Annotated in this window: 55 protein-coding genes; 16 read left to right on the forward strand and 39 right to left on the reverse strand. The window is 69.0% G+C overall.

The features are described 5' to 3' along the window. The first annotated feature begins 147 nt into the window (after window positions 1–147). Window positions 148–990 carry a transcriptional repressor LexA gene (lexA, locus tag AB0B82_RS20090; RefSeq protein ID WP_360170284.1) on the forward strand — a complete coding sequence of 281 codons (843 nt, stop codon included), beginning with the start codon at window positions 148–150 and terminating at the stop codon, window positions 988–990. A 48-nt stretch (window positions 991–1,038) separates the two neighbouring features. Continuing rightward, window positions 1,039–1,548 carry a glutathione peroxidase gene (locus AB0B82_RS20095; RefSeq protein WP_360170287.1) on the forward strand — a complete coding sequence of 170 codons (510 nt, stop codon included), beginning with the start codon at window positions 1,039–1,041 and terminating at the stop codon, window positions 1,546–1,548. Between the two features lie 1,067 nt (window positions 1,549–2,615). Here AB0B82_RS20095 and ligD read toward each other — a convergent pair. The 5 genes from ligD to AB0B82_RS20120 all read right to left on the reverse strand — a co-directional run bounded on the left by ligD (window position 2,616) and on the right by AB0B82_RS20120 (window position 10,008). Beyond that, a complete protein-coding gene (gene ligD / locus AB0B82_RS20100; RefSeq protein WP_360170290.1) occupies window positions 2,616–3,593 on the reverse strand; it encodes a non-homologous end-joining DNA ligase in 978 nt (325 codons plus the stop codon). Between the two features lie 13 nt (window positions 3,594–3,606). Further along, window positions 3,607–5,604 carry an ATP-dependent DNA helicase gene (locus AB0B82_RS20105; RefSeq protein ID WP_360170293.1) on the reverse strand — a complete coding sequence of 666 codons (1,998 nt, stop codon included), beginning with the start codon at window positions 5,602–5,604 and terminating at the stop codon, window positions 3,607–3,609. Between the two features lie 181 nt (window positions 5,605–5,785). Further along, a complete protein-coding gene (gene secD / locus AB0B82_RS20110; protein WP_360170296.1) occupies window positions 5,786–8,089 on the reverse strand; it encodes a protein translocase subunit SecD in 2,304 nt (767 codons plus the stop codon). A gap of 144 nt (window positions 8,090–8,233) precedes the next feature. Next, the gene (locus AB0B82_RS20115) at window positions 8,234–8,884 is read right to left on the reverse strand and encodes a response regulator transcription factor (protein ID WP_360170299.1); all 651 of its coding nucleotides are present in this window, start codon (window positions 8,882–8,884) and stop codon (window positions 8,234–8,236) included. Beyond that, window positions 8,881–10,008 carry a DUF5931 domain-containing protein gene (locus AB0B82_RS20120; RefSeq protein WP_360170302.1) on the reverse strand — a complete coding sequence of 376 codons (1,128 nt, stop codon included), beginning with the start codon at window positions 10,006–10,008 and terminating at the stop codon, window positions 8,881–8,883. Before AB0B82_RS20120 ends, AB0B82_RS20115 begins: the two co-directional genes overlap by 4 nt. A 188-nt stretch (window positions 10,009–10,196) precedes the next feature. Here AB0B82_RS20120 and AB0B82_RS20125 point away from each other — a divergent pair, with 188 nt between their 5' ends. Then, window positions 10,197–12,578, forward strand: coding sequence for an immune inhibitor A domain-containing protein (locus AB0B82_RS20125; RefSeq protein WP_360170305.1), 2,382 nt, complete (start codon window positions 10,197–10,199; stop codon window positions 12,576–12,578). Between the two features lie 78 nt (window positions 12,579–12,656). Here the strand turns inward: AB0B82_RS20125 and hflX are convergent, their stop codons facing one another. Together hflX and dapF are read right to left on the reverse strand one after the other, a co-directional pair. Beyond that, on the reverse strand, window positions 12,657–14,096 hold the full coding sequence (gene hflX, locus AB0B82_RS20130; RefSeq protein WP_360170308.1) for a GTPase HflX: 1,440 nt from the start codon (window positions 14,094–14,096) through the stop codon (window positions 12,657–12,659). 200 nt (window positions 14,097–14,296) lie between these two features. Continuing rightward, window positions 14,297–15,142 carry a diaminopimelate epimerase gene (gene dapF, locus AB0B82_RS20135; RefSeq protein ID WP_360170311.1) on the reverse strand — a complete coding sequence of 282 codons (846 nt, stop codon included), beginning with the start codon at window positions 15,140–15,142 and terminating at the stop codon, window positions 14,297–14,299. A gap of 140 nt (window positions 15,143–15,282) precedes the next feature. On the opposite strand from dapF, the gene AB0B82_RS20140 reads away from it, so the two are divergent. Beyond that, window positions 15,283–15,540, forward strand: coding sequence for a hypothetical protein (locus AB0B82_RS20140; RefSeq protein WP_360170314.1), 258 nt, complete (start codon window positions 15,283–15,285; stop codon window positions 15,538–15,540). Here AB0B82_RS20140 and AB0B82_RS20145 read toward each other — a convergent pair. Genes AB0B82_RS20145 through AB0B82_RS20160 form a run of 4 tightly spaced genes read right to left on the reverse strand, consistent with a single transcriptional unit; the run spans window position 15,527 to window position 19,484 of the window. After that, window positions 15,527–17,062, reverse strand: coding sequence for an amidohydrolase family protein (locus AB0B82_RS20145; RefSeq protein WP_360170455.1), 1,536 nt, complete (start codon window positions 17,060–17,062; stop codon window positions 15,527–15,529). The genes AB0B82_RS20140 and AB0B82_RS20145 overlap by 14 nt on opposite strands. 5 nt (window positions 17,063–17,067) lie before the next feature. After that, window positions 17,068–18,189 carry an o-succinylbenzoate synthase gene (menC, locus tag AB0B82_RS20150; RefSeq protein ID WP_360170317.1) on the reverse strand — a complete coding sequence of 374 codons (1,122 nt, stop codon included), beginning with the start codon at window positions 18,187–18,189 and terminating at the stop codon, window positions 17,068–17,070. Then, window positions 18,179–18,823, reverse strand: a complete 645-nt coding sequence (locus tag AB0B82_RS20155) for an SIS domain-containing protein (protein ID WP_360170320.1) — start codon at window positions 18,821–18,823, stop codon at window positions 18,179–18,181. Before AB0B82_RS20155 ends, menC begins: the two co-directional genes overlap by 11 nt. Continuing rightward, complete coding sequence (locus tag AB0B82_RS20160; protein WP_360170323.1) at window positions 18,816–19,484, reverse strand: GNAT family N-acetyltransferase; 669 nt, start codon at window positions 19,482–19,484, stop codon at window positions 18,816–18,818. Before AB0B82_RS20160 ends, AB0B82_RS20155 begins: the two co-directional genes overlap by 8 nt. Window positions 19,485–19,553: 69 nt before the next feature. On the opposite strand from AB0B82_RS20160, the gene AB0B82_RS20165 reads away from it, so the two are divergent. Further along, entirely contained in the window at window positions 19,554–20,645 is a 1,092-nt protein-coding gene (locus AB0B82_RS20165; protein WP_360170326.1) for a M20/M25/M40 family metallo-hydrolase, read from the forward strand. Here the strand turns inward: AB0B82_RS20165 and ggt are convergent. From ggt to miaA, 4 genes are all read right to left on the reverse strand, one after another. Further along, the gene (ggt, locus tag AB0B82_RS20170) at window positions 20,632–22,467 is read right to left on the reverse strand and encodes a gamma-glutamyltransferase (RefSeq protein WP_360170329.1); all 1,836 of its coding nucleotides are present in this window, start codon (window positions 22,465–22,467) and stop codon (window positions 20,632–20,634) included. The two genes, AB0B82_RS20165 and ggt, sit on opposite strands and share 14 nt — an antisense overlap. 127 nt (window positions 22,468–22,594) lie before the next feature. Continuing rightward, window positions 22,595–23,278, reverse strand: a complete 684-nt coding sequence (locus tag AB0B82_RS20175; RefSeq protein ID WP_360170332.1) for a hypothetical protein — start codon at window positions 23,276–23,278, stop codon at window positions 22,595–22,597. A 40-nt stretch (window positions 23,279–23,318) separates the two neighbouring features. Next, a complete protein-coding gene (locus AB0B82_RS20180; protein WP_360170335.1) occupies window positions 23,319–23,822 on the reverse strand; it encodes a SigE family RNA polymerase sigma factor in 504 nt (167 codons plus the stop codon). Continuing rightward, window positions 23,809–24,798, reverse strand: a complete 990-nt coding sequence (miaA, locus tag AB0B82_RS20185) for a tRNA (adenosine(37)-N6)-dimethylallyltransferase MiaA (protein ID WP_360170338.1) — start codon at window positions 24,796–24,798, stop codon at window positions 23,809–23,811. Before miaA ends, AB0B82_RS20180 begins: the two co-directional genes overlap by 14 nt. A 180-nt stretch (window positions 24,799–24,978) precedes the next feature. Between miaA and AB0B82_RS20190 the strand changes: the two genes are divergently transcribed. From AB0B82_RS20190 to AB0B82_RS20200, 3 genes are all read left to right on the forward strand, one after another. Further along, window positions 24,979–25,248, forward strand: coding sequence for a hypothetical protein (locus AB0B82_RS20190; protein WP_360170341.1), 270 nt, complete (start codon window positions 24,979–24,981; stop codon window positions 25,246–25,248). A 158-nt stretch (window positions 25,249–25,406) separates the two neighbouring features. Further along, a complete protein-coding gene (locus tag AB0B82_RS20195) occupies window positions 25,407–25,652 on the forward strand; it encodes an antitoxin (protein ID WP_360170344.1) in 246 nt (81 codons plus the stop codon). A 101-nt stretch (window positions 25,653–25,753) separates the two neighbouring features. Continuing rightward, complete coding sequence (locus AB0B82_RS20200; protein ID WP_360170347.1) at window positions 25,754–26,227, forward strand: NUDIX domain-containing protein; 474 nt, start codon at window positions 25,754–25,756, stop codon at window positions 26,225–26,227. A gap of 355 nt (window positions 26,228–26,582) precedes the next feature. Here the strand turns inward: AB0B82_RS20200 and AB0B82_RS20205 are convergent, their stop codons facing one another. Beyond that, entirely contained in the window at window positions 26,583–27,266 is a 684-nt protein-coding gene (locus tag AB0B82_RS20205; protein ID WP_360170350.1) for a phosphotransferase, read from the reverse strand. 39 nt (window positions 27,267–27,305) lie between these two features. Further along, complete coding sequence (gene miaB, locus AB0B82_RS20210; protein WP_360170353.1) at window positions 27,306–28,781, reverse strand: tRNA (N6-isopentenyl adenosine(37)-C2)-methylthiotransferase MiaB; 1,476 nt, start codon at window positions 28,779–28,781, stop codon at window positions 27,306–27,308. 255 nt (window positions 28,782–29,036) lie between these two features. Between miaB and AB0B82_RS20215 the strand changes: the two genes are divergently transcribed. The 4 genes from AB0B82_RS20215 (at window position 29,037) to AB0B82_RS20230 (ending at window position 32,371) form a co-directional block, all read left to right on the forward strand. Beyond that, a complete protein-coding gene (locus tag AB0B82_RS20215) occupies window positions 29,037–29,765 on the forward strand; it encodes an amino acid ABC transporter ATP-binding protein (protein WP_360170458.1) in 729 nt (242 codons plus the stop codon). A gap of 61 nt (window positions 29,766–29,826) precedes the next feature. Then, window positions 29,827–30,669, forward strand: a complete 843-nt coding sequence (locus AB0B82_RS20220) for a glutamate ABC transporter substrate-binding protein (RefSeq protein WP_360170356.1) — start codon at window positions 29,827–29,829, stop codon at window positions 30,667–30,669. Window positions 30,670–30,746: 77 nt separating this feature from the next. Continuing rightward, window positions 30,747–31,436 carry an amino acid ABC transporter permease gene (locus AB0B82_RS20225; protein ID WP_360170359.1) on the forward strand — a complete coding sequence of 230 codons (690 nt, stop codon included), beginning with the start codon at window positions 30,747–30,749 and terminating at the stop codon, window positions 31,434–31,436. Then, window positions 31,433–32,371: an amino acid ABC transporter permease gene (locus AB0B82_RS20230; RefSeq protein ID WP_360170362.1), complete on the forward strand. Its 939-nt coding sequence runs from the start codon at window positions 31,433–31,435 to the stop codon at window positions 32,369–32,371. Before AB0B82_RS20225 ends, AB0B82_RS20230 begins: the two co-directional genes overlap by 4 nt. A gap of 52 nt (window positions 32,372–32,423) precedes the next feature. Here the strand turns inward: AB0B82_RS20230 and AB0B82_RS20235 are convergent, their stop codons facing one another. Then, complete coding sequence (locus AB0B82_RS20235; protein ID WP_360170365.1) at window positions 32,424–33,713, reverse strand: aminotransferase class III-fold pyridoxal phosphate-dependent enzyme; 1,290 nt, start codon at window positions 33,711–33,713, stop codon at window positions 32,424–32,426. A 56-nt stretch (window positions 33,714–33,769) separates the two neighbouring features. On the opposite strand from AB0B82_RS20235, the gene AB0B82_RS20240 reads away from it, so the two are divergent. Beyond that, the gene (locus AB0B82_RS20240) at window positions 33,770–34,858 is read left to right on the forward strand and encodes an LOG family protein (protein ID WP_360170461.1); all 1,089 of its coding nucleotides are present in this window, start codon (window positions 33,770–33,772) and stop codon (window positions 34,856–34,858) included. Between the two features lie 3 nt (window positions 34,859–34,861). Here the strand turns inward: AB0B82_RS20240 and pdxY are convergent, their stop codons facing one another. The 5 genes from pdxY to AB0B82_RS20265 form a co-directional block, all read right to left on the reverse strand. After that, window positions 34,862–35,713: a pyridoxal kinase PdxY gene (pdxY, locus tag AB0B82_RS20245; RefSeq protein WP_360170368.1), complete on the reverse strand. Its 852-nt coding sequence runs from the start codon at window positions 35,711–35,713 to the stop codon at window positions 34,862–34,864. A gap of 181 nt (window positions 35,714–35,894) precedes the next feature. After that, window positions 35,895–36,422: a DivIVA domain-containing protein gene (locus tag AB0B82_RS20250; protein WP_360170371.1), complete on the reverse strand. Its 528-nt coding sequence runs from the start codon at window positions 36,420–36,422 to the stop codon at window positions 35,895–35,897. Then, a complete protein-coding gene (rlmN, locus tag AB0B82_RS20255) occupies window positions 36,422–37,540 on the reverse strand; it encodes a 23S rRNA (adenine(2503)-C(2))-methyltransferase RlmN (RefSeq protein ID WP_360170374.1) in 1,119 nt (372 codons plus the stop codon). Before rlmN ends, AB0B82_RS20250 begins: the two co-directional genes overlap by 1 nt. Before the next feature lie 175 nt (window positions 37,541–37,715). Then, on the reverse strand, window positions 37,716–38,003 hold the full coding sequence (locus tag AB0B82_RS20260) for a SelT/SelW/SelH family protein (RefSeq protein WP_360170377.1): 288 nt from the start codon (window positions 38,001–38,003) through the stop codon (window positions 37,716–37,718). A gap of 132 nt (window positions 38,004–38,135) precedes the next feature. After that, entirely contained in the window at window positions 38,136–38,819 is a 684-nt protein-coding gene (locus AB0B82_RS20265) for a C39 family peptidase (protein ID WP_360170380.1), read from the reverse strand. A gap of 186 nt (window positions 38,820–39,005) precedes the next feature. On the opposite strand from AB0B82_RS20265, the gene AB0B82_RS20270 reads away from it, so the two are divergent. After that, window positions 39,006–39,971 (forward strand): MsnO8 family LLM class oxidoreductase, encoded by a 966-nt coding sequence (locus AB0B82_RS20270; protein ID WP_360170383.1) that lies wholly within the window; start codon window positions 39,006–39,008, stop codon window positions 39,969–39,971. On the opposite strand, the gene AB0B82_RS20275 is transcribed toward AB0B82_RS20270, so the two are convergent. The 6 genes from AB0B82_RS20275 to rpsB all read right to left on the reverse strand — a co-directional run bounded on the left by AB0B82_RS20275 (window position 39,961) and on the right by rpsB (window position 44,922). Next, window positions 39,961–40,551 carry a GNAT family protein gene (locus tag AB0B82_RS20275; protein ID WP_360170386.1) on the reverse strand — a complete coding sequence of 197 codons (591 nt, stop codon included), beginning with the start codon at window positions 40,549–40,551 and terminating at the stop codon, window positions 39,961–39,963. The genes AB0B82_RS20270 and AB0B82_RS20275 overlap by 11 nt on opposite strands. Beyond that, on the reverse strand, window positions 40,548–41,396 hold the full coding sequence (locus AB0B82_RS20280; protein WP_360170389.1) for a phosphatidate cytidylyltransferase: 849 nt from the start codon (window positions 41,394–41,396) through the stop codon (window positions 40,548–40,550). The genes AB0B82_RS20275 and AB0B82_RS20280 overlap by 4 nt, the downstream gene beginning before the upstream one ends. Beyond that, complete coding sequence (gene frr, locus AB0B82_RS20285; RefSeq protein ID WP_360170464.1) at window positions 41,396–41,950, reverse strand: ribosome recycling factor; 555 nt, start codon at window positions 41,948–41,950, stop codon at window positions 41,396–41,398. Before frr ends, AB0B82_RS20280 begins: the two co-directional genes overlap by 1 nt. A gap of 220 nt (window positions 41,951–42,170) precedes the next feature. Beyond that, window positions 42,171–42,932 carry a UMP kinase gene (pyrH, locus tag AB0B82_RS20290; protein ID WP_360170392.1) on the reverse strand — a complete coding sequence of 254 codons (762 nt, stop codon included), beginning with the start codon at window positions 42,930–42,932 and terminating at the stop codon, window positions 42,171–42,173. A 49-nt stretch (window positions 42,933–42,981) separates the two neighbouring features. Beyond that, window positions 42,982–43,800 carry a translation elongation factor Ts gene (tsf, locus tag AB0B82_RS20295; RefSeq protein WP_360170395.1) on the reverse strand — a complete coding sequence of 273 codons (819 nt, stop codon included), beginning with the start codon at window positions 43,798–43,800 and terminating at the stop codon, window positions 42,982–42,984. Window positions 43,801–43,947: 147 nt separating this feature from the next. Next, window positions 43,948–44,922, reverse strand: coding sequence for a 30S ribosomal protein S2 (rpsB, locus tag AB0B82_RS20300; protein ID WP_360170398.1), 975 nt, complete (start codon window positions 44,920–44,922; stop codon window positions 43,948–43,950). Window positions 44,923–45,255: 333 nt separating this feature from the next. On the opposite strand from rpsB, the gene AB0B82_RS20305 reads away from it, so the two are divergent. Then, window positions 45,256–45,909, forward strand: a complete 654-nt coding sequence (locus AB0B82_RS20305) for a M23 family metallopeptidase (protein ID WP_360170401.1) — start codon at window positions 45,256–45,258, stop codon at window positions 45,907–45,909. A gap of 167 nt (window positions 45,910–46,076) precedes the next feature. Here the strand turns inward: AB0B82_RS20305 and AB0B82_RS20310 are convergent, their stop codons facing one another. Both AB0B82_RS20310 and AB0B82_RS20315 read right to left on the reverse strand, forming a co-directional pair. Continuing rightward, window positions 46,077–46,556: an Rrf2 family transcriptional regulator gene (locus AB0B82_RS20310; RefSeq protein ID WP_360170404.1), complete on the reverse strand. Its 480-nt coding sequence runs from the start codon at window positions 46,554–46,556 to the stop codon at window positions 46,077–46,079. Between the two features lie 72 nt (window positions 46,557–46,628). After that, window positions 46,629–47,570: a tyrosine recombinase XerC gene (locus tag AB0B82_RS20315; protein WP_360170467.1), complete on the reverse strand. Its 942-nt coding sequence runs from the start codon at window positions 47,568–47,570 to the stop codon at window positions 46,629–46,631. Between the two features lie 137 nt (window positions 47,571–47,707). On the opposite strand from AB0B82_RS20315, the gene AB0B82_RS20320 reads away from it, so the two are divergent. Beyond that, window positions 47,708–49,333, forward strand: coding sequence for an amino acid permease (locus AB0B82_RS20320; protein ID WP_360170407.1), 1,626 nt, complete (start codon window positions 47,708–47,710; stop codon window positions 49,331–49,333). 441 nt (window positions 49,334–49,774) lie between these two features. Here the strand turns inward: AB0B82_RS20320 and dprA are convergent, their stop codons facing one another. The 8 genes from dprA to rplS all read right to left on the reverse strand — a co-directional run bounded on the left by dprA (window position 49,775) and on the right by rplS (window position 56,125). Beyond that, entirely contained in the window at window positions 49,775–51,043 is a 1,269-nt protein-coding gene (gene dprA, locus AB0B82_RS20325) for a DNA-processing protein DprA (protein WP_360170410.1), read from the reverse strand. Window positions 51,044–51,092: 49 nt separating this feature from the next. Next, the gene (locus AB0B82_RS20330) at window positions 51,093–52,670 is read right to left on the reverse strand and encodes a YifB family Mg chelatase-like AAA ATPase (RefSeq protein ID WP_360170413.1); all 1,578 of its coding nucleotides are present in this window, start codon (window positions 52,668–52,670) and stop codon (window positions 51,093–51,095) included. Then, complete coding sequence (locus AB0B82_RS20335) at window positions 52,670–53,026, reverse strand: YraN family protein (protein ID WP_360170416.1); 357 nt, start codon at window positions 53,024–53,026, stop codon at window positions 52,670–52,672. The genes AB0B82_RS20330 and AB0B82_RS20335 overlap by 1 nt, the downstream gene beginning before the upstream one ends. A 76-nt stretch (window positions 53,027–53,102) precedes the next feature. After that, a complete protein-coding gene (locus AB0B82_RS20340) occupies window positions 53,103–53,426 on the reverse strand; it encodes a DUF2469 domain-containing protein (RefSeq protein WP_012922325.1) in 324 nt (107 codons plus the stop codon). Then, on the reverse strand, window positions 53,423–54,181 hold the full coding sequence (locus AB0B82_RS20345) for a ribonuclease HII (RefSeq protein WP_360170419.1): 759 nt from the start codon (window positions 54,179–54,181) through the stop codon (window positions 53,423–53,425). The genes AB0B82_RS20340 and AB0B82_RS20345 overlap by 4 nt, the downstream gene beginning before the upstream one ends. Before the next feature lie 51 nt (window positions 54,182–54,232). Next, the gene (gene lepB / locus AB0B82_RS20350) at window positions 54,233–54,997 is read right to left on the reverse strand and encodes a signal peptidase I (RefSeq protein ID WP_360170422.1); all 765 of its coding nucleotides are present in this window, start codon (window positions 54,995–54,997) and stop codon (window positions 54,233–54,235) included. Beyond that, window positions 54,994–55,623: a signal peptidase I gene (lepB, locus tag AB0B82_RS20355; RefSeq protein ID WP_360170425.1), complete on the reverse strand. Its 630-nt coding sequence runs from the start codon at window positions 55,621–55,623 to the stop codon at window positions 54,994–54,996. The genes lepB (AB0B82_RS20350) and lepB (AB0B82_RS20355) overlap by 4 nt, the downstream gene beginning before the upstream one ends. Window positions 55,624–55,765: 142 nt before the next feature. Then, window positions 55,766–56,125: a 50S ribosomal protein L19 gene (gene rplS / locus AB0B82_RS20360; protein ID WP_360170428.1), complete on the reverse strand. Its 360-nt coding sequence runs from the start codon at window positions 56,123–56,125 to the stop codon at window positions 55,766–55,768. Window positions 56,126–56,130: the final 5 nt, after the last annotated feature.

Consider the following 56,130-nt stretch of genomic DNA (forward strand, 5'->3'; position numbering starts at 1 on the left):
TTATAACCCGACACCCGAACAAAGGTGCGAACCGACACGCCTTCGAACAGATGTTTGAAGAATCTCAGGATTCGGTCTACGGTCGTGTCAGTCGAGCAAGCTTCGGCCGGTGCGTGATCGCCGGCCCGATCCGAGGAGCAACCAGCGATGGCCAGGACGCCGAGCGGTTCCAGCAAGGACGACCGGGGCGGGGTGGGGCCGCAGGCACGCGAGCGCGGCGCGGACAAGCCGGCCGCTGCGGCGAGCGCTGCGGGTAAGGCGAGCGGTGCGGCGGAGCGGACCGTCGCCGAGCTGCCCGACGGACCGGCCGACGCCACCGGACTGACGCCGCGCCAGCGGCGCGTGCTGGACGTCATCCGCGATTCGGTCGACAGCCGCGGCTACCCGCCGTCGATGCGCGAGATCGGCGAGCGGGTCGGCCTGACCAGCTCGTCGTCGGTGTCACACCAACTCCGCGTCCTCGAGCAGAAAGGCCTGCTCCGCCGCGACCCGAACCGGCCGCGCGCGATCGAGGTCCGCTACCCGGGCGAGGTCGACGCCGCGGCCCGCCGTTCGACCGTCGCGCCGGTGCGCCAGACGTCGTACGACGAGACCGGTGCCGGCGACGCGCACCCGGACGCGGCGTACGTGCCGGTCGTCGGCCGGATCGCCGCCGGTGGCCCGATCCTCGCCGAGCAGGAGATCGAGGAGGTTTTCCCGCTGCCGAAGGCGATGGTCGGCGAGGGCACGCTGTTCATGCTGCGGGTCAAGGGTGAGTCGATGATCGAGGCCGCGATCTGCGACGGCGACTGGGTCGTCGTCCGCCAGCAGCCGACCGCGGAGAACGGCGACATCGTGGCCGCGATGATCGACGGCGAGGCCACCGTGAAGACGTTCAAGAAGACCAAGACCGAGATTCTGCTGCTACCACACAACCCGGCATTCGAGCCGATCGACGGCAAGGACGCGATCATTCTCGGAAAGGTCGTAACAGTTCTGCGGCGAGTCTGACATATCGGACGGCGCGCGAACTCCCGCGCGCCGTGTCAGCATTGAGTCATGACGACTGTCTATGACTTCAGCGCGCGGCGGATCGAAGGCAATGAACAGTCTCTTGCCGATTTCCGCGACCAGGTGCTGCTGGTGGTGAATACTGCCTCGCAGTGTGCCCAGACTCCGCAGTACACGGGCCTGCAGAGGCTGTACAAGAAGTACCGCCGGCAGGGCTTCTCGGTGCTCGGCTTCCCCTGCGACCAGTTCGGCCACCAGGAGCCCGGTGACGATTACGAGATCGCGAACTTCTGCTCGACGATCTACCACGTAACCTTCCCGATGTTCGCCAAGATCGACGTCAACGGGTCGCACACGCTCCCGCTGTACAACTGGCTGAAACGCGAACAGGGTGGTTTGCTCGGCGGCCGGATCAAGTGGAACTTCACCAAGTTCCTGATCGGCCGGGACGGGCAGGTGCTCTCGCGTTACGCGCCGACGCACGCACCGGATAAACTCGCCGACAAGATCGAGGCCGCACTCGCAGTCCCGGCACCGTCGCGGGAAACGAACGACTGAATTCCGAAATACCTGCGACAACTGAACACCAATTGTCGCAGCGCCACACGACATTCACCGCATTTCGAACAATTCAGTCGTCCAGCATGTCGTGTTCCGCGCACGCCCCCACGAGTCAGTGAGCCCCATTCACTAACCCCTTCCAGGCGCTCACTTCCCTGCACAGTCACGCCCCCGAGGCCGGGCATCCCCCGCCGCCACACCTCCATGCGCCTCCGCGCCTCCGCGTGCCTCCGCGCCTCCATGCGCCTCCGAGTGCCTCCGCGTGCGTGCCTCCATGTGCCTCCGCGCCTCCGCGTGCCTCCGCGCCTCCATGCGCCTCCGCGCCTCCGCGTGCCTCCGCGCCTCCATGCGCCTCCGCGCCTCCGCGTGCCTCCATGTGCCTCCGCATGCCCACGTGTGCCTCCGCCGTACACCGGTCCGCTACCTGCGTTCGCAGCCGCCCCGACACCCCCTGGTCTTCGGGGCGGCCCGCAGGGTCCAGGGTGCGAATCCGGATCTCCAGGTATGCAGAACCTGGCGAACTGCGGCGTGTCGGCCGTCAGAACGCGGGTTCTGCATACCTGGAGATCCGCGGCCCCGCACACCACCTCCGGGCACCACCATCGCCGCCCGCCACCCGCACCGCTACACGCCAGGTCCCTCGCTCGCGTCAGTCGCCACGCCCATCGCCACGTCCATCGCCAGGTATCGGCCCTCGAACCTCACTTTGTGCACCAGATCCGTACGGAAACCGAGGAAAAGTACGGATCTGGTGCACAAAGTCGCTCAATCAACCCGCCGAGACGTAGGCCGATGCCCTTGGCCGGCGCGTCTACGGGCACCCTTGGCCGGCGCGTCTGACGGACACCCCCGCCCGGCACGTCTGACGGACACCCCCGCCCGGCACGTCTGACGGACACCCCCGCCCGGCACGTCTGACGGACACCCCCGCCCGGCACGTCTGACGGGCGTCCTTGGCTGGCGCTGCCTGGCGCACTCCACCGAGGCGTCTGCCTGGCGGTGCTGGTCGGCGCCTTGGTTCGCGCCCCGGCGGCGTCTGCGTAGTCGGTGCACCTGTGGGGTGCTCAGTCGCGGTCTACGCGGACCGATTGGGGGTCTATGTCCAGGCGGAGGCCGCGCCAGACGGGGTGGCGGAGGCGGCTGTCGGCGGCCCAGCCGGAGTAGGTGACCTCGGCTACCAGGACGGGGTCGAGCCAGTGCGCCCGGCGGCGGTCGGTGCTGGGGATGCCGGTGGGGTCGAAGGCCGGGTGGTCGATCTCGAGGTCGCGGAGTTCGGCGCTGAGCAGGTCCAGGGTGGCGAAGTCGAGGCCGGAGCCGACCTTGCCGATCAGGACGAGTTCGCCGTTGTCGTCGTACGCGCCGCAGTAGAACGAGCCGATGCGGCCTTCGCGGTTGCCCTCCCCCGGGTGCCAGCCGCAGAGGATCACATCCCGGGTCTTGACGGGTTTGACCTTGATCCAGTCCGCGCTGCGCCGGCCGGGGAGGTACCGGGACTTGCGGCGTTTCGCGACCACGCCCTCGAGGCCCTGCTCGGCCGACTGGTTCAGCGCGACCTCGCCGTCGGTGAGGGCGGGCGGTACCTCCCAGAACGGGTCGCCGATGTCCAGTGAGTCCAGCAGACCGCGGCGGTCGTCGTACGTTGCGTCCAGCAACCATTCGCCGTCGAAGCGGAGTACGTCGAACACGCGCACCGAGACCGGGACCTCGATGATCAGGTGGCGGAGCTGTCGCGGGTCGCGGACGTGCATCCGCCGCTGCAGCAGGCCGAACGACGGGGCGCCGTTTTCGTCCAGGGTGACGATCTCGCCGTCCAGTACGGCGGGGAGGCGCAGACCGGGTGCTTCCGCGAGGCCGATGAGTTCGGGGTAGCCGCCGGACACGTCGTGGCTGTTGCGCGACCACAGCCGGCAGACACCGTCGTCGACCTCGGCGATGACGCGGATACCGTCCCACTTCAGCTCGTACGACCACCCGGCGCCCGACGGCATCTTCCCCGCCACTGCCAGCATCGGCAGCACCGGGGGTCCGCTCGCAGCGCTCATCTCCGCTCCCGCCTCAGGTGGTCTGCAACCGTTTCAGGGCGCCGAGGACCTTCTCACGGTCGGCGGTGGGCCACATCGGCGGCAGGGAGGCGCGCAGGAAGGCGCCGTACCGTTGGGTGACGATACGCGGGTCGAGGATCGCGACCACGCCCTTGTCGGAGCTGCGACGGATCAGGCGACCGGTGCCCTGCGCGAGCAGCAGCCCCGCGTGCGTCGCAGCCACCGCCATGAAGCCGTTGCCGCCGGCCTCGTCGACCGCGCGCTGACGGGCGGCCATCAACGGCTCGTCGGGTCGCGGGAACGGAATCCGGTCGATGATCACCAGGTTGCAGGTCGAGCCCGGTACGTCGATCCCCTGCCACAGCGACAGCGTGCCGAACAACGAGGTCTCCGGATCCTCGACGAACTCGCGGGACAACTCGCCCAGCTGGGCGTCGCCCTGGCAGAGCACCTTCAGGTCCGTCGCATCGCGAACCGCCGCGGTCGCCGCCTCCGCCGCGCGGCGCGACGAGAACAGGCCGAGTGTGCGCCCGCCCGCCGCGGTGATCAGGTCGATGATCTCCTCGAACTGCTTCTTGCCCAGTCCGTCGCGGTGCGGCGGCGGGAGATGCTTGGCGACGTACAGGATCGCCTGCTTCTCGTACTCGAACGGGGAGCCGACATCGAGACCGCGCCACGGCAGCGGGCCGGTCTCCGACGAGTCGTCGAGGTCGGGCATCTCCTCGTCGTCATCGAGCTTGTCGGCGGGCCGCAGGCCGACCTGACGGGCGATCGCGTCGAAGTCGCCGCCGAGCGTGAGGGTCGCCGAGGTGAGAATCGCCGTCCGGTCGCGGAGCACCAGCTCGCGCAGCAACCCGGCGACGGTGAGCGGGGCGATCCGCAACTCGCGGCCGAACCGGTCGCGGTCGATCATCCACACCACGTCGGCGTCGCTCAGCGCGGCGACCCGCTCGGCGACGTCGAAGATCTCCTTGACCGCGCCCTTGGACTGCCGCTTGGCGCCGTCCGGGTCGTCGTCCTTGTCGTCGGACTTCTTGTTCAGGTCGGAGTACAGGGCGCGGGCGGCGTCGCGGACGAGCGCGGCCGCCTCCAGGACCGGGGCGTTGGACGGCTCGATCCGGCCCTCGCGCGTACCGTCCAGGGCGGCCCGCAGTGCGTCGGAGGCATCGATGAGGTCGTCGGCCTTGTCGTCGTCGACGAACCGGCGGGCCCGCTTCGCGGCGCGCTCGACCATCTGCGGCGACAGCTCGTCACCCGCCGCGCCGGTGACCCGGGCGGGCAGCTCGTGTGCCTCGTCGACCACGATCACGTCGTGCTCGGGCAGGACGGTGCGGTTCTCGAAGGCGTCGATCGAGAGCAGCGCGTGATTGGTGATGACGATGTCGGCCTTGCGCGCCTCCTCTTTCGCCTTCTCCGCGAAGCACTCCTCGCCGTACGGGCATTTCTGCGCGCCGAGGCACTCGCGCGCGGCGATCGAGACCTGCTGCCACGCCTGGTACTGGTGGGAGGGCGCGTGGTCGCGGTCGCCGGCCTCGCCGTCGGCGAGCTGCTGCTCGGCCCAGTCGCGGAGCTCGACGACCTGGCGGCCGACCTCGCCCGCGGGCGGCACGTCGACGAGCATGCCGTCGTCGTCGGGCGCGCCTTCGCGGATCCGGTGCAGGCAGGCGTAGTTGTTGCGGCCCTTCTGGATCGCGTACTTCGGCCGGCGCGGCAGGAGCTTCTCGGTCGCGTCGAGCAACGCCGGGACGTCGCGGTCGACGAGCTGCGCCTGGAGCGCCAGCGTCGCGGTCGAGACGACCACGCGCCGGTCCTCGATCGCGTGCAGCAGCGCGGGCACCAAGTACCCGAGGGACTTACCGGTGCCGGTGCCGGCCTGGACGAGGAGGTGCGACCCCTCGTGCATCGAGGTGTCGACGGCTTCCGCCATCCGCACCTGCCCCGGCCGGGTCTGACCGGCGATCCCGGACACGGCAGCTTCCAGCAGTTCCCGAACGTCTACACCCACCGCCACACCCTAGCCCGCCGAGCGGACAGATTTCCGGTCCGGCAGGCGCCCTGTGGACAACCTGCCGGACCAGATCATCGCGCGACAAACCCGCCGGCCGGACCACAGCGCCGTACGACGGTGCGCCCGGACCACAGCGCCGTACGACGGTGCGCCTAGAAGATGGTGCGCCTAGAAGATGGTGCGCCTAGACGACGGCGCCGCGGTCCGGCTGGGCGTCGCGGTCCACCTGGGCGCGCTTGGGGCGCGGCGGCGGCGCCGGGTAGCGACGCTCGAGCTCGAGCAGCAGCGGAGCGGCGGTCAGGTTCGACGAGTAGGTACCGACGATGATGCCGAGCAGCAGCGCGAGCGCGAAGTCGGCCAGCGAGTCACCGCCGAGGAAGAGCAGCGCCGTCAGGATGAACAGCGTCGAGATACCCGTGTTGATGGTTCGCGGCAGCACGTTCACGATCGCGGTGTCGATGACCGGCCCGAGGTTGTCCGTCGCCCGCGCGCTCCGGGTCTCGCGGATCCGGTCGAAGACGACCACCGAGTCGTTCACGGTGTAGCCGATGATGGTCAGCATCGCGGCCAGGAAGATGCCGTCGATGGGCTTCCCGGTCCACGCGAAGACGCCGATCACCACCGCGACGTTCTGCAGGAGGGCCAGTACAGCACCGGCGCCGAACGTCCATCGGAAGCGCGCCGCCAGGTACAGCAGCTGGGCGAGCAGGGCGATGCCGAGCGCGATCAGGCCCTTGTTCCGCAGCTCTTCACCGAGCGACGGGCCGATGCTCTCGTTGCGGACCATCTCCGCGGAACCGCCGCCGATCCGGGACAGCGATTCCTTGATCTTCTCGGCCTCGTCGTCGCTGATCGTGCCGGTCCGGACCGTGATGTCGTCGGTGCCGGAGGCCTGCACGATCGCGGTCGGGTACCCCGCTTCGGCGACGGCCGCGCGCGCTTGGTCCGGCGTGATGCGCTGCGCCGTACTGACCTCGATCAGCCGGCCGCCGGTGAACTCGATGCCGAGGTTCAGACCCCGGATCGCGACACCGGCGACGCTCACGATGATCGCGACGGCGGTGATCACCAGCCAGCGGCGGCTGTGCTTCATCAGCGACGGGCTGCGGGCCTCCAGCCAGGTCCGCACCCGGCCGTGGCCGGCGATACCGCTGATGGCCGGCCGGCGCAGGACGAAGCCGCGCGACACGGCGAACTCGGCCAGGACGCGGGTGACCACGAGCGCCGACAGCATCGACGCGATGACACCGATCGACAGCGTGACGCCGAAGCCGCGGACCGGGCCGGCCGCCAGGAAGAACAGCAGCGCAGCAGCCAGCAGCGTGGTGATGTTGGAGTCGGCGATCGCGGACAGCGCGTTCTGGAAGCCGCTGCGCAGCGAGCGCCGCAGGCCGTCGGTGCGGCCGGCTATGTAGTCCTCACGGGCACGTTCGAAGACCAGGACGTTCGCGTCGACCGCCATCCCGATCGCGAGCACGAAACCGGCCAGGCCAGGCAGGGTCAGGGTCGCGCCGATGACGGTCAGCGCGGCGTACGACATCGCGGCGTACCCGAGCAGGCCGAGCACTGCCATCAAACCGACCAGGCGGTAGACGATGACGATGAACAGCGCGGTCAGCGCCAGACCGATGATCGCGGCCAGCGCGCTGGCCTCGATCGCGTCCTGACCGAGCGACGGGCCGACGGTGCGCTGGTCGATCACCTCGACCGGCAGCGGCAGCGCACCACCGGAGATCAGCGCGGCCAGGTCTTTCGCCTCCTGCTCGGTGAACGAGCCGGAGATCGTCGTGGTGCCACCGCCGATGCCGACGTTGCAGAGCTGGTTGCCGCCGTTCGGGTCGACCTGCGGGGCGCTGATCACCTGGTTGTCGAGGACGATCGCGATCATCCGCTGCGGCGTGTTCACCGGCTGGCAGGCGGCCTTGCCGGTGATGTTCGCCCAGATCTTGCCGCCGTCGCCCTTGAAGTTCATCTCGACGAACCAGCCCTGCGCGACCTGCTGCGGGTCGAGCAGGCCCTCGGCGCCGCTGACCAGCTCACCGGTCATCGCCGGCTTGGCGAGCCGGAGGAGGCCCTGACCGCCCTCGGCCGGCAGATAGGTCTCCCCCGCGGCCGGTTTGGCCGGCTTTTCGGCGACCTGGTCGAGCACCTCGTGGAAGGTGAGCTGCGCGGTCTTGCCGATCACCTTCGCGGCCTCACGCGGGTCCTGCACGCCGGGCAGTTCGACGATGATCCGGTCCTCACCCTGGCGGGTCACGTTCGGCTCGCTGACTCCGAGGGCGTCGATGCGCCGGTGCAGGACCTGGGTGGCCTTGTCGGTGTTCTCCCGGTTCGCCTTGACCGTCGGCGAGTCCTTGGCCTCCAGGACGATCTGCGTCCCGCCGCGCAGGTCGAGTCCGAGTTGCGGTTTGGCGGTCAGCGTGACGTACGTCGACGCCGCCAGGACCAGCAACGCGAGAAGTGCGCGGACAAGGGTCGACCGGTTCACCGAGGCCTCCGGGGCTGGGCACCCGCTGTACGGGTGTCGTGACAGAGAGCATCCACACGGTTGTGGAACGCATAGTGTACGAACGTCATTCAATCCACACCACGCACAACCACACAAGCGACCACGTCGCGCCCGCCCGGGTCGTTATCCAGTGGTGTCAGGAGTGGTGTCGAGGCCGTTCTCAATCGCGTAGCGGACCAGTTCCGCGCGGTTGTGGAGCTGGAGCTTGCGCAGCGTGTTCTGCACGTGGTTCTCCACTGTCCGGTGCGACAGGACCAGGCGCGTGGCGATCTGCTTCGCGGTCAGCCCGCGGGCGACCAGACGCAGCACTTCGGTCTCGCGGTCGGTGAGCCGCGGTACCTCGGGACCGGTGCGGTCCAGGCGGCGGTACTCCCCCAGCAGGAGGCCGGCCAGGCCCGCGCTGAACACCGCATCGCCCTCGGCGGTCCGGCGTACCGCGTCGTCGAACTCGTCCAGCGACGCGGACTTCACCAAGTACCCGGACGCGCCGTTCTTGATGGCTGCAAGTACGTCGTCCTGCTCGGCGCTGGCCGACAGCACCAGGACGCGGGTGTCCGGGAGCGCGGCGGTGATCTCGCGCGTCGCGTCGACACCGGAACCGTCGCCGAGTTGCAGATCCATAACGACGACGTCCGGGCGGGTCGCCAGCGCGATCTTCACCGCGCTCGCGACGTCCGCGGCGGTCGCGCAGACGTCGTACCCGCGGCTGCCCAGGTCCCGCGCGACGCCTTCGCGCCACATCGGGTGGTCGTCGACGATCATCACGCTGGTCATGCGGTCACCACTTTCAGCTCCCATTCGGTTCCTTCGCCCGGCGCGGTCCGCACGCTGACGGTACCGCCGAGGTCGGCGATCCGGCCGCGAATCGACTGGCTGACGCCGAGGTGTCCTTCGGTGGTGGCCTGATCGAGGCGGGTCGGCGTCGTACCGACACCGTCGTCGCGGACCGAGACCACCACCTCGGTGTCCAGGTCCTCGACCACGACCCAGGCGCGGGCATCGGGTCCGGCGTGCTTGGACACGTTGCTCAGGGCCTCTTTCACCGCGGCGACCAGTTCGGCGGCGGTCTGGGCAGGCAGGAGCACCTGCCCGGCCGGTACGACGACATCCACCTTGGTGGTGGCCAGTGGCAACAACAATCCACACAAGTCGACGCGATCGCCGTCCGCGACGGTGGGACGCGTGGACATCAAGGAGCGCAGGGCAACTTCCTGTTCGGCGGCCATCCGCGCCAGTTCGACCGCCTCACCGCCGATCGCCGTACCGCGCCGCTGCACCTGCGCCAGCACTTGCAGTACGCCGTCGTGGATCGAGCGACTGAGCCGCAGCCGCTCGGCGGTCGCGCTCTCCGCCGCGATCGCCTCCCGCAGCCGCCGGCCCGCCTGGCGCATCGTGGTCGCGGCGTACCCGACGACCAGACCGGCGACCAGCAGGAGCTGTACGTTGCTGAGGATCTTGGCGGCGTTGTCGACGCCGCGCAGCGAGAGCAACGCCAGGCTGATCGTCGCCGCGCCGAGCAGACCGCCGTCCCGGCCGCGGGAGATCGCCAGCGCGAGCACCGGCCCGGCCGCCCACACGGACGTCAGCACAGACGCCCCGGAGCGGATGTCGAGCAGCGGCTGCGCCCACAAGGTCGCATACATGCAGCCCACCGTGACGGCCAGGTCGACGAACGCGAGCCGCGTGTTGCGGCGCCCCCACCGGCGGCTGTAGCCGATCGACGAGATCAGCGTCCAGACCCCCATCACGGCCATCTGCAGCACCGCGCCCGACGGCCGCACGATGCCGTCCCAGCGGGTCCAGACGCCGAAACAGGCGAAAGCCCAGGTCAGCACCCGAAAGACGACCAGCGCTCGCCACAGCGGCTGCAGCAGGTCGACGGTCTCGCGCTCCTCCACGCGGACAGTCTGCCAAGCCGACAGGCCGGAGAACGTGAGCGTTATTACTTATGTCCGCAGGTTTCCCCGCTCGTTCCCAGGTTTTTCTCAGGTTCCACTTCAGCTCGGCGGTATTTCGACGTACTGTCCCCCGCACACGCTCGGGGGAGCACCAGACACACTGCGTCATCGGACAACGGAGGGGAATCGTGCGCAAGTTACCCGCCGGGCTGTTCAGCCTGGCCTTGGCGGCCACGACCGGGCTCGGCATCGCCGCAGCGTCGGCCGGCAACGCCGCCGCACCGTCCAAGCAAGGGTCGGCGCCGATCGCCAGTGAGGCCGCACCAGCTCCGGACGAGCTGTCGAGCCCGCTCGAGGACAAGCGCCGGGAGCTGCGGCAGGAGGCGCTGACCAAGGTGCTGAACGGCCAGGCCAAGCCCGAGCAGCGCAACGGCAGTACGGTCGTGAACCTCGGCAAGAAGGGGCCCGCCGGCAAGAACGCGAAGGCGGGCAAGGCCAAGGGCAAGGTCGACCAGTACGTCGAGCTGTCCCGGGAGAAGACCGACCGCATCTTCGTCGTACTCGCGGAGTTCGGCAACGAGCGGCACCCGAGCTACCCGGACCAGGACACCTCGCCGAACTTCCCCGGCCCGGCCCGGTTCGACGGCCCGCTGCACAACGAGATCCCGGAGCCGGACCGCTCGGTGGACAACTCCACCGTCTGGCAGGCCGACTACAACCAGCAGCACTTCCAGGACATGTACTTCGGCGACGGCAACTCGCTGAAGAAGTACTACGAGAAGCAGTCCTCGGGCCGGTACAGCGTCGACGGTGAGGTCACCGACTGGGTCAAGGTCCGTTACAACGAGGCGCGCTACGGCCGCTCGAACGGCTTCCCGTGCGCCGGCAACGTCTGCAGCAACACCTGGAACCTGATCCAGGACTCGGTGAACCAGTGGGTCGTGGACCAGAAGGCCAAGGGCCGCACCACCGCCGAGATCACTGCGGATCTGAAGTCGTTCGACCAGTGGGACCGCTACGACTTCGACGGCGACGGCAACTTCAACGAGCCGGACGGCTACATCGACCACTTCCAGATCGTGCACTCCGGCGGCGACCAGGCCGACGGTGACCCGTGGCAGGGCGAGGACGCGATCTGGTCGCACCGCTGGTACGCCGGTTTCCCGGGCGGCCCGGCGAACAACCCGAACGGCGGCGCGCAGATCGGTGACACCGGCCTGTACGTCGGCGACTACACCATCCAGCCGGAGAACGGCGGCCTCAGCGTCTTCGCGCACGAGTACGCCCACGACCTCGGTCTGCCGGACGAGTACGACACCTCCGGCGCGGCGGTCGAGAACGGCGTCAACTGGTGGACGCTGATGGCGCAGAGCCGGGTCGGCAAGCCGTCCGACGGCGGCATCGGTGAGCAGGCGGCCGACCTCGGCGCCTGGGACAAGCTGCAGCTGGGCTGGCTGGACTACGAGATCGTCGCGGCCGGCCAGAACCGGACCGTCGAGCTCGGTCCGCACGAGTACAACTCGAAGAAGGCCCAGAGTCTGGTGGTGACGCTGCCGAAGAAGGAGGTCACCCGGAACCTGGTGCCGCCGGCCGCCGGGAGCAAGTCCTGGTGGAGCGGTCAGGGCAACTCGTTCTCGCACACGATGAGCCGCCAGGTCACACTGCCGGCCGGTCAGCCCGCCAGCCTCACGTTCCAGGCGAACTGGGACATCGAGGACTGCGGTCCGGACGCCTGTGACTACGCGTTCGTCGACGTCAACGACGGCACCGGTGCGAAGCCGATCAAGGGCAACATCACCCACGACGACGAGGGCAACGCGATCGACGGCCAGAGCAACGGCTGGGTGCAGGCGACGTTCGACCTGTCGGCCTACGCCGGCAAGACGATCACGCTGCAGTTCCGCTACGACACCGACCCGGCGGTCGGCGGGCTCGGGTTCTTCGCCGACGACATCAAGGTGACGTCGGGCTCGACCACGGTGCTCGAGTCGGGCGCGGAGGCCTCGCCGGAGGGCTGGACGCTGAACGGGTTCAGCTCGGTCGGCGCGACGATGACGACGCTGCACGACAACTACTACCTGGCGTCGAACATCAACTACGTCTCCTACGACAAGCACCTGCAGACCGGCCCGTACAACTTCGGCTGGACCGGCACGCTGCCGGACAAGGTGGAGCACTTCCCGTACCAGGACGGCCTGCTGATCTGGTACTGGGACACCTCGCAGGACAACAACAACACCAACCAGCACCCGGGTGAGGGCCTGATCCTGCCGATCGACTCGCACCCGACGCCGATCAACCGGCTGGACGGCCAGCTGTGGCGTCCGCGGGTGGCCGGCTACGACGCGCCGTTCGGTCTGGAGAAGGCGGACTCGTTCACCCTGCACATCAATGGGCAGGCGAGCTACATCCGCGGCCAGAACGCCGTCCAGACCTTCAACGACAGCAAGTCCTACTGGTCCGCGGACCAGCCGACGAGCAGCGTCAAGGTCCCGAACAACGGCGTCAACATCAAGGTCGTCTCGAAGAACGGCACCTCGATGAAGGTCCAGGTCAGCAAGCGCAAGTAGTTCGCGCGCAGGCGACATGAATCAGCCCCCGGAGTCCACGGACTCCGGGGGCTGTTCCGTTGCGCTGATGCCGTGGGCTCAGGCGGTTGCGTACGGCGTGAGTTCGCCGGCCAGGGCGGGGTGTACCCGGCCGGTGATGTGGGTGCCGTCGGCGGTGTGTTCGAGTTGGGCGACCGCACCCTCGGAGTGGATGCGGGAGACCAGGTCGCCGCGGTCGTACGGAAGCAGGACGTCGACCTCGAGGTGCGGCTGCGGGAGCGCGCCCTCGATCAGCTCGCGGAGCTTGTCGATGCCTTCGCCGGTGCGCGCGGACACGACGATCGCGTTCGGCTCGCGGTGCAGGATCGGCGCCAGCGTGAGCGGGTCGGCGGCGTCGGCCTTGTTGATCACCACGATCTCCGGTACGTCGGAGGCGTCGATCTCGGCCAGCACCTCACGAACCGCCTGGATCTGTGCGACCGGATCGGGGTGCGAACCGTCGACCACGTGCAGCAGCAGATCCGCGTCGGCAACCTCCTCCAGCGTCGAGCGGAACGCCTCGACGATGTCGTGCGGCAGGTGCCTGACGAACCCGACCGTGTCGGTCAGCGTGTAGACGCGGCCGTCCGAGGTCGTGGTCCGCCGGGTGGTCGGGTCCAGGGTCGCGAACAGCGCGTCCTCGACCAGCACTCCGGCGTGCGTGATCCGGTTCAGCAGCGAGGACTTGCCGGCGTTGGTGTACCCCGCGATCGCGACCGAGGGGACCAGGTTCCGGCGACGCTCCTGGCGCATCGTCGAGCGGGTGCTCTTCATGTCCTTGAGCATCCGGCGCAGCTTGCTGATCTTGGTGTTGATCCGGCGCCGGTCGGTCTCGATCTTGGTCTCACCGGGACCACGACCACCGATACCGCCACCGGCCGCGCCGACCCGGCCACCGGCCTGGCGGGACAGATTGCCACCCCAACCACGCAGCCGCTGCTTCATGTACTGCAGCTGGGCCAGCTCGACCTGGGCCTTGCCTTCCTTGCTCTTCGCATGCTGCGCGAAGATGTCCAGGATCAGCGCGGTCCGGTCGACCACCTTGACCTTGAGCTTGTCCTCCAGGTTGCGCAGCTGCGCAGGGGCCAGCTCGCCGTCGGCGATCACGGTGTCCGCGCCGTGCGAGGCCACCAGGTCCCGCAGGTCGGCGACCTTTCCGGAGCCGATGAACGTCGCCGGGTCCGGCTTCTTCCGGCGCTGGATCACGCCGTCGAGTACCTCGGAGCCGGCGGTCTCGGCGAGCAACTTCAGCTCGGTGAGTGAGTTTTCCGCGTCCTCGGCGGTGCCTTCGGTCCAGACACCGACCAGCAGCACCCGCTCGAGGCGCAGCTTGCGGTACTCGACCTCGCTGATGTCGGTGAGCTCGGTCGACATCCCGACGACGCGGCGCAGCGCCTGGCGCTCCTCGAGATCGAGCCCCTCGGTGCTCAGATCGTCGCCGTACTCGCCGTGACGGTCGTCTTGAGCGTCGTAGCCGTCGTCGTCTGCATGGTGACCCATGAACGAAGCGCCGGAGTCATCGCCCTGAGTCAGGTCGGTTTCGACTGTGTCCAACTCCCCCGCCCCACCACCCCGGGCGTTGGAGGTCTCGTAAGCATGTGAATGGGTCGTCATATACCTTCCATGGTGGCACGGGCCTCCAGTACAGGCGACCCGTTTACCCGGAGTCAACAACCCACGCAGGACCAGGATTCCCCAGCTCAGTCTGTGGGCAGCCAAGCGCGGTCGAACTCGCCGCGCGCGTGCAGCACCGCGGGCCCGGTCAGCTCGAGGTGGTTGTCGACACGCCACGTGACCGACACCTCACCGCCTGGTACGCCGACGCGGTACGTCACCGGCCGCTCGTCGCGCGCCGCCCGCGCGGCCGCCACGGTCACCGCACAGGTGCCCGTCCCGCACGAGCGGGTTTCCCCCGCGCCACGCTCGTGCACCCGCATCTGGACGTCGTACGGACCACGCCGTACGACGAACTCGACGTTCACGCCGTCCGGGAAGGACTCCGCGGGCGACCAGGTGGGCTGGTCACAGAGGTTGCCCGGCTCGGCCAGGTCGTCCACGAACGCGACCGCGTGCGGGTTGCCCATGTCGACGTGCAGCGCGGGCCATTGGTGACCGTTGGCCTCCACCACGATCCCGGCCGCCTCGGGGAGGACCGGTTCGCCCATGTCCACGGTGAGCGTGCCGTCGTCGTTCTGCGCAACCGTCTTGACGCCGGCGCGGGTGCCGATGCGGACCGGTTTGCCGTCGATCAGGCCGGCGTCGGCGAGGTATTTCACGAAGACCCGGACACCGTTGCCGCACATCTCCGCGATCGAGCCGTCGGCGTTGCGGTAGTCCATGAACCATTCGCCGCCGTCCTCGACGTACGACTGCTGATCGCCCTGGATCACCCGGAGCACACCGTCGGCGCCGAGGCCCGCGTGCCGGTCGCAGAGGAACCGCACCAGCGACGCGTCGAGGTCGCCGTGCACGGAACCGTCCGGGTCGGGCAGGATCACGAAGTCGTTCTCCGTCCCGTGCCCCTTCAGCCAGGGAAACGTACTCATGGGCCAAGCCTACGGGGGCGGACCTGCACCACTCACCAACCGGCCGTCGGCCGGGCTGCGCACGCTCACACACACGGCGGCCGCGCGATGCGTGCCCGGTTGGTGAGTGGTGCAGGTCCGGTCCGCCGTACGGTGGTGGCGTGATCGCGTACTTCTGGGAGCAGGACGATGCCGAGGCCGTCGCCGCGGAGCTCGGCGGGGAGGTACGGCGCGAGCGGTTCCACGGTGAGGACGACGACGAGGACCACCCGTGGATCGTCGTTCTGGCCGAGGTCGACGAGGTGCGGCTGGACGAACTCCTGGACACCTACGACGGCTGGCTGGAAACGCCCGCGGACGAGACGCCTGCCGCTCCCCCGCCGTTGCCGGCCGAACCGCGGCGCTTCAAGACCCGATGACCCGCCCGGCGCGGCGGCCGGTCGGCACCCCGTCGGCAAGCGCAACCTGCCCGGCGACGAGGACGTGGGAGACACCCACGGACAGCTGCCAGGGATCGTCGTACGTTGACTTATCCGCGACTCGGGATGGGTCGAGGACGACGAGGTCGGCGATCGCACCCGGCGTGATCACGCCGCGGTCGGACCAGCCGAGGCGCGCGGCGGGGAGCGACGTCATCCGGCGGATCGCGTCGGCGAGACCGAGTACGCCGCGATCGCGAGCGTAGTGCCCGAGGACACGCGGGAACGTACCGAAGTTCCGCGGATGCGGATGACCGTCGCCCGCCGCGTCCATGATCCAGCCGTCGCTCGCGACCGCCGTGCGCGGATGCTGGAGGACCGTTGTCACGTCGGCCTCGCTCATCGCGTGGTTGACGACGCTGACCGAGGCCTGATGCGACTCCAGGATGCGGAGCACGATTTCCGCGGCGTCGACGTCGTCGCGCCGGGCGATCTCGGACAGGCTGAGACCGCGGCAGTCCTCGTACCGGCCGGGTGGCAGCGACGCGATCACGACCGAGTCCGGTGAAAGCAGCGCGTCGGACCGAAGCGCCGACGCGATGCGGGCGCGCTCCGACGGATCGGCCAGGCGATCGAGCAACCGGCCGTCCGCGAGTGCCCACGTCGGCAGTCTGGTGGTGAGCGTCGTACTGGTCGCGGTGTACGGGTAGGCGTCCCACCCGAGGTCTAAGTCGTCGATCCCGTCGAGGTGTTCGAGGGCGGTGGTGACGAGACCGTAGTTGCCCTTGCCAACGGCCTTGAGATGCGAGATCTCGAGCTGCGCACCGCCGGCCCGGGCTGCGGCAATCGCTTCGTCCAGGGCGCCGATCAGCCCGGCGCCCTCGTTGCGGATGTGGGTCGAATAGAGCAGACCGCATTCGGCCGCCGTGCTCACCAGGGCCGCCACCTCCTCCGATGACGCATAGGCGCCAGGCGCGTAGATCAGTCCCGTCGAGAAACCGACAGCCCCTTGGTCGGCCGCCGCTCGCAGCAAGTCCTGCATCGTCCGGAGCTCGTCCGGGGTGGGTCGTCGTTCGGCGCTGCCCATCGCGGCGATCCGCAGGGTGCAGTGACCGACCTGCAGCGCGAGGTTGACGGCCGGTTCGACCGTTGCTGCGAAGCCGCTGAGGTCGTTCCAGGACCAGTCGAGATGCCGGCCGAGGAACGCCGTACCGTCGCGCAACGTCTGCGCATTCCTCACCGGGAACGGCGACCAGCCGCAGTTGCCCGCGACCAGCGTGGTGACGCCCTGGGTGAGCTGCGATTCGGCGGCGGGGCTGGCGCCGAGGCTGAAGTCGGCGTGCGAGTGCAGGTCGATGAAGCCCGGCGCGATGACGTTGCCGGTGGCATCGATGACCTCGGCGTCCGCGACCGGCTCGCCAGGACGCAGAACGGCCGCGATGCGCTCCCCTTCGACGACCACGTTCCCCGGGGCGAGCTCGGCGCCGTCCGCGATCAGGCCGCCGGTCAGTGCTACCCGCATCGCCGTCACGGCCCGATCGTCAGGTGCTCGACGGTGTTCGCCGTGATCAGGTCGCGATCCACGGCATGTCCGAGACCGGTTGCCTCCGGCACCTGTACGACGCCGCGCACCGCTGTCACGGCGGGTACGACGAGATCGCGGGCGTAGTACTTCTCCGAAGCGGACACGTCGGACGGCAACGTGAACCCGGGCAGACTCGACAACGCGACATTCGCGAGCCGCCCGATGCCGAACTCGTGCATGCCACCGCACCAGACCGGGACGCCCGCGTCCTGCGCCCGATCGTGCGCCGCACGGGCCGCGGTCAGGCCGCCCATCCGGGACACCTTGATGTTCAGGATCCGGATCGCCTGCAGCGCGAGCGCCGTCTCCAGGTCCTCGACGGTCTCCACGCTCTCGTCGAGGCACACCGGCGTACCGATCGTACGCTGCAGCTCGGCGTGGGTGAGCAGGTCTCGCGGCGCGAACGGCTGCTCGATCATCGTCAGACCGAACTCGTCGAGCTTGCGCAGGTGGTCGAGATCTCCCGCGGTGTAGATCCCGTTCGCGTCCACGTGCAGGTCGAGGTCGGGGTACGCCGCACGCACCGCACGCACCGGCTCCACGTCCCACTCCGGCGCGATCTTCAGCTTCACCCGCGGGTACCCGGCGTCGACCTGTTGCTGCACCTGCGCGAGCAGATCGTCGACGGTGGGCTCGATCCCCAAAGACACGCCCGCGATCACCTCGGCGCGGGTCCCGCCCAGGGCTGCAGCCAACGGTTGGGCATTGACCGACGACCACAGCACCCAGGCCGCCATGTCCACGCCGGCCTTGGCGAATTGGTTGCCGCGCACCTTCGACCACCGGCCGCTCAGCTCAGCAGGGCGCGACCAGGGTTGGTTCACGACGGCGGGCAGCAAGTACTTCGAGGCGATGTGCCAGCACGTCTCGACGGTCTCCGGCGCGTAGTACGGATCCGACGACGAGGCGATCTCGCCCCACCCGACCGCGCCGGACGCGTCCTCGAGCTCGACCAGGACGTGATCGAGGAACGCCTTACGGTGCGAGCTGGTCTGGAACGCGTGCACCAACGGCATCCGCACCCGATGCAGCCGGGCGGCGACGATCTTCAGTTCAGTTGACATACAGGCCCAACTCCGTGTTCAACCGGTCCCGCTCCATCAGGCGCCGCCGCGCACCCTTCGAGCTCGCGGTGGTCAGCGTCGCGAGCACGTGCAGCACCGAGGCGACGACGGTCGGCGAGTCGACGTACGACGCACTCCCGGTCGCGACGTAGATGCACTGGTCGGCGATCTTGGCCAGCGGCGCGTCCTCGAAATCGGTGACCGCGACGAGCTCACCGCCGGCGTCGACGAACCGGCGGGCGATCTCGACGGTGTCGCGCCGGTACCGCCGGAACGAGAACGCGACCATCAGATCGTTGGCCCGGACGTCGGACAGTACGTCGACGCCGCGCACGACCGTGCCGTCGATCAACGTCACCTGTGAAAGCCCTACACCAAGGTCGAACGCCAGCAACGACGCGTACGAGAACGACTTCGCCGACCCGATGATGAACCGTCGGCGGGCGGCGACGATCCGGGCCGCGGCCTGCGCGATCGAGGAATCGGTGAGGATCTGGTCGAGCGCCGCGTCGATCGTGGCCCGCTCCTGCTCGACCACGCGGCGCTGCAGCATCGCGGACGATCGGCGTTGCAACCGGGCGTCGTAGCGCGCCTGCGGGCTGGCGAGCTCCCGGTTGATCGAATCCTCAGACATCGTCGGCCGCCGCGAAGTAGTAGGCGCCATCGCCGTCCGGGAGCCGCCGGCACGAGACAGCGACCAGGCCCTTCCCGAGCAGCTCCTCGAACGACCGCCGCAGCTCGGCCGCGTCCGAGGGTACGACGAGTTGCGTCAGCGCGGCGTCGTCCGGAACGGACGGCTGCTCCCGGGTCAGGTCCCACTCGACGACGACGCGATCGGTGCCCGGACCGTACATGTCGGGGGCGAACCAGCGGCCGCGCGCGCCCAGGACGTCGAGGTTGAAGTGCGCGTTGCGGAGCTGCGCCGGGTCGTAGGTCCAGCGCATCCGGGACATACCGTGGCTGAGGGCAACTTCCTTCTGGGCGTGCTTGAGCATCCGCCCGAGACCGTGTCCCTGGTGCTCGGTGGCCACCACGGCGGACTGCGAGTAGTGGTAGAAGCCGCGCCGATCGGTGCCGCAGAAGCCGTACGCGAACGCCACCAGCCGGTCGTGCTCGTCGAGGATGCCGACCACCGAGCCGCCGTTGCTCGCCAGCGCCCCGAGCAGTCGCGGATTCAGCCCGTACGCCGGGTCGCGGTACCCGAAGACCTCCCGGTACAGCGCCGACGCCTCGGCGAACCTCGACGCCGTGGTGAGCGACACCGGCCGGAAGCCCACCTCAGAGATACGATTCATATCTCGATGCTATCCCCGATCTGATGACGCTGACGAATCGATGATCGGATGATGATACGTTGACTATCTATGAGCATCGAGCGACTTCGGGAGTACGTCGGCGCCGAGACCCCGACCGGTGACGCGGTCGCGTTGAACGCGTTCGCCGACCGGCTGTCGATCAAGTACGCCGAACTCGGCGGCACCGTCCGCAGAGTGCCGGCGCCGACCGGCGACCACCTGGTGGCCGACTTCCCTGGCCGCGGCGCGCGAGCCGACGACGCACCCCTGCTCTTCCTCGCGCACCACGACACCGTCTGGCCGATCGGCCAACTCAGGGGCGCGATGCCGTGGCGGGAGGAAGGCGGGATCATCCACGGTCCGGGCGTGTTCGACATGAAAGGCGGGCTCGTCGTCCTGGAGACCGCGCTCGAGCAGGTCGCCGACCGCGATCACCGGCCGCTGCGGGTCGTGGTTGTCGCGGACGAGGAGATCGGTTCACCGTCGGCGCGCGACCTGGTGACGGCCGAGGCGGCCGGGGCGTACGCCGCCTTCGGCTTCGAGCCGCCGCACCCGAACGGCAACCTGAAGACCTCCCGCTGGGGCAGCACGCGGGTCCGGATCGAGGTCACCGGTCGCGAGGCCCATGCGGCGCTCGACCCCGCGGGCGGCGTCTCGGCGATCGACGAGCTCGTCGACCAGTTGCTCGTCGTCCGGCAGATCGTCGCCGCGCACGACCACGTGCTGTGCAACGTTGGCACGGTGACAGGCGGCGGCCGCACGAACGTCGTACCGGGATCAGCAGCGGCCGAGATCGGCTTTCGTTTTGTCGATCCGAAGACCGAGGAGGCCGTGCTGGCGGCCGTGACCGCGCTGGAGCCGGTGCGCAAAGCGCAGCTGGCGGTGCGGGTGCTGTCGAACCGCCCGGCCTGGCAACCGTCGCCGGCGACGGAAGAGCTGCTGGCGAAGGTGATCGAGGCCGGAAGGTCCGTGGGTCAGCAGGTCGGCGGTGCGGCCGCGACCGGCGCGGCCGACACCAACCTGACCGGATGGTTGGGCGTTCCCACGCTGGACGGCCTGGGCCCCCTCGGCAAGGGAGCCCACGCCGTCCACGAGCAGATCGTCGCGGCGACCTTGGCCGAACGCGCCGACCTGGTCGCCGCCGTCATCACCGCACTCTGAACGGCGAGGCCGTCCCGGCTGCGCCACCACCGCGTCGCGTCGGTTCCGCCGCGGCGAGAATCGCCCCGCCCGGCAGAAATTCGAGCGCCGCGACCGCACCGATCTCGGCCGCCGACGTACCGGGCGCGCCGGCCGGCGTGAACGTATGACCGTACGGCGTCAGCGCCGCGCCGTACCGGTCGATGAACGCCTGCTCCGCGGTCACCGACGCAGTGTTGCGCTGCGACGCCCGCGGGGCCGCGACCGCCTCCGGCAGCGTCATGCCGCGGTCGAGCCGGTTCGTCAGCGTCTGCAGGACGGTGGTGATGATCGTCGAGCCACCGGGCGATCCGAGCGCGAGGTACGGACGTCCGCCGCGCAGCACGATCGTCGGCGACATCGACGACCGCGGCCGCTTCCCGGCCTCGACCCGGTTCGGGTCCTTCGGGTCGGGTACGGCGGAGAAGTCGGTGAGCTCGTTGTTCAGGAGAAAACCACGGCCTGGCACCGTGATGCCGCTGCCGCCGGTCTGCTCGATCGTCAGCGTGTACGACACGACGTTGCCCCACTTGTCGGCCGCGACCATGTGCGTTGTCGACGGCCCCTCGGTGTCGACGCGCTGGTCGACCGCACTCCCCTTGCCGCAACGGGAGTAGTCGCCGTCGGGCGATCCGGCCGGCACCGGCTTGGTCGCCGCGTGCTGCGGGTCGATCAGGCAGGAACGCTCGGCCCCGAATCCCTTCGACAACAGCTCCTGCACCGGTACGTCGACGTACGCCGAATCGCCGACGTACGCACCGCGGTCCGCGAAGGCGAGCGCGGACGCCTCGAAGTACGTGTGCAGCGCCTGCGTCGCCGACATCCGCCGGATGTGCTGCGGCTGCAGGATGTTCAGCGCCTCGCCGACCGTCGTACCGCCCGAGGACGACGGCGGCATGCCGTAGACGTCGAGGCCGTCGTACCTGACCTTGGTGGGGGTACGGTCGATCGCCCGGTACGCCGCGAGGTCACTCGGCCGCAGGTACCCGGAGAAGAACGGCAGCGTCGCGTCCGCGGTCTTCGGCGGGTTCTGCGCGACCGCGGCCATCTCGCGCGCGAGCGGACCGCCGTAGAACACCGACGGACCCTGCCGGCCGATCAGCTTGTAGGTCGCCGCGAGCTCGGGGTTCTTGAACACCGTGCCGACCTGCGGCGCGTCGCCGTTCGGCAGGAACAGCTTCGCGGTCGGGACCACCTGCGCGAAACGGGTCTTGTTCTCCATGGTCTGCAGGCGGAACGTCGGGTCCACCACGAAACCGCGCTCGGCCAGGTCGGCGGCCGGCTTCAACGCCTTGCCGAGCGACAGCGATCCCCACTTCTTGAGGGCGCGGTCCCAGGTGGCAAGCGTTCCCGGTACGCCGATCGACACGCCGGACGTGACCAACTGCGCGAACGGATACGGCTGGCCCGTCGACGGATCGATGAAGGCGTTCGAGGGCATCGTCGCGGGTGCGGTCTCGCGGCCGTCGATCGTGAACACCTTGCGGGACTTGGCGTTGTAGTACACGAAGTACCCACCGCCGCCGATACCCGCCGAGTACGGCTCGGTCACGCCGAGCGCGGCGGCCGTGGCGACCGCGGCGTCGACGGCGTTGCCACCACGGCGCAGCACGTCGAGGCCGATGTTCGTCGCGTCGGCGTCGACCGACGACACGGCACCGCCGTACCCGACCGAGGTGGCCTGCTTCGGCGGGCTCGCCGTGGGCCGGGTGGTGGGCGCCTGTGGACCGGCGGTGGCCGTGGTTGCGGTGAAGGCGGTGAGGATCAAACTGCCTGCGGACAGGGATGCGACCAGCTTCTTCACGAAACTCCCCCACACGGATTCGGGGAACAGGGACAAGCCCTGCCTATCTCACGTGCGGACGGAGCGCCAGTCGTGACGCGCGGTTCGGACCCCTGCGCGCCGAGCTACTTGACGGGCTACTTGACGGCTACTTGACGGTGCAGGAGGCGAGGAAGCGGCGGACGACGTCGTCCGGCCATTCCTCGGTGCCGGTCGGCAGCTCGAGCAGGAGCCAGCGGCCGTCGAGCTCGACCTGCCCGGTCAGGCGGCCGTTCGCCGTTCCGATCTGGAAGGTCCGGCCGCTCGCCTCCGCGACCCGGACCTGGGAGAGCGTGCGGGCTTGTGGCGCAGGGTGCAGAACGACCTTCGCGGCACTGTCCGCGGTCCGCATCTCCGGCTTGGACAGTACGACGCGGCCGTCCGCGCCCGGGGTCTCGGCGCTGAAGCCCTTCGGTGCCAGCGTGCAGGCAATCCCGTCCCAGGGCTGCTTGTTCGCCACCAGCTCCACCACGGTGGCGCCGTACATCGAGAGCGTCTCCTGCTTCTGCGGGGTGGCGGACCGTGCGGGCGCCGAGGTCGCGGCCGACTGCTCCGATTCGACGGTGCCGCCGGCCACCTCGTCGCCGGTCCCCGGCCCCTTCACCTGGTTGCCGATCGCGAGCACGAGCGCCGACGCCGCGGCGACGCACAGCACCCCGGTGACCCGCCGCCGGCGCTTGATCCTGCGCAGGGCGAGGCGACCGCGGGTGATGTCCGCGTCGATGTCCGGTTCCGGCAGCGCTGCGGCGGCGCGATCCGCGAACCCCTCCAACAGCTTCTTGACCTCGTCCACTAGTTCATTGCCTCCCCGCCCCGCCGCCCCGGTCGGTCACTCAGCTACTCCCTGTCTCTTCCGTCATGAGTTCCTTCAGACGCTTGAGCGCCTTGGCAGTTTGACTCTTCACCGTGCCCTCGGTGCAGTCCAGGATCCGCGCACAGGTCGCGACATCGAGATCCTGGAAGTACCGCAGGACCAGGACCGCCCGCTGCCGCGGCGCGAGGTCCAGCAACGCGCCCCGGATCGCGAGGGTGTCGGCGTGATCCGGTTCGTCGGTGGATCGCGGCTCGATCGTCTCCGCGGTCATCACCTCCGGGTGCCGACCGGCACGGCGGCGCTCGTCCAGGAACGCGTTGACCAGGATGCGGTGCGCATACGGTCCGGCGCCCTCGTGCTTGATCCGGTGCCAGTGCACGTACACCCGCGTGCAGGCGGTCTGGACCAGATCCTCGGCGGTGTGCACGTCACCGGCGGTGAGCAGCAACGCCGTCCGCATCAGTCGCGCGCGGTCCGTGAGCAGGTACTCACGGAACTCGGCCTCACGGTCACCCCCTCGCATCGACGGCCCCAGTTTCGGTGCCCGGGCCGGTTGTCACCTCGACTACGCCGGCGGCGTCCGTGCGGTTGCCTTGGGCTATCACTTCGAGTGCCTGCTCCACCAAATCGGGGGCGTTGTACCGCAGCCAGGTGATCCGCGGGTCCCGGCGGAACCACGAGTCCTGTCGCCGCGCGAACCGCCGGGTCGCCTGGGCGGTCCGCTCCCGGGCCTCCTGCTCGTCGATCTCACCGTTCAGCAACGCGATCACCTGCGAATACCCGAGGGCGCGGTTGGCAGTCTTTCCCTCAATCAAACCCTTGTTCAGCAGACCTCGCACCTCGGCGACGAATCCGGCCTCGAACATCCGGTCCACCCGGCGGCCGATCCGCTCGTCGAGCACCGGCCGCGGTACGTCGAGACCGAGCTGCACCGCGCCTGCGTAGACGTAGCGGTGCTCCGGCAGCGTCGCGACGTACGGGCCGCCGGTGATCTCGATGACCTCGAGCGCGCGGACGATCCGCCGGCCGTTGCTCGGCAGGATCTGCTCCGCGGCCTGCGGGTCCTTCGCGGCCAGTACGGCGTGCAGCGCGCCGGAGCCTTTCGCCGCGAGCTCGGCCTCCAGCCGGGCCCGGACGTCCGGGTCGGTGCCCGGGAACACGAAGTCGTCGAGGATCGCGCGGACGTAGAGCGCCGACCCGCCGGCCAGCACCGGGACCTTGCCGCGGGCGATGCAGTCGTCGATCGCGGCGCGGGCCAGCTCCTGGAACTCGGCCACCGTCGCGGTCTCGGTGACATCGAGGATGTCCAGCAGATGATGCGGTACGCCGCCGCGCTCCGCCGTACTGACCTTCGCCGTGCCGATGTCCATCCCGCGGTACACCTGCATGGCGTCCGCGTTCACCACCTCGCCGTTCAGGCGCTGGGACAGCGCGACGGCCAGATCGGACTTGCCGGCGGCGGTGGGACCGACGACCGCGACGACGAGTGGAGCAGGCATCGGTCCAGTCTGGCAGTGCCCGAAGAGGCACCGAGTCACCACCCCGGCCAGGCGTCAGCACTCTGCGTTGCGCAGTGGGTTGCTCAAGACTTCGCCAAGAGCACGGAGCGTGTCTTGTGGATGACCCTGCACGGTCGATAGGAATGCAGGAGTTCGCATCATTTCTACGGGAGGAACGAAGTGACGAATCCGTTCGAGGAAGAGTCGGACGCGGCCAAGGACGCGCTCGGACTGGGGGACGAGTCGGACAACGTGTCCGACGCCAAGCGCAGCGGCGGCGACGTCGAGGGGCGCAAGAGCGGCGGGGACGTGGAGTTCAGCGCGGCCGACGCCGAGCCGAAGGGTGGCCCGACCGGCGGCTCAGGCGGCGACTCCGGCGGTGACGTCGAGTCCGGCGGTGACGTCGAGTCCGGTGGCGGCACGACGGACAGCGGCGGAGACGTCGAGTAGTTCCGCTCCGGGACCACAGCCGGGTACGGCCGTGAATATCGAATCGGGTACGGCATTGCTTTGATGCCCCGGAGATCCCACACTTGCGGCGTTCGAGGTGCGAGGATGCGCGCTAGCTGTCTGTAAGCATTCAACTACGCAGGAATGGGAGCCCCGAGATGGGCATCTTCGACAAGTTCAAGGGCAAGGCCGAGGACCTCAAGGACAAGGCCACGGACCTGGTCGACCAGCACGGCGACAAGGTCGGTGACGGTCTGGACAAGGCCGGTGACTTCGTCGACGAGAAGACGGGCGGCAAGTACGGCGACAAGATCGACTCCGGTGTCGACAAGGCCAAGGAAGGGTTGGACAACCTGGACGGCCAGAACGACGACATCCCGGACAAGCCGAACCAGTCCGCCTGACGTACCCGCCGAAGGGCCGCACGCCGCGTGGCGGGCGGCCCTTCGTCATGTCCGGACCTGTGATCGGGCGGCTGTCGGTGCGGGTGGTTAGGGTTCTGGGCATGGATCGGTTTCGGGTGGTTCCGGCGGCTTATGTGATTGTGCGGCGCGGGGACGAGGTGCTGTTGTTGCTGCGGGCCAACACCGGCTACATGGACGGGTACTGGGCGGTGCCGGCCGGTCATGTCGAGCAGGGCGAGTCCGTGATCGAGGCGGCGCTGCGGGAGGTGCGCGAAGAGGTCGGGCTCGAAATCGCCGCGGCCGACCTGGTGCCGGTGACCGCGATGCACCGCACCGGCGGGAACGGCGACCCGATCGACGAGCGGGTCGACTTCTTCTTTCTCACCGAGAAGTGGCAAGGCGAGCCGCGTCTGATGGAAGCGGAGAAGGCGGCCGGCCTGGAATGGTATCCACTGGACAAGCTGCCCGAGCCACTCGTCCCGCACGAGAAGCGCGTCCTCGATTCACTGACCGGCGACCCGCTGCCCGCGGTGATCGTCCAGGGGTTCGCCGCCAGGCCCGCCACGGGTGGATAACCGGGTCTTGTGACCGATCCGATCCATGGGTGGGTCCGGGTGACCCGAGTCGGCGCCGGTCGTTCGTACGGGCCGAAGACGGAATCTTGCACAGGTTGAGGTGGGCGTGGACTGGTTATTGCTTGTCCAAGGTCCCAGGCGGGTGTGCAAGGTCCCGGATGGGTGTGCACGGTCCGACACGGGTGGGCATCTATGGAGGGTTTTCCGCCGTATGGCGGGCAAAGTCCTCCACTGTCGTGCGGAAAACTCTCCTAGGAGTGTTTTCCCGGGTCAGCGGTGCAGGCAATGCAGCGTTGATGCGAACCCGGCGGGCTGCGACGTCCGGATCCACCCACATATCAGCCACATGAGCCGGTCAGCCTGTGGGCCTGACGGACTGGAGAAGCGAGCGGATCAGGGCTTCCTGGGCGGGCAGCAGGGCGAGCTCGTCGGTCGTCAGCGTGCGATTGTTGCCCCGGGCCCGGAGCGCGTCCGGCAGACCGGGCGTCGGGTCGATCGACAACTCGAGGTACGTCGCCAACGCCGCGCGCAGCAGTGAGCTGAATGCCTCGTAGGACGGGTCGAGGGCGACCTGCGCGAAGATGATCGCGGTCATCGCGACGTCGTACGCCGCGGTGCCTTCGTGGGCGTTGCGCCAGTCGATGACGACCGGGCCGTCGGCGGTGGCGATCACGTTGAGCGGGTGCAGGTCGCCGTGGACGACGACGTTGCCCGGCGTACCGCTCGGCGCGGGGATCGCCTGCAGTTGCCGATGCAACTCGGCGTGGATCCGGCCGACGTCGGCGGCGCTCAGGTCGCCGGCGATCGCGGCGTCGGCGAGCGTCGGACCGCCGAGGCGCTGGATCACCATGTCCGGCCCGGCGACCTCACGGACGGCCGGCACCGGGTAGCCGTACTGCGCGACGTGCCGCATGTAGTCGGCCTCGTCGCGGACCGGATCACCGTTGCGGTACCGGCGCAGGACCCACTCCTCGTCGATCGCGTAGATGTCCGCGTCCCGGCCGAAGGCGATCGGCTGCGCGTCCGCGGGCAGGATCACGCGCAGCGCCCGTTCACGCGCCGGTCCATCAGCTCCGGCTCATCCGATCTGGCAGCCGCCGACGGCGGGCTCCATCGGCTTCGCGCCGATCGTCGGCATCCCGAGCATCACACCCGGGGTAGTCGGTGTCGGCGCACCCTGCGCGCGCTCCCACGCGTCGCCGGCGCGCGTTCGCCGTACGGCGCCGAACACGTCCGCGACCAGGTGGTGCGGAGCCGCGTACGTGACCTCGACCGTTGCCATGTCACCCGGTCGCGGCGCCTCGACGCCCTCGGGTACGGCGAAGTGCACGAGGCGGTTGTCCGCGCCGCGGCCGCTCAGCCGGTGGGTGGTGGCGTCCTTGCGCCCCTCCCCCTCGGCGACCAGCACCTCGACGGACCGCCCGACGAGCCGCTTGTTCTCGGCCCAGGCCATGTCGTCCTGCAATGCGACGAGCCGCTCGTACCGCTCCTGGACGACGTCGCGCGGAACCTGGTTCTCCATCGACTCGGCCGGAGTACCAGGGCGCTTGGAGTACTGGAAGGTGAACGCCCCCGCGAACCGGGCCTGCCGGACCACGTCGAGCGTGCCCTGGAAGTCTTCCTCGGTCTCGCCCGGGAACCCGACGATGATGTCGGTGGTGATCGCCGCGTCCGGCATCGCAGCGCGGACGTCCTCGATGATCTTCAGGTAGCGGTCCCGCCGGTACGACCGGCGCATCGCCTTCAGCACCGCGTCCGACCCGGACTGCAGCGGCATGTGCAGCGACGGCATCACGTTCGGGGTCTCGGCCATCGCCTCGATCACGTCCGCGGTGAAGTCCCGCGGGTGCGGCGAGGTGAACCGGACACGCTCCAGCCCGTCGATCTCCCCGCAGGCGCGGAGCAGTTTGGAGAACGCGTACCGGTCGCCGAACTCCACGCCGTACGAGTTCACGTTCTGGCCGAGCAGCGTCACCTCGAGCACGCCCTCGGCGACCAGCGCCTCGACCTCGGCGAGCACCTCGCCCGGCCGGCGGTCCTTCTCGCGGCCGCGCAGCGACGGCACGATGCAGAACGTGCAGGTGTTGTTGCAGCCCACGCTCACCGACACCCAGGCCGAGTACGGCGACTCGCGCCGGGTCGGCAGCGTCGACGGGAACACCTCGAGCGCCTCGAGGATCTCGACCTGCGACTCCTGCTCGATCCGGGCCCGCTCCAGCAGCGCCGGCAGCGACCCGATGTTGTGGGTGCCGAACACGACGTCGACCCACGGCGCCTTCTTGGTGATCGACGCCTTGTCCTTCTGCGCCAGGCAGCCGCCGACAGCGATCTGCATGCCCGGTTTGCGCGCCTTCACCGGCGCCAGATGGCCGAGGTTGCCGTAGAGCTTGTTGTCGGCGTTCTCCCGCACCGCGCAGGTGTTGAAGACGACCACGTCGGCCTCGTCGCCCTCGGCCGCGCGGACGTAGCCCGCATCCTCCAGCAGCCCGCGCAGCCGCTCGGAGTCGTGGACGTTCATCTGGCACCCGTAGGTGCGGACATCGTAAGTACGCATGACAGCCACCTAGAGTACGTGCCTCGGCCCGGCTCCCCCTACTCGGCCTGGGCGGCACCGACACATCGCTGTGGTGGCCGTCGTACGGTCAGTGAAGGCTCTCCCGGCGGTTCTGGCGATGGGTGACGCCCTCACCACGCAGCGTGTCGTCATTGCAGATCGTTACCACCGTGGTACCACTCAACGCTGCGACCCGGCCCTACGCTCCGCTAGGTTCTGGCCATGAGCGATTCCGACACGCTGACGAAAACCGGTTTGGTGGCGCTGACCGGAGTCAACAAGCATTTCGGCGACCTGCACGTCCTGAAGGACATCAACCTGTCCATCGACAAGGGCGAGGTCGTCGTGGTGATCGGTCCGTCCGGGTCCGGCAAGTCGACGCTCTGCCGCGCGATCAACCGGCTCGAGCCGATCGACTCTGGCACCATCACGCTGGACGGGCAGCCGCTGCCCAGCGAGGGCAAGGCCCTGGCCCGGCTCCGCGCCGACGTCGGCATGGTGTTCCAGTCGTTCAACCTGTTCGCCCACAAGACGATCCTGCAGAACGTCACCCTCGGACCGACCAAGGTCCGCGGCAAGTCCAAGGCGGAGGCCGAGGAGAAGGCGAGAGCCCTCCTGGACCGGGTCGGCGTCGCCGCGCAGGCCGCGAAGTATCCGGCCCAGCTGTCCGGCGGCCAGCAGCAGCGCGTGGCGATCGCCCGCGCCCTGGCCATGGATCCCAAGGTGATGCTCTTCGACGAGCCGACCTCGGCCCTGGACCCGGAGATGATCAAGGAGGTCCTCGACGTGATGGTCGACCTCGCCGGCCAGAGCATGACGATGGTCGTGGTCACGCACGAGATGGGCTTCGCCCGGCGCGCCGCGAACCGGGTGGTGTTCATGGCGGACGGCCAGATCGTCGAGGAGGCGGAGCCGGAGAAGTTCTTCACCGACCCGCAGAGCAAGCGCGCCCAGGACTTCCTCTCGAAGATCCTCACGCACTGAATCACGCACTGAATCCGGACCGCCCACGTCCCAGCGCAGTACCGAACAACGGAGGAAAAGAATGCGACAGCGGATCATCGCTGCCCTCGGCATCGCGACACTCGCCGCGACCGGTCTCGCCGCGTGCGGCGACGACTCGGGATCGGGCTCGGGCGGCGGCAGCGGCGAGCAGGTGACCATCGGCATCAAGTTCGACCAGCCGGGTCTGGGCCTGAAGGAAGGCGCGAACTACACCGGTATGGACGTCGACGTCGCCAAGTACGTCGCCAAGGAGCTCGGGTACGACGAAGGCAACATCACCTTCAAGGAGTCGCCGTCGGCACAGCGCGAGACGCTGCTGCAGAACGGCCAGGTGAAGATGATCTTCGCGACGTACTCGATCACCGACGCGCGCAAGGAGAAGGTCTCGTTCGCCGGCCCGTACCTGGTCGCCGGCCAGGACCTGCTGGTGAAGGCCGACAACACCGACATCACCGGACCGGACTCGCTGAACGGCAAGAAGCTGTGCTCGGTGACCGGTTCGACGTCCGCGCAGAAGGTCAAGGACCAGTTCGCCAAGACCGTGCAGCTGCAGGAGTACGACACCTACTCCAAGTGCGTGGAGGCGCTCGGCGCCGGCGCGATCGACGCGCTGACCACCGACAACACCATCCTGGCCGGCTACGCGGCGCAGGAGGCGAACAAGGGCAAGTTCAAGGTGGTCGGCAAGACCTTCTCGACCGAGCGCTACGGCGTCGGCCTGAAGAAGGGCGACACCGAGACCTGCCAGAAGGTCAACGACGCGCTGAAGAAGATGGTCGACTCCGGCGAATGGCAGAAGGCCTTCGACAAGAACCTCGGCGACGCGGGCCTGAAGCTCGACCCGGCGACCAACCCGCCGAAGACCTTCGACGCCTGCTCCTGACCTGACGCTGCCGGGGAGGAACCGTTCCGGTTCCTCCCCGCTGCGCTGGTGTCCCCAACGTTTCCAGCAGGAGAACCATGGACGTGATATCGGAGTTCTTCTCCGAGTACGACGGTCTGCAAGCGTTCCGTACGACGATCTACCTGACGCTGCTGTCGGCGCTGTTCGCGCTGATCATCGGCACCGTCGTCGCGGTGATGCGGGTGTCGCCGGTGCGGACCCTGCAGATCATCGGCGCCGCCTACGTGAACATCGTCCGGAACACGCCGCTGACGCTGGTGATCGTGTTCTGCAACCTGGGGCTGTTCCTGCAGCTCGGTGTCGCGCTGGCGAACAAGGACTCGAACACCTTCATCACCGACAACAACTTCCGGCTCGCCGTCCTCGGCCTGTCGGTGTACCACGCGTCGTTCGTGGCCGAGGCGATCCGCAGCGGTGTGAACACCGTGCCGCTCGGTCAGGCGGAGGCGGCCCGGGCGATCGGCCTGCCGTTCCTCAAGACGCTTCGGTACGTCGTGCTGCCGCAGGCGTTCCGGGGCGCGATAGCGCCGTTGGGCAACGTCCTGATCGCGCTGACCAAGAACTCGACCGTCGCCTCGGTCATCGGTGTGACGGAGGCGTCGGCGGTGATGAAGGTGATGATCGAGAACCGTCCGGACGTGCTCTTCGTGGTGTTCGGCATCTTCGCGGTCGGCTTCGTCATCCTGACGCTGCCGGTCGGCATCCTGTTCACGTCCCTGTCGAAGCGGCTGGCGGTGAAGCGATGAGCAGCGTTCTGTTCGACGTTCCCGGACCGCGCGCGAAGCGGGTCTACCTCGGGGTCGGCGTCGCCTCCGTCGTGGCCTTGGCGGCCGTGCTGTGGTTCGTGCTGGACAAGCTCGACGAGAAGGGCCAGCTCACCGCCGCGAAGTGGCAGCCGTTCCTGACCGGTGAGATCTGGACGCAGTACATCCTGCCCGGTCTGGCCGGGACCCTGATCGCGGCGGCCATCTCGGTCGTGCTCGCGATGGTGCTGGGCGTCCTGCTCGGTGTCGGGCGACTGTCGCAGGCGGCTTGGCTGCGGTGGCCGTGCAGCGTGATCGTCGAGTTCTTCCGCGCCGTACCGGTGCTGCTGATGATGCTGTTCACCTACGCCTTGTACGCCAAGTACGAGGTCGTCCCGCCGGAGCGGTACGCGCTCGCGGCCGTCGTCACCGCCCTCACGCTGTACAACGGCGCCGTGGTCGCCGAGCTCGTTCGCTCCGGTGTCTACGCTCTCCCGAAGGGGCAGAGCGAGGCGGCGATGGCGATCGGCCTGACCAACGCGAAGGCGATGCGGCTGATCCTGCTGCCGCAGGCAATCACCGCGATGCTGCCGGCCATCGTCGGCCAGCTGGTCGTGATCCTGAAGGACACCGCCCTCGGCTACATCATCACCTACGAGGAACTGCTCCGGAAGGCAGAGCAGATCGGCAACTACAAGTCGAACCTGCTGCCGGCCCTGATCGTGGTCGGTGCCATCTTCGTGCTGATCAACTACCTGCTGACCGTGGCCGCCCACCGCGTCGAGCGCCTGATGCGCCGCCGCGGCCGCTCGGCCGGCGGTCCGCTCACGGCCGACCCGACCGACCAGATCGGCGGCTCGGGCCTCGGCGGCCCGGGCCTCACCGGCGCCGCGGCAGGCACAGCTCTCGGCGCCGAGGCCGACGGCAAGGCCAACTAGCCGGCAGCGTTCAAGGGCCCGGGACCTTTGCGGTTCCGGGCCCTTTTCGTGGTCAGCGCAAGGTGCCGAAGGAGTCGCGGAGGATCTCCAGGGCCTCGGCGGCTTCCTCCTCGGTCAACGTCATCGGCGGAGCCATCCGCAAGACATTGCCGTACAGGCCGCCCTTGCCGACCAGCAGACCGCGGTTCTTGGTCTCCTGCTGGAGCTTCGTGGTGGCGGCCGGGTCGGGCGTCTGGTCGTCGGGCTTGACGATCTCGGCGGCGAGCATCAGGCCCTTGCCGCGGACGTCGCCCAGCTCTGGGTACTCGTCGGAGATGCCGCGCAGGCCGTCGACCAGCTGGGCGCCGCGCTTGGCAGCGTTCGCCTGCAGGTCCTTGTCGAGCAGGTAGTCCAGCGTCGCCTTCGCGGCGGTGGTCGAGATCGGGTTGCCGCCGAACGTGGACAGCGAGTTCGCCTTGATGCTGTCCATCAGGTCACCGCGGGCCACCACACCGCCGATCGCGAACCCGTTGCCGAGCCCCTTCGCGAACGTCATCGCGTCCGGAACCACGCCGTGCGCCTGAATACCCCAGAAGTGGTCGCCGGTACGGCCCCAGCCGGTCTGCACCTCGTCGGAGATGAACAGGATCCCGTACTCGTCCAGGACCTCCTTGAACGCGGCGTACAGCCCGTCCGGCGGCGACGAGAACCCGCCGACGCCCTGGATCGGCTCGGCGATCAGGCAGGCGACGTCGCCCGCGGTCGTGGTCTCGATGACGTTGCGCAGGTCGTCGACGCAGACCTTGATGTACTCCGCGTCGGGCAGATCCTTGAACGGGCTGCGGTACCGGTACGCGCCCTGCAGGTACTGCACGTTCACCGGCGACAGGCTGCTCGCCGACCAGCCGCGGTTGCCGGTGATCGCCACGGTGCCGAAGGCGCGGCCGTGGTACGAGTTGCGCATCGCCAGCACCTGGTTGGAGCGGCGGTTCTGGGTGGCGAGCAGGAGGGCGGTCTCGTTGGCCTCGGTGCCGGAGTTCGCGAAGAACACCTTCGCGTTCGGGATGCCGGACAGCTCGGCGATCTGCTCGGCCAGCTCGATCTGCTTGCGGATCAGGTACACCGTCGAGGTGTGCGCGATCCCGGAGCCGAGTTGCTCGCGGACCGCGTCGGAGATCTCCGCGATGTCGTACCCGATCGCGTTGGTCAGGATGCCTGCGAAGAAGTCCAGGTACGTGTTCCCCTCACCGTCGGTGACCCGGCGCCCGGACCCCTGGACGATCTCGATCGGCTCCTCGTAGTACAACGCGAGCCAAGCCGGCATGACGGCCTTGTGACGCTCCCAGAGCTCCGCATGTGTCATGCCCTAAGCATTACCGCAGCCGAGACCGGCAGTCCATTAGTGTGCTCTGCGTGACGATGCCGAGCATTCCGCATGTGGACATCGAGTCCCTCGAGGACTTCGACCGGCTGCTGGCCGCGGGCGCCACCTCGATGGCGGGCTGGCGGGTCCAGTCGGTCGACCTGACCAGCCGGACGGCGGAGCTCCTCGGACTGCGGCCGACCGGGGCGGTGTTCCTGGGCTGCGTGCTGGACGAAACGGCGGACCTGTGGATCCGCGACGGCGGCGGCCTGGTGTTCCCGACGATCCCCGAGCTGCCGTTCGACGCGTACCGTGGTCGGCTGTACGACGCCGACGAGCTGTACGCCGGCATCGAGCACGGGTACGACGCGACGCCCGACGCGCGGATCTACGCGTGGTCCCGCCAGCACGACGAGCACGGCGACACCAGCCGTACGCTCGCCGCGGCCCTGCACGACCACGCCATCGCCGACGCGCTCATCGAGCTGCCGAACGGCAGGCCGTGGGTCGGCGTGATGGGCGGTCACGGCGTACTGCGTGGCGACGCCAACTACCGTGCGGCTGTCCTCCTCGGGCAGACGCTTGCCCGCCGCGACCGCGTGGTCGTCACGGGCGGCGGTCCGGGCGCAATGGAGGCCGCCAACCTCGGTGCGTCGCTGGCGGCGTACGAGGACTCGGCGGTCGAGGAGGCGCTGGCCGAGCTGACCGCCGTACCGTCGTTCCGTCCGTCGATCGGGGCGTGGGCGACCGCAGGGCTCAGCGTGCGGTCCCGCTTCCCCGGCGACGGCGGTGTGTCGATTCCGACCTGGTTCTACGGTCACGAGCCACCGAACGTGTTCGCGTCGTCGATCGCGAAGTACTTCTCCAACGCCCAGCGTGAGGACGTGCTGCTCGGGCGGGCGCGCGGCGGCATCGTCTATCTGCCCGGCGCGGCCGGTACGGTCCAGGAGGTGTTCCAGGCCGTCACGCCGAACTACTACGGCGACGCGGCAACGCAGATCCCGCTGATCCTGGTGAACGTCCAGCACTGGACGGTCAAGCTGCCGGTCTGGCCGCTCCTGCAGGCGCTCGCGGTGGACCGCCCGCTGGCCCGCTCCGTCTACCTTGTGGACAGCATCGACGAGGCCGCCGCGTTGGTGAGCTGAGCCTCAGGCGACCTTGCGCGGCGTGAACTGCAGCCGCGGGTTGGCGTATGCGTCCTGCGACTCGATCAACCGCAGCTCGCGCTGCCCCGACTCGTGGGTGTTGGTGAGCAGATCGAACACGCTGGACGTCGTACGCGCGAGCGCCTCCTGCAGGTCGCCCGTACGGCGGTAGTGCGCGGTGAAGAGCGCCGCGGTCACGTCGCCGGAGCCGTTCGCCTTCATCGGGATGTGCGGCGTCTGCACGATCCAGGCACCGCTGTCGTCGACGGCGAGCATCTCGATCGTGCCCTGCTCGCGGTCCGGGCGCTCGACGCTCGTGACGAGCACCGTGCGCGGGCCGGTCGCGCGGGCCAGCTCCACCGACGCCAGCGTGGACTCGAGCGTGTCCGGCTCCGTATTGGTCAGGAAGCCCAGCTCGAACTGGTTCGGCGTGATGATGTCGGCCGCCGGGACGACCCGGTCGCGCAGCAGCACCGGAATGGCGGGCGCCACGAAGCAGCCCGACTTCGCGTTGCCCATCACCGGGTCGCAGGAGTACACGGCATCCGGGTTGGCGGCCTTGACCCGCTTCACGGCCTCGAGGATGACGTCCGCGATCCCCTCACCGCCCTGGTACCCCGACAGCACGACGTCGATCTCCGGCAGCACACCGCGCTCCTCGATCCCCAGAATCACGTCCCGCACGTCGTCCGGACTGATCAGCGGTCCGCGCCAGGCGCCGTACCCGGTGTGGTTCGAGAAGTTGACGGTGTAGACCGGCAAGACCTCGACCCCGATCCGCTGCAACGGGAACACAGCAGCCGAGTTCCCCACATGCCCGTACGCCACCGCTGACTGGATCGACAAAATCTTCACCGCCCGATCATCCCACTGCCTCAACCCGGCAGCCTGGTGCGTCCCCTGGGCAGGTGGTCTACGGTGCAAGGCGTGGCGGACGGTCCGCGGACGACCGGATGTGGCTCGAAGACCAATTGCGCGAGGGCGAACACGGGCCACTGGCCGATGCTTTCGCAGCCGGCCGCCGTGGCAGAGCTCCTCAGCGAGGTCCGCTGAGCCACTCCCCGGCGGTGTCGAGGAACGCGTCGACCTCTTCGACGTCGTATCCCTCGCTCATCCGCACCGGGCTGAACTGGATTGTGCGGATCTCACCTGCCGTCACCGGACGCTCGACGGGCCGACCGTTGACGGTCGCCATGACGCGGTCGACGAACGCGTCCACCTCCGTGACGTCGTACCCCTCACGCCAGCGCACCGGGGTGAACCTCGGCGCCACCCGCTCGCCGATCGGACCGAGCGGCGTGGCGGGAACAGCCGACTGGATGTTCCGGTGGCCCGGCAGCCAGCGCTCGGCCTCGTCGAGGAAGCTGTCGACGTCCTCCGCGCTGTACCCGACGACGAGCAGCGGCGGCGTCATGAACGCGGCGTTCCGCACCTCGTCGACCGTGATCTCCGTCCCGTCCGCACGCCGCTCGGCGGTCGCGAGGACGCGGGCCACCAGCGCGTCGACGTCCTCGCGCAGGTAGCGCTGGCCGGTACGGACGGCACGGAACTGCGGCCGCAGCATCAGGCCTCGCTCGCGGCGAGCTGCCCGCAGGCGCCGTCGATCTCCTGACCGCGGGTGTCGCGGACCGTGACCGGGATCCCGCCGGCCTCCAATCGGCGCACGAACTCGCGCTCGTCGGCGGGGTCGGACGCGGTCCACTTCGAGCCCGGCGTCGGGTTCAGCGGGATCAGGTTCACGTGCACCCAGCCCCAGTCCCCGCGCGCCCGGAGCTTCTCCGCGAGCAGGTCGGCCCGCCAGGCGTGGTCATTGATGTCGCGGATCATCGCGTACTCGATCGAGACCCGGCGCTTGGTCTGGCGCGCGTACGCCCAGGCGGCGTCGAGCACCTCGTCGACCTTCCAGCGATTGTTGATCGGCACCAGCTCGTCGCGCAGCTCGTCGTCCGGCGCATGCAGCGACAGCGCGAGCGTGACCGGGATGCCCTCGGTCGCCAGCTGGTTGATCCGCGGCACCAGCCCGACCGTCGACACGGTCACGCCGCGCGCGGAGATCCCCAGGCCTTCCGGCGACGGATCCGTGAACCGGCGGACGGCGCCCATCACGGCCTTGTAGTTGGCCATCGGCTCGCCCATGCCCATGAACACGATGTTCGAGACGCGGCCTGGGCCGCCGGCGATCTCACCGCGCGCCAGCGCCCGCGCACCGTCGACCACCTGCTCGACGATCTCCGCGGTGGTCATGTTCCGCGTCAGGCCGCCCTGGCCGGTCGCGCAGAACGGGCACGCCATCCCGCAGCCCGCCTGCGACGACACGCACATCGTCGCGCGGTCCGGATACCGCATCAGGACCGACTCGACGAGCGAGCCGTCGAGCAACTTCCACAGCGTCTTGCGGGTCTGGCCGTTGTCGCACTCCAGGTCGCGAACGCGGGTCAGCAGCGGCGGCATCAGGTCCGCCACCAGCTTGTCGCGGGTCGCGGCCGGCAGATCGGTCATCTCGGCCGGGTCGGACACCAGCCGGGAGAAGTAGTGGTTCGACAGCTGCTTGGCCCGGAACGCCGGCTCACCCAGCGCGGCCACCGCCGTACGCCGTTCCTCCCCGGTGAGATCGGCCAGGTGCCGCGGCGGCTTCTTGGCGCGGCGCGGCTCATCGAAAACAAGAGGCAGGGAGGTAGACATAACCGACCTATTGTCGCTTGCCGCGTCGACGGTTCACAAATTCACATCGGCGACGTGCCGGGGATCACAGGGCCGAACGCGGATCCTCGGGCCATCACCATGAGCACGACCTGGGCCGGTCGAGCGCTTGGCGGCGCATGGTGCCCGCGATCGTGATGGCCTGGCGATCCGCTCTTCAGGTGTCCTTGCGGTCCGAGTGGCCGAGTTTGCGGTCCGGGGCGATCCGGTCGCGGACCATTTGCTTGAGCAGCGGGATCTCGGCGAACCCACCTTCGGCCTTCCGCGACCACAGCAGCTCCCCGTCGAGGCTGACGTCGAACACTCCCCCGCTCCCCGGCACGAGCGCGACCTCACCGAGCTCCTTCGGGAACGTGGTCAGCAGCTCCTGTGCGGTCCACGCCGCGCGCAACAACCACCGGCATTGGGTGCAGTACTCGATCTCCAACCGCGGCGCCCGACTCACCCGCCCCACGCTACCGGGCGACTTTGTGCACCAGATCCGCATCTCAGCGGCCGAAAAGTACGGATCTGGTGCACAAAGTGGCCCTCAGGGCGGTCGCCGGGGCGGTCGTCAGGGTGGTCGCCGGGGTGGTCGTCAGGCGGAGTAGCCCTTCGGCGGGATGAGGGTGGCGAGCTGGTTGAAGGTGAGCCAGTACGTCGCCGTGGGCGCGAAGCCGGCGGGGTTCGCGATCAGGACGGTCCGATCGCTGTCGTCGTACCCGATCACCGTGAAGTAGTGGTAGATCGTGTAGTTCGGGTAGCCCGGCGGGTGATTACTGGCCGGCGCGACGATGTTGGCGACGATCGGGTAGTTGTTGTCGATGTCGAGTACGACGTCCCGCCAGAGCAGGTCCCGCTGCGCCTGGGTGGGCGGGTCGTTGGGCATCTCCTTGGTCTCGTACCAACCGGTGCCGAGATGGTTGTTCAGCACGCGTGTCACCTGGCCGATCCAGTCGGTGCCGTTGGTTGTCGTGGGCAGTTCGTTCGCCAGCTGCTGCTGACTCGGCGGTGCGATCCGCGCCGAGAGTGCGATCCGGGTCGCGGCCGGACCGCACCAGTAGCCGGTCTGCTGGTACTGGAAGTCGATGTTGAGGGTCTTGACGGTCTGCGTCGAGTAGCCGAGCAGCGGGACCGGCTTCGCCGCTGCGAGCGCCTCGGGTGATGCGGCCGAATGCGTTGCTTCGACCGGTACGGCGGTCGCGGCAGTCGCCGGAAGTATTGCCGCCGTGACCAGGACCAGACCGCAGAGCGCGGCCGTGAACTTCGTCGTGGGAATCATGTCAGCTCCTCACTGGACGACCGGGGCGGATCGTCCGAGGTTTGATCCTGACATGCGACGACACATAGTGGTGAGAAATTCACCGGCCCTTTCCAGGTCAGTCGAAACGCTCGATGATCTCGCGCACCAACCACCGCACCGCCCGCTCCGGGGAATCAGGGCTGCAGCGCGTCCGTTGGACTCTGCATGCTCTCGGTTCCGCTGTCAGTGCTCGACCGCTCGCGGACGCGGGTCGGTGAGTCGGAGGCGGAGACGTTGCGGGCGACGGTTGAGCTGGCTCAGCAGGTGGAAGCGCTCGGGTACAAGCGGTTCTGGGTGTCCGAGCACCACAGCGTGCCGGGCGTCGTCGGCTCGGCGCCGACCGTGCTGGCCGCGGCCGTTGCCGCACGTACCGATCGGATTCGGGTCGGCACGGGTGGCGTGATGCTGCCGAACCACCAGCCCTTGGTCGTCGCGGAGCAGTTCGGCGTCCTCGAGTCGCTGTATCCGGGCCGGATCGACATGGGGCTCGGGCGCTCGGTCGGCTTCACGAACGGCGTACGACGGGCCCTCGGTGTCGACAAGGACGCTGCGGACGATTTCGCCGTACAGGTGCGGTTGTTGCTCGAGTACCTGGCCGGAACGGCGCCCGACCAGGTGCATGCGCGTCCGGGTGAGGGGCTACACATTCCGCCGTTCATCCTCGCCGTCGGGGAAGGTACGGCGATCGCGGCCGAACTGGGATTACCCGTCGTGCTCGCTGCGCGTCCGAATTCGGCTGCGTTGCTCGAGGACTACCGCACGAACTTCCGGCCGTCGGCGTGGGCATCGCAGCCGTACGTCGTCCTCGCCGTCACCGCCGCGGTCGCGGACTCCACCGAGGCCGCGCGGGAGCTGTTGTTGCCCGAGGCATGGGCCAGCGCGTACTCGCGGACTCGCGGTGTGTTCCCTCCGCTGCAGCCCGATGTTCCCGGGTCGATGACCGCACGCGAACAGGAGTTCTTCGAGAACGCGCTGCACGGCCAGCTCTACGGGACATCCGCTGAGGTCGACCAAGCGCTCGGCGACCTGGTACGTCGGACCGCCGCCGACGAGCTGCTGATCACCACGAACACGTTCGACCGCGCGGCGCTGCTGGCGAACTTCGCCGCGCTGGCGAAGCTCACCGGCTGATCCGGTCCGCCAGCCGCTTCCGGACGTCCGGCCATTCGTCGGCCAGGATCGAGAACACGACCGTGTCGCGGAACGACCCGTCGGCCATCCGCTTGTGCCGGCGCAGCACACCCTCGCGGGTCGCCCCGAGCTTCGCGATCGCCGCCTGCGAGCGGGTGTTCTTCGAGCCGGTCTGGATCTTCACGCGCCCGAATCCACAGGTCTCGAAGGCGTGCCCGAGGAGCAGCAGCTTCGCCGCCGGGTTCACCGCCGTACCCCAGACGGCCGGGGCGTACGCCGTCCAGCCGAGATGGACGCTCTCGTTGCCGAGGTCGACGTCGCCGAGGCTCGACGTACCGACGACGGTGCCGTCGGCAACGAGGCGGACGACGTACGCGACCCGATCGGCCGCGGCCGGGATCCACCGCGCACGCATCTCGTCGGCACTGGCCGGCATCGCGGCCGGACCGCCGCTGTACCCGTCGGCGTACACCCGTTCGTTCGCGATCGCGGCGTACAGCTCGTCGATGTCGGCGGCCTGCAACCGGTCGAGCCGGACGATCTCATTGACGAGCGACCGCCCGTCCGGGGCGGTCGTCATGCCTTCACCAGAAGGTGCAGCAGCAGCCAGACGGCCGGAGCGGTCGCGAGCAGCGAGTCCAGCCGATCCATCACGCCGCCGTGGCCGGGCAGCAGGTTCGACATGTCCTTGATGCCGAGATCGCGCTTGATCATGGACTCGCCGAGGTCACCGACCGTTGCGGTGAGCACCGCGACCGCGCCGACGATCGCGCCGGCCCACCACTGACCGTCCAGCAGCAGCACGACGGCCGCGATGCCGGCACCGATACAGGCGAGCGCCGACCCGGCGAAGCCCTCCCAGGACTTCTTCGGGCTGATCTTCGGCGCCATCGGATGCCTGCCGAACAGGACCCCGGCGGCGTATCCGCCGACGTCACTGGCGACCGTGACCAGGAAGAACGTCACCACCCGCGCCGGACCGTCGGCTTCCGGCTGCACCAGCAGGATCGCGAAACCGGCCAGCAGCGGCACGTAGCCGATCAGGAAGACGCCGGCGCTGACGTCCCGCACGAACCCGACCGATCCGCTCGGCATCCGCCAGAAGATCGTGCCCAGCACCGTCAGCCCGAGCGCCACCAGCAGCGCCATCGGGCCGCCGAAGTACGCCGCGACGAGCATCGCGGTCGTCCCGGCGAACAACGGGATCCGCGGGATCTCGGCGCCGCCGGTCCGCAGCGCCTTGATCATCTCGTCGACGGCCACCAGCACCACGGCCAGCACGAGGACCGTGAACAGCACCTTCTGCCAGTACAGCGATCCGAGGATCAGTGCGCCGAGCCCGACCCCGACCGCGATCGCCGCGGGCAGATTCCGCCCGGCACGGCTCGGGCTGGGACTCGGCGCGGGCGTGCTCTCGACGCCCATCACACCTCGAGCAGTTCGGCTTCCTTGTGCTTGAGCAGCTCGTCGATCGAGTCGACGTACTTCTTCGTCAACCCGTCGAGCCGCTTCTCAGCACTCTTGCCCTCGTCCTCACCCGCGTCGCCGTCCTTGACGGTCTTGTGCACCTGGTCCATCGCGTGCCGGCGGATGTTGCGCACCGAGACCCGGGCCTCCTCGGCCTTGGTCTTCGCGACCTTGATGTACTCCTTGCGGCGTTCCTCGGTCAGCGCCGGCATCACCACGCGGATCACCGCACCGTCGTTCCCCGGGTTCACCCCGAGGTCGGAGTCGCGGATCGCCTTCTCGATCGCCGCCATCGCGCCCTTGTCGTACGGCGAGATCAGCACGGTCCGCGGTTCCGGAACCTGGAACCCGGCGAGCTGCTGCAGCGGAGTCGGCGTACCGTAGTAGTCGGCCAGGATGCTCGCGAACATCTGCGGGTGCGCCCGGCCGGTGCGGATCGCGGCGAAGTCGTCCTTCGCAACCTCCACGGCCTTGGCCATCTTCTGCTCGGCCTCGCGGAGAGCTTCGTCGATCACGACATTCCTCGCTTCCTCTGGGCCACCTCGACGCGGCCACTCCTACCCTACGAACGCAGGTTTACCAGATAACGGACATCCACCCCGTGTCCGACGATCCTAGTCGCACCGGAGGGTACCGAACACGGCGGGTACCCGGGTACGGCCCGGATCCGTCCGAGTCAATCGCGGTACGCCGGGTTCGGGGTGCGGCGCACGCGCCCGGTGTGACGGGGTGTTACCGGTTGCTCGAGACGACCGTGCCGATCTTCTCGCCGTGGATCACCCGCGCGATGTTGCCTTCCTCGAGACCGAAGATCACGATCGGCAGCGCGTTGTCGCGGGCCAGGCTGATCGCGGTGGCGTCGGCGACCCGCAGGCCGCGGGACAGGAAGTCGTCGTACGACAGCTGGTCGAACTTCACCGCGTCCGGGTTCTTCTTCGGGTCCGAGTCGTAGACGCCGTCCACGCCCTGCTTGCCCATCAGCAGCGCCTCGGCGCCGATCTCCAGCGCACGCTGGGCGGCGACGGTGTCGGTGGAGAAGTACGGCATGCCGGAACCGGCGCCGAAGATCACGACCCGGCCCTTCTCCAGGTGCCGCTCGGCCTTGCGCGGGATGTACGGCTCGGCGACCTGGCCCATCGTGATCGCGGTCTGCACCCGGGTCTCGATGCCGAGCTTCTCCAGGAAGTCCTGCAGCGCCAGGCAGTTCATCACGGTGCCGAGCATGCCCATGTAGTCCGCGCGGTTGCGCTCCATACCGCGCTGCTGCAGCTCAGCGCCGCGGAAGAAGTTGCCGCCGCCGACCACGACGGCGACCTGGACGCCCGCGCGGGCCACCTCGGCGATCTGCTTGGCGATCGAGTTCACCACGTCGGGGTCGACGCCGAGCTTCCCGCCGCCGAACACCTCACCCGACAGCTTCAGCAGCACCCGGTGGTAGGCGGGCGAGAACGGCGAAGAGGCCGGACTCGTCTCGGTACCCAGGGTTTCCGTCACGATTCCGGCCTCCTCGTTCGTCGTCTGTCCGGTCAGATCCTTCGCGGGATCAGGCGCCGACCTCGAAGCGGGCGAACCGCTTCACGGTCACACCGGCCTCGTCCAGCACGGCCTTCACGGACTTCTTGTTCTCCGTCACCGACGGCTGCTCGAGCAGCACGACGTCCTTGAAGAACCCGTTCAGCCGGCCCTCGACGATCTTCGGCAGGGCGCCCTCCGGCTTGCCCTCCTCGCGTGCGGTCGCCTCGGCGATCCGCTTCTCGTTCTCGACCGTCTCGGCCGGGACCTCGTCGCGGGTGGTGTACAGCGGGCGCATCGCGGCGGCCTGCATGGCGGCGCCCCGGGCGGCCTCGACGTTGTCACCCTCGAACTCGACCAGCACGCCCACCTGCGCCGGCAGGTCGGCGGCACGCTTGTGCATGTACGCCGTCACCTGGCCGTCGAAGACGGCGACCTTGGCCAGCTCGAGCTTCTCGCCGATGACCGCGGCCAGGGCCTCGATGTTCTCGGCGACGGACTTGCCGTCGGTCAGCTTCTCGTTGAGCAGGCCCTCGACGTCGTCCACCTTGCTCGCCGCGGCGTGCGCGACGATGTCGGCGGCGAGCTGCTGGAACTGCTCGTTCTTCGCGACGAAGTCGGTCTCGCAGTTCAGCTGGATCAGCGCGTTCTCCGCCGCGGCCACCAGGCCGTTGGTGGCGGAGCGCTCGGCGCCCCGCTTGGCGGCCTTGGCGGCGCCCTTGATGCGCAGCTCCTCGATCGCCTTGTCGAAGTCGCCGTCGGTCGCCTCGAGCGCCTTCTTCGCGTCCATCATGCCCGCGCCGGTGGCGTCGCGGAGCTTCTTCACGTCAGCGGCGGTGTAGTTCGCCATTCCTCGTTCTCTCGTCTTGTCGGTGCTGGGGGATTGCGGGAGGCTGCCGGCCGGTCCCTCGGTCCGTCTCCGGGCGGTACCCGGCGCGGACCGCCGTACCCGGTCCGGAGTGGGCCGCCCGGGATCACCCGGGCGGCCATCAGGCGCTCAGGCCTCGGCGGGCTTCTCGGACGCCGCGGCCTCGTCGGCCGGGGTCTCGTCGGCCTTGGCGGCGGTCTCCTCGGCCGGCGCGGCAGCGTCGGTCTTGGCCGCAGCCTCGGTCGCAGCGTCGGTCGCAGCCTCGGTCGCAACAGCCTCGGTCGCGGCGGCCTCGGCCGGCGCGGCAGCGTCGGTCTTGGCGGCGTTGCCCTGGCTCTCCAGCAGCTCACGCTCCCAGGCGGCCAGCGGCTCCTCCTGGCCCAGCTCCTCGCCGGCGGCGGCCGCACCCTGGCCCGAGCGGGCCATCAGGCCGTCGGCCACGGCGTCGGCGACCACGCGGGTCAGCAGGCCGACGGAGCGGATCGCGTCGTCGTTCCCCGGAATCGGGTAGTCGACCTCGTCGGGGTCGCAGTTGGTGTCCAGGATGCCGATGATCGGCAGCTTCAGCTTGCGCGCCTCGTCGACGGCGAGGTGCTCCTTCTTGGTGTCCACGATCCACACGGCCGACGGAACGCGGGCCATGTCACGGATACCGCCGAGGGTCTTGAGCAGCTTGTCGTGCTCGCGACGCTTCTGCAGCAGCTCCTTCTTGGTGACACCGGAGGCGGCGACGTCGTCGAAGTCGATGAGCTCGAGCTCCTTGAGCCGCTGGAGCCGCTTGTTCACGGTCTGGAAGTTGGTCAGCATGCCGCCCAGCCAGCGCTGGTTCACGTACGGCATCCCGACCCGGGTCGCCTGCTCGGCGATCGCTTCCTGGGCCTGCTTCTTGGTCCCGACGAACAGGATCGTGCCGCCGGACGCCACCGTGCTGCGAACGAACTCGTACGCGCGGTCGATGTAGGACAGCGACTGCTGCAGGTCGATGATGTAGATGCCGTTGCGCTCGGTCAGGATGTAGCGCTTCATCTTCGGGTTCCAGCGACGGGTCTGGTGCCCGAAGTGCACGCCGCTCTCGAGCAGCTGCTTCATGGTCACGACGGCCATGAGGTGTTCCTCCTACGGACCCGGATCGCCCGGGTCGCTTCTCGGTTGTCCCGCCCCGGATCGGGTGACCCGCGGCGCCTGATGCCCGTCGGCGCGAATCCACCCGGAGCTGCTCCGGGACCGAAGGAATCGACGCTGTTGCGCGGGCATGCGTAGTCGCCCCGCTCACACGGGGCGCCACCGGAAGTGTACGCGACCACCGACCCGCCACGCGAACCGGCCCTGAGCGCGCCGTAGCCGACTCGGTCAGCGCGGTTCGAGCGGGCCGAGGGTTGTCCACAGGCGACCAACTTCCCGGTCCGCGACCACCTCGATCGCGGCATCTTCCCTGACATGAACCTCGCCCTCCTGACCCTGGCCGCCCTCCCCCTCCCACCCGCCGACACCCCGACCTGGCCCCTCGACCCCCGCCCCGAAGTCGTCCGCGGCTTCGACCTGCCCGCGAAGCCGTGGCTCCCCGGCCACCGCGGCGTCGACCTGGCCGGCCACCCCGGCCAAGCCGTCCGCGCCGCCACCTCCGGCACGATCACGTACGCCGGCTCGCTCGCCGGCCGGGGCGTCGTCACGATCACCAGCGGCCAACGCCGTACGACGTACGAACCCGTCGTCCCCGAGGTGAAACCCGGCACCGCCGTGACCCCTGGCACAGTCCTCGGCCGCCTGTCCTCCGCCGGCTCCCATTGCCCACCGCGAACTTGCCTGCACTGGGGGCTCCTGCAGAGCAAGCAGTACCTCAACCCCCTGACGCTGCTCCCCGACCGCCCGATCCGCCTACTCCCCCTGGGCAATCAACTGATCGACGTTGCCCCACACCAAAGCACCAAGACCGCCTCACCCGAGCCTGCCCAAACCGCCACCCGCCCAGCCCGCTCAACCGCCACTCCCCCGACCGAGCCACCACCCGCGAATCGCCGTGCAGCCACCCTCGTCATCGCCGCCACAGCCGCCCTGACCCTGACCACCGCCCTGCTCCTCCACCGCGGCTGACCCATGCCATCTCACCGCGGAACGAGGCGCTGGGTCGCGGGCCGGAGCCCGTGCGCGGTCGCAGGCCGGGGTCGCGAGGTGGGATCGCGAGGTGGGATCGCGAGGTGGACTGCGGCCCGGAGCGCGAGTGGAGCGCGGGCTTTCGCGGGGTCGATCGGCTGGTTGGGTCAGCTGCCGGGGACTCGGGCTTGCCAGGCGTCTTCGTCGCGGGAGCGGCGCTCGACGCCGGCCGGGAGCTTGTTCTTGGCGAGGTCGACCAGCGTGGTGTTCTCCAGCACGTCCCGCAGGCTCGCGCGGGCAGCGATCCACACCCGCTGGAGCACGACCGCGTGCTCGTTGTACGACACGCTCTCCGGCCGCACACCCGAAATGCTCACGATCGGCCCGTCAACCGCCCGCATCACGTCGGCCACGGAAATCTCGTTCGGGTCGACAGCCAACCGCCAACCACCCGACTGCCCGCGCTGGCTCGACAGCACGCCGGCCCGACGCAGATCGGCGAGGATCCCCTGGAGGAACCCGTGCGGAATGCCCTGAGCCCGGCTGAGCTCCTCAGCCGAAACCACCGCAGAGTCGCCCTCGACCCATCGCTGGGTGATCTCGATCAGAGCTCGCAACGCATAGTCAGACTTCGCCGAAACCCGCATGTCCCGCAGTCTGCCGTATCCCGGCCTCCGCGCGCCGCAGCCCCCGCTCTGGAATCACTCCGGCGTCCACCGTCACGCCCGCGGATGCGCCTGCTTGTAGGCCTGCCGAAGGCGATCGTTCGAGACGTGGGTGTAGACCTGTGTGGTCGCGAGCGACGCGTGCCCGAGGAGTTCTTGCACACTCCGCAGGTCCGCTCCACCTTCCAGCAGGTGCGTCGCCGCCGTGTGCCGCAGCCCGTGCGGTCCGAGATCCGGTGCGTCCACCGCGGCGATTCGCTCGTGCACCATCCGCCGCACCGTTCGCTGATCGATCCGCCCGCCACGAGCCCCCAGAAACGCCGCCGGCCCGCTCCCCTCGCGGACGAGCTTCGGTCGCGCTTCGGCGAGCCACCGCTCGAGCGCCTGCGCGGCCGGCACCCCGTACGGGACCGACCGCTCCTTCCGCCCTTTCCCGAACACCCGTACGACGCGACGCGACCGGTCGATGTCGTCGACGTCGAGGGCGCACAGTTCCCCCACCCGGATACCCGTCGCGTAGAGCAACTCCATGATCGTGAGGTCGCGCAAGCCGACCGGGCTGCCGTCATCGGCAGCGACCGCGGCGGCGTCGAGCACGGCCCGGGTGTCGTCCTGACCGAGCACCCCTGGAAGGCTCTTGTGCGCCTTCGGGCTCGCCAGCAGCGCTCCTGGGTCGGTCTGGATCCGCCCGGTCCGCTGCGCCCACGACGTGAACACCCTTGCCGCGGTCGCGCGGCGGGCCATCGTGCTGCGGGATTTCCCCAGACTTTGCTGTTTTGCCAACCACGACCGGAGACCACGGATGTCCAATTGGGCGAGATCATCGTGACCAAGCCGAATCAAATGTTCGAGTAAATCCGCGACGTCTCCGATGTAGGCTCTCACCGAGTGAGTGCTGAGGTCTCTTTCCGCCGATAGATGCCTTTCGTAGTCAGCCAGTAACGCAACGAAGCCTTCCGGCCAGGAACGGTTTCCGCTGACTTCGTCCGGCGTCATGTGTCGACGATGCGTGAGGTGACCCGGCATCGCAAGGCACCGCGCGGACGGCAGCGAAAGGAGGGGCTGGTCGATATCCCGGCGGTCGACTACTGTTCGGCCCGATTGCCCTAGTAGCAACGGAGGCACCCCTGACCATGGCCCCCTCAGCGAACGGACAGACCGTAGGCCGGCGCCTGCCGGTCGAGTCGGCGTTCACTCGAGTCGAGGACGCGCGGCACCGTCTGCCGCGTTTGTTCGGTCGTCGCGACCTGGTCGTACTCGGCCTGGGCGTGATGATCGGCTCCGGTATTTTCAGCATCAGCGGCGTCCAGGCGGCGAATGTCGCCGGACCGGCAGTGATCCTGTCGTTCGTCATCGCCGCGATCGTCTGTGTGCTGGCCGCGGCCTGTTACGCCGAACTGTCGTCCACGATCCCCGTTTCGGGCAGTGCGTACACATTCAGTTACGTAACGTTCGGAGAAGCGTGGGCCTGGCTGGTCGGCTGGGCGCTGGTACTCGAACTCGTGACCGCGGCCGCGATCGTCGCCCGCGTCTGGTCGGCGTACTTCCTGGCCACCTTGGACGGGTTCGGGGTGACGCTTCCCGAAGGGATAGCGCAGTTCTTCGGCCCTGAGGCCAAGGTCAACCTGGTTGCGCCGCTGTTGCTGCTGATCCTCACCGCGCTGATCGTGACCGGCACCAAACTGTCGGCGCGCGTGCTGACGGTCGTCGTGATCGCGAAGGTCGCCGTGATCCTGCTCGTGGTCATTGTCGGCGCGGCGCACATCAACACGGCCAACTACCAACCGTTCGTGCCGACCGCCCGGGCAGCGCCCGCGACCGCGAGTCCGACGTTGCTCGGCTGGATCCTGGATTCGTCGTTCGGCTCGTTCGGGACGATGGGCATCTTCACCGCGGCGAGCACGATCGTGTTCGCGTACATCGGCTTCGACCTGATCGCGACCGCGTCCGAGGACGCCCGCAACCCGCGCAAGACCGTCCCGCAGGGCATGCTGCTCGGCGTCGGCGCGGTGACGATCCTCTACATCGCGATGGCGGTCGTCCTGGTCGGCATGCGCCCGTACGGGCAGCTCGGCGGCGCCGCTCCGGTCTCGGAAGCCTTCGCCGCGGTCGGGGTTGGATGGGCCGCGAAGGTGGTCAATCTGGGGGCCTTGCTCGCTCTGATGACCGTCATCATGGTGGTCCTCATCGCGCAGAGCCGCGTGCTGTTCAACATGGGTCGTGACGGGCTGCTGCCGAAGAGCCTGGGCCGGGTCAGCCGGGTCTACTCCTCCCCCGCCCGCGCCGCCGCGGCCGCCGGCATCGCCGCGCTGGCCCTCACGCTCTACCCGAAGGTCCTCGAACTCGAGGAGCTCCTGGTCATCGGGGCCCTGTTCTGCTTCGCCTTCTGCGCGATCGGCGTCCTCACCCTGCGCCGCTCCGAGCCCAACCTGGAGCGCGGCTTCCGGGTCCCGATGGTTCCGCTGATCCCGCTGCTGTCCCTCGCGGCGACACTCTGGTTGATGCTGAACCTGAAGACGAGCACCTGGACGAAGTTCGGCATCTGGATGATCCTCGGCATCGCGATCTACGGCCTCTACGGCCGCTGGCACAGCCGCCTCGCGAACGAGGACAGCTGGGACTACGACCTCGGTGACACCGACCCCGGCACCGGCGGCTTCCAGCCCATCCGCCACGACCAGGACCGCCCCACCGAACTCCGAGCGGTCCGCACCCCATCCCAGCAGAAGCCGACCCGCGGCAAACACATGCGCAGCTAGCACCGCCCCACGGAAGGCGCAGGCAGCACGGGCGCAGGCAGCACGGGCCCAGGCACCACAAGCTCGCGCACCACGAGCTCACGCACCACGGGGCCTAGATAATTGATGCACGGCCTGGTCTGGATTCGGTGGTCGTAGTGATGGGGCCGAGGACGCTCGGGCGTGTGGCTTGTGTCAGGTCGACAGGACGTCTCTCGTGCCAGGGGTCACAGCTGAGCGTGATTCAGGCGCCGAACACACCCGCCCCGCGCCACACTAACTGTCGAGCGTGCACACCTTCGGGCCGCGCATCAATCATCTAGGCACCACGGGGCCTAGGCACACAAGCTCACGCACCACAAGCTTACGCACCACAAGCTCACGCACCACGAGGTCACCCAGCACAGCTCACCCACCGTAGGCTTCCGCGCCCGACCAGGCGTGGTTGCGGTGGGTGAGCTTTCAGTTGGGGGGTGGGTGGAGGCGCCAGCCGGTGGGGGTGGCGGTTACGAGGGCCAGGGCGGTGAGGGTTTCCAGGCAGGACTGGGTGGTGGGGACGTCCAGGCCTGCGGTGGTGGCGATGTGCTGGGTGGGGGCCGGGTTGTGGACCGGGACGGCGTCCAGCGTTCGTTGAAGGTCTGGGTGGAGGGTGTCGGTGAGGGTCTGCGGCGCTCTGGGGGTGGGCGTCAGGTTGGTGCCGAACGGCGAGATGGCTTCGATGATGTCGGCGACGTTGGTGGCCAGGATGGCGTTGCGTTCGCGGATCAGTAAGTGGCTGCCGGCGGACATGCGGGACGTGATCGGACCGGGGACGGCGAGGACGGGGCGGCCGCATTGTTCGGCCCAGCCGGCGGTGTTCAGGGCTCCGCTGCGGACGGCGGCTTCGATCACGACGGTGCCTTGGGTGATGGCGGCGATCAGACGGTTGCGGGCGAGGAAGCGGAGCTTGGTGGGGGAACATCCGGGTGGTAGTTCGCTGACGACCACTCCGTCGGCGGCGATGCGGCTGAGCAGGGCCGAGTTGCGTTTCGGGTAGCTGACGTCCACACCGCACGCGAGGACGGCGATCGTCACGCCGCCGGCGGCCAGGGCTGCGCGGTGGGCGGCTGCGTCGATGCCGTAGGCGCCGCCGGAGACGATGGTGACGCCTTGGTCGACGAGGCCGCAGGAGAGTTCGGCGGCGACGTGTTCGCCGTACGACGAGCACGCCCGGGCTCCGACCACGGCGATGGAACTGGTCAGCGCCTGGCGGAGGCTCATCCGGCCGCGGACCCAGATGCCGAACGGTACGCCGGCGCGGCGGGACAGTTGGCCGGCTTCGTCGAGAACGTCGATCTGCTCGGGCCATTCTTCGTCACCGGGGATGACGAAGCGGGCGCCGGCGGCTTCGGCGCGTTCGAGGTCTCTGCGGGGGTCGGCGGCGGCGAGGCGGGGCGACCAGCGTTCGAGGCCGGGGAGGTTGCGGTGCAGGCGATCCCAGATTTCTGTCGGGTGCAGGCCGTCGAAGGCTTTCAGGGCGGCCAGGTCTCCGGGCTCGACGACGCGGGACAGGCCCACGCGGGCCAGGCGCTCCTCGTCACCGTTGCCTCCGACAACCAGGCCCGCGCCGCCGGTCCCCTCCCCAGAACCGAACTCGTCGGCGTGCCTCGGACGACCGGTCCCTGGGTCACGCGAACCTCCGCCGCCAGGACCGCCGGCGGAGTGTGTCTCCGGAAGGAGCGTGTAGGTCATCGGGAGTCTCCTTCGAGGAGGCGGCTTGGTGGGGTGCGGACGTGGTGCGTCATTGGGGGGCGCCTTTGAGGGGGCGGACGTCGGTGAGGGGAGTCAAGGGCGCACCGGAGCGGAGGAGGAAGGCTTCGTGGGTCTGGTGGACGGTGGGGGCATCCAGACCCGCCAGGTCGGCCAGGGTCCAGGCGAGTCGGACTACGCGGTCGAAGCCGCGAGCGGTGAGGCGGCCGGCGGTGTAGTGGTCTTCCAGAAGGCGTTGGCCGGCGGTGTCGATGGGATAGTCGCGGCGGAGGACGGGGCCGGGGACCTCGCTGTTGAGGAACCAGCCGGTGTCGCGGTAGCGGTGCAGTTGGCGGTCACGCGCGGCTTGGACGCGGGCGGCGACAGCTGCGCTGGACTCCGGCGCTTCACCGCTGGTGACGGAGCGCGCCGCGGGAAGGATCTGGCGTTGGATGTCGATGCGGTCCTTGATCGGGCCGCTGATGCGTTGGCGATAACGGGCAAGGCTCTGTGGGGTGCAGGTGCAGATCCCTTGGTCGGTGCCGGCGAGACCGCAGGAACACGGATTCGCGGCGAGGACGAGCATGAAGCGCGCCGGGAACTTCGCGACGGCCGCAGCCCGGTGCACCTCGACGAATCCGGATTCGAGCGGCTGACGCAACGTGTCGAGTGTCAACGGGTGCATCTCGGGCGCTTCGTCAATGAACAAGATGCCCCGGTGCGCGCAGCTGATCGCGCCGGGGCGCGGTACGCCGGAGCCACCGCCGACGAGGCTGGCGAGCGAGGCGGTGTGGTGCGGCGCGATGAACGGCGGGCGGTGCACGAGCTCGGCGTCGTTGGTGAGCAGACCGGCGAGGGAATGGACGGCGGAGACTTCCAGGGAGTCATCGGTGCTGAGATCGGGCATCAGCCCGGCCAGGCGCTCGGCGAGCATCGTCTTGCCGGAGCCGGGTGGGCCGTGCAGGAACAGGTGGTGGCCACCGGCGGCCGCCGCTTCGATGGCCCGGCGACCTTCGCGCTGGCCGATGACGTCGTCGAGGTCGACGCTCGGGACGCGGATCAGGGCCTCGGACACCAGACGCGGCTCGGCGCGGGGTGGTGCTTCGTCGGGGATCTCGACGCCGCGAAGCAGGGCCAGGACCTGGCGCAGTGAGCGAGCGCCGTACACGGAGATGCCGGGGACGAGGCGGGCCTCGCCTGCGTTCAGGTCCGGGACGACGATGCGGTCGAAACCGGCGCGGGCGGCGGCGAGCGTCATCGCGAGGGCGCCGCGGACCTCGCGGATGCGGCCGTCGAGACCCAGCTCGCCGATCATGGCCGTTTGACGGATCGCGCTGCGATCGACCGCACCGGCAGCGGTGAGCAGACTGACGGCGATCGCGACGTCGTAGTGGGAGCCGGTCTTGGGTAAGGTGGCCGGCGACAGGCCGATCGTGACCTTGCGGTCGGGGAACCGCTCGCCGCTGTTCACCACGGCCGCGCGGACGCGGTCGCGGGCCTCGGACAGCGAGGTGTCGGGCAGGCCGATCAGGGTGGTCTTGGGCAGGCCCTGGGCGATGTCGGCCTCGACCTCGACGAGATGGCCCTCGAGGCCGACAAGCGCGACGGACCAGGTCTGGGCGAGCGGCATCAGGCCACTCCTCGGACATGGTCCAGGCGGGGCGGCGTGTTCGGCTCGAACAGGACCGCGACCACGTCGATCCGGATCTCGGCCGGTCTCAGGTCGTGGGTCTGCAGCCAGCGGCCGGCCAGCTGCCGCAGCGTGGTCAGCTTGCGATAGGTGATGGACTCCAGCGGCGAGCCGTAGTTCAGCCCGCGCCGGGTCTTCACCTCACAGACGACAAGTGTGTCGCCCTCGCGGGCGACGATGTCGATCTCGCCGAGTGCGCAGCGCCAGTTGCGCTCGAGCACGGCGAATCCGTGGTTGCTGAGATACCTCGCGGCGAGATCTTCGCCGTACCGTCCGACGGTGTTGCTGGTCCGCATCGATGACCACCTCCGGCAGAGAAAGTGCCGGGATCAGCCCTCGAATGCGGACCTCAGTTTGCGGTTGTGGACAACGTCAGCGGCCGAAGTCGGAGTCCTTGGGGACCTCGAGGTCGGACTTGGCGAGTTCCTCGATGTTCACGTCGCGGAAGGTGACGACCTTGGCGTTCTTCACGAACCGGGCGGAACGATAGACGTCCCAGACCCAGGCGTCGGCCATCGTCACCTCGAAGTACACGTCGCCGCCCTCGGTACGCACCTTCAGGTCGACGGCGTTGCACAGGTAGAAGCGCCGCTCGGTCTCCACCACGTACTTGAAGATCCCGACGACGTCCTTGTACTCCCGATAGAGCTGCAGCTCCATGTCGGTCTCGTACTTCTCGAGGTCGTCAGCGCTCATACCTCCACCTCGCTCCGCTCGGTTCCGGCATGAGCGCGCTCGCTACGCTCTCTCACAGGCAGGCTCTCCACTCCGGTGGGACTGGTCACATTCTGTCCCATAACGGGCCGCAGACTGCGGCGGACATTCTCAAACCGGCGGCGATGTTGCGGACACGGACCGTATTCGTCGAGCGCCGCCTGGTGCTCGGGCGTGCAGTACCCCTTGTGGATCCCGAACCCGTACTGCGGGTACACCGTGTCCCAGTGCTCCATCATCCGATCCCGGGTCACCTTCGCGATCACCGACGCGGCAGCGATACAGGCAGCCACCCGGTCACCTTTCCAGATCGCCAGGCCGGGGACGCCGAGTCCGTCGACACCGAACCCGTCGGTGAGCACGTACGCCGGGCGCACGTCCAGCCGGAACAACGCCCGGCGGAGCGCCTCGACATTCGCCACGTGCATGCCGAGCCGGTCGCACTCGGCCGCCTCGATCGACACCACCGACCAGGCCAGGGCGCGCTTGCGGATCTGCTCGTAGCAGCGCTCGCGCGCCTTCGCGGTGAGCAGCTTCGAATCGGCGAGCTCCGGGATCTGACCGCGCTTGCCTTCCGGCAGGATCACCGCGGCGGCCACCAGCGGCCCCGCGCACGGCCCACGACCGGCCTCGTCGACGCCTGCGATCGGGCCCAGCCCGACGCGGCGCAGGGCCCGCTCGTACCCGTACAGCCCGGCGTCCCGCCGTACCGTGCTCCCGCGCGGCAACGCGCTCATTCAGCCCTCCGCATCACACGACCAACCCTAGGCAACAGAGCCGACAACGGCTCACTTAGGTGGCGGTGTGAGCGAGATCGAAGGCTTGTCCGGCGGCGGCCCGGGAGCGGGAACGCTCTTGAACGTGTCCGGTACGCCGAGTTTGCCCCAGCGACCCGCCGGCCAGACGATCATGATCGCCCGCCCGGTGACCTTGTCGAGCGGCACGAACGCGGCGTCGCCCTGGTTGCCGCCGTTGGCGTCGACGTCCTGCAGATGCACCCGGGAGTCCCCGGACGCGGACCGGTGGTCGCCCATCACGAAGATCCGGCCGGCCGGGACGGTGACCTGGAACTCCATCTGCGACGGCGCGTCGCCCGGATACAGGTAGCTGGTCTCGTCGAGGGGCTGACCGTTCACCAGCAACCGGCCCTTGGCGTCACAGCAGGCGACCTTGTCGCCCGGCATGCCGACGAGGCGCTTGATCAGATGGCCATGACTGGAGTCCGGCAGCAGGCCGACGATCTCGAAGAACCGGCCGACCGAGCCGCGCTTCTGGCCGCTCTCCTCGGCGCCGAGCCAGCCGCCCGGGTCCTCGAACACGACCACGTCGCCGCGCTTGACGTCGGTGAGCTTTTCCACCACGACCCGGTCACCGACCAGCAGTGTGTTCTCCATCGACTCGCTCGGGATGATGAACATCTGCCCGACGAACGCCCGCAGGATCGAGGAGACGATCAGGGCACCGACCACGATCAGCACGAACTCGCGGGCGGCGGCCGCGAACCCCGAGCGATGAGCGGGTTTGGCGTCCGTCTTGGTCGGTGTATCGGTCACTTCTTCAGCCCCGGCTTCTTGAAGGTTTCCGGAGGACGCAGCATCGTCATCCGGTCAGACGGCCAGATTACGCAACAAGCGCGGCCAACCACGTTCTCGACCGGCACGAATCCGCCACCGGGGCCGCCCATGTGGGCGCGGGAGTCGGCGGAATCGGCGCGGTTGTCACCCATCACCCACAGGTGACCCGCCGGCACCAGGACATTGAACGGCACCTCGGACGGCTTGGCGTCCGGCAGCAGGTACTCCCGCTCGTCCAGCGGGATGCCGTTCACCGTGATCAGGCCGTCCTTGTCGCAGCAGATCACCCGGTCGCCGCCGATGCCGATCACCCGCTTCACCAGATGACCTTCGCCGCTTCGCGGCAGGATGCCGACGAACTCACCGATCCGGCGCACCGTTCCGGGCTGGACCACTTCTTCGTTCAGCCAGTTGTCCGGATCCTTGAAGACGATGATGTCGCCGCGGTCGACGTCGCGGTGCAGGTACGTGACCTTCTCCGCGAGGATCCGGTCGTCCCTGGTGAGCGTGTCGTACATGGACTCCGACGGGACGTAGAACGCCTCCGCGACGAACAGCCGGAGCACCACGGTGATGACGAGTGCGAGCACCGTCACGGTGCTCATCTCGACGAGCAGGCTGAGCAGCGGATTCCGCTGCTTCAGCCTGCGGTGACGTCCCTTGCTGCGACGTGCCCTCTTCGGTGCGGATCGAGGGCGAGCGCGAGTCGCAGTGCTCGGCGCCATAGGTGACCGTCGTTACGCGGCGTCAGGAAGCCGGAACTTCGCGCTTCTCCTTGATCTTCGCCGCCTTGCCGCGCAGCTCGCGCAGGTAGTACAGCTTCGCGCGGCGCACGTCGCCGCGGGTGACGACCTCGATCTTCTCGACGATCGGGGTGTGCAGCGGGAAGGTCCGCTCGACGCCGACGCCGAAGCTGACCTTGCGGACCGTGAAGGTCTCCTGCAGGCCGCCGCCCTGGCGGCGGATCACGACACCCTGGAAGACCTGGACGCGGGACCGGTTGCCCTCGACGACCTTGACGTGCACCTTGACGGTGTCACCTGCGCGGAAGGCGGGGATGTCGTCGCGCTTGCTCGCGTTGTCGAGCTCGTTCAGGACGTTGCTCATCAGGG

Origin of the sequence: Kribbella sp. NPDC048915 (assembly GCF_040649595.1) — a bacterium.
Lineage (GTDB): Bacteria > Actinomycetota > Actinomycetes > Propionibacteriales > Kribbellaceae > Kribbella.

Bases quoted from the DNA above. Each gene is read 5' to 3' on its own strand.
- lexA (WP_360170284.1), top strand. From the start codon at position 148: ATGGCCAGGACGCCGAGCGGTTCCAGCAAGGACGACCGGGGCGGGGTG.
- AB0B82_RS20095 (WP_360170287.1), top strand. From the start codon at position 1,039: ATGACGACTGTCTATGACTTCAGCGCGCGGCGGATCGAAGGCAATGAA.
- ligD (WP_360170290.1), bottom strand. From the start codon at position 3,593: ATGAGCGCTGCGAGCGGACCCCCGGTGCTGCCGATGCTGGCAGTGGCG.
- AB0B82_RS20115 (WP_360170299.1), bottom strand. From the start codon at position 8,884: ATGACCAGCGTGATGATCGTCGACGACCACCCGATGTGGCGCGAAGGC.
- hflX (WP_360170308.1), bottom strand. From the start codon at position 14,096: ATGGGTCACCATGCAGACGACGACGGCTACGACGCTCAAGACGACCGT.
- dapF (WP_360170311.1), bottom strand. From the start codon at position 15,142: ATGAGTACGTTTCCCTGGCTGAAGGGGCACGGGACGGAGAACGACTTC.
- AB0B82_RS20145 (WP_360170455.1), bottom strand. From the start codon at position 17,062: ATGCGGGTAGCACTGACCGGCGGCCTGATCGCGGACGGCGCCGAGCTC.
- menC (WP_360170317.1), bottom strand. From the start codon at position 18,189: ATGTCAACTGAACTGAAGATCGTCGCCGCCCGGCTGCATCGGGTGCGG.
- AB0B82_RS20155 (WP_360170320.1), bottom strand. From the start codon at position 18,823: ATGTCTGAGGATTCGATCAACCGGGAGCTCGCCAGCCCGCAGGCGCGC.
- AB0B82_RS20160 (WP_360170323.1), bottom strand. From the start codon at position 19,484: ATGAATCGTATCTCTGAGGTGGGCTTCCGGCCGGTGTCGCTCACCACG.
- AB0B82_RS20165 (WP_360170326.1), top strand. From the start codon at position 19,554: ATGAGCATCGAGCGACTTCGGGAGTACGTCGGCGCCGAGACCCCGACC.
- AB0B82_RS20180 (WP_360170335.1), bottom strand. From the start codon at position 23,822: ATGCGAGGGGGTGACCGTGAGGCCGAGTTCCGTGAGTACCTGCTCACG.
- miaA (WP_360170338.1), bottom strand. From the start codon at position 24,798: ATGCCTGCTCCACTCGTCGTCGCGGTCGTCGGTCCCACCGCCGCCGGC.
- AB0B82_RS20195 (WP_360170344.1), top strand. From the start codon at position 25,407: ATGGGCATCTTCGACAAGTTCAAGGGCAAGGCCGAGGACCTCAAGGAC.
- AB0B82_RS20200 (WP_360170347.1), top strand. From the start codon at position 25,754: ATGGATCGGTTTCGGGTGGTTCCGGCGGCTTATGTGATTGTGCGGCGC.
- miaB (WP_360170353.1), bottom strand. From the start codon at position 28,781: ATGCGTACTTACGATGTCCGCACCTACGGGTGCCAGATGAACGTCCAC.
- AB0B82_RS20220 (WP_360170356.1), top strand. From the start codon at position 29,827: ATGCGACAGCGGATCATCGCTGCCCTCGGCATCGCGACACTCGCCGCG.
- AB0B82_RS20225 (WP_360170359.1), top strand. From the start codon at position 30,747: ATGGACGTGATATCGGAGTTCTTCTCCGAGTACGACGGTCTGCAAGCG.
- AB0B82_RS20230 (WP_360170362.1), top strand. From the start codon at position 31,433: ATGAGCAGCGTTCTGTTCGACGTTCCCGGACCGCGCGCGAAGCGGGTC.
- AB0B82_RS20235 (WP_360170365.1), bottom strand. From the start codon at position 33,713: ATGACACATGCGGAGCTCTGGGAGCGTCACAAGGCCGTCATGCCGGCT.
- AB0B82_RS20240 (WP_360170461.1), top strand. From the start codon at position 33,770: ATGCCGAGCATTCCGCATGTGGACATCGAGTCCCTCGAGGACTTCGAC.
- AB0B82_RS20250 (WP_360170371.1), bottom strand. From the start codon at position 36,422: ATGCTGCGGCCGCAGTTCCGTGCCGTCCGTACCGGCCAGCGCTACCTG.
- rlmN (WP_360170374.1), bottom strand. From the start codon at position 37,540: ATGTCTACCTCCCTGCCTCTTGTTTTCGATGAGCCGCGCCGCGCCAAG.
- AB0B82_RS20265 (WP_360170380.1), bottom strand. From the start codon at position 38,819: ATGATTCCCACGACGAAGTTCACGGCCGCGCTCTGCGGTCTGGTCCTG.
- AB0B82_RS20270 (WP_360170383.1), top strand. From the start codon at position 39,006: ATGCTCTCGGTTCCGCTGTCAGTGCTCGACCGCTCGCGGACGCGGGTC.
- AB0B82_RS20275 (WP_360170386.1), bottom strand. From the start codon at position 40,551: ATGACGACCGCCCCGGACGGGCGGTCGCTCGTCAATGAGATCGTCCGG.
- AB0B82_RS20280 (WP_360170389.1), bottom strand. From the start codon at position 41,396: ATGGGCGTCGAGAGCACGCCCGCGCCGAGTCCCAGCCCGAGCCGTGCC.
- tsf (WP_360170395.1), bottom strand. From the start codon at position 43,800: ATGGCGAACTACACCGCCGCTGACGTGAAGAAGCTCCGCGACGCCACC.
- rpsB (WP_360170398.1), bottom strand. From the start codon at position 44,922: ATGGCCGTCGTGACCATGAAGCAGCTGCTCGAGAGCGGCGTGCACTTC.
- AB0B82_RS20305 (WP_360170401.1), top strand. From the start codon at position 45,256: ATGAACCTCGCCCTCCTGACCCTGGCCGCCCTCCCCCTCCCACCCGCC.
- AB0B82_RS20310 (WP_360170404.1), bottom strand. From the start codon at position 46,556: ATGCGGGTTTCGGCGAAGTCTGACTATGCGTTGCGAGCTCTGATCGAG.
- AB0B82_RS20315 (WP_360170467.1), bottom strand. From the start codon at position 47,570: ATGACGCCGGACGAAGTCAGCGGAAACCGTTCCTGGCCGGAAGGCTTC.
- AB0B82_RS20320 (WP_360170407.1), top strand. From the start codon at position 47,708: ATGGCCCCCTCAGCGAACGGACAGACCGTAGGCCGGCGCCTGCCGGTC.
- dprA (WP_360170410.1), bottom strand. From the start codon at position 51,043: ATGACCTACACGCTCCTTCCGGAGACACACTCCGCCGGCGGTCCTGGC.
- AB0B82_RS20330 (WP_360170413.1), bottom strand. From the start codon at position 52,670: ATGCCGCTCGCCCAGACCTGGTCCGTCGCGCTTGTCGGCCTCGAGGGC.
- AB0B82_RS20335 (WP_360170416.1), bottom strand. From the start codon at position 53,026: ATGCGGACCAGCAACACCGTCGGACGGTACGGCGAAGATCTCGCCGCG.
- AB0B82_RS20340 (WP_012922325.1), bottom strand. From the start codon at position 53,426: ATGAGCGCTGACGACCTCGAGAAGTACGAGACCGACATGGAGCTGCAG.
- AB0B82_RS20345 (WP_360170419.1), bottom strand. From the start codon at position 54,181: ATGAGCGCGTTGCCGCGCGGGAGCACGGTACGGCGGGACGCCGGGCTG.
- lepB (WP_360170425.1), bottom strand. From the start codon at position 55,623: ATGAGCACCGTGACGGTGCTCGCACTCGTCATCACCGTGGTGCTCCGG.
- rplS (WP_360170428.1), bottom strand. From the start codon at position 56,125: ATGAGCAACGTCCTGAACGAGCTCGACAACGCGAGCAAGCGCGACGAC.